This is a genomic window from Nitrosospira sp. Nsp2 (assembly GCF_003050965.1).
Lineage (GTDB): Bacteria > Pseudomonadota > Gammaproteobacteria > Burkholderiales > Nitrosomonadaceae > Nitrosospira.
Map to the genome: position 1 here is coordinate 1 of NZ_QAOU01000004.1, position 56,480 is coordinate 56,480.

Consider the following 56,480-nt stretch of genomic DNA (forward strand, 5'->3'; position numbering starts at 1 on the left):
CCAAATTTGTACCACCTCGAGTCGTACCACAGCGACATGTCGTAATCACGTCCTCCCGACTTCGCCGTGCTCGACGTTTCATAGGTTGTTGCCATATTCATTTCCTCCTGTTACTAATAATGAGAGTACAGAAATAGCTTCCAACGATTGTTGGCGGGCAATACCGCCAGCGATTCTTAGACCGCTCTTAATTATAGCAAGTTCGTGATAATTACAACCCCTTTTTCATCAGGGCTAATATAAGACAGTTGCGTTCTGAAAAAGATCAACTTTAGATCTGGGTGTGGGTTATCAAATAGTGCGATTTACAGCATAACAATCGCTGGCTCCGGCCAACAAAAATGTGAGCTTGAGCCCCGCAATTATTACCTCCATAAAACTTCTTTCAAGACGCCGAGACGCGTCCACTGGCGTTTTTGTTTGCACGCAGCAAGGTTTTTAATGCCAGCAGGCAAGTGCGGAAGCCGGTAAAATTGCATTAATCTATAGGTACATAACTATATCGTGCAGCAACTGGGTATTGCCGCTTATCCTGTCACAAACCGTGGGGAAGCCGCTTACTCGTTGCCGCAACATTCTTCTTTCAGGGAACAACATGAATTTCGTTAAAAGAAGCTGCATATTACTTTTCTGTTTAGCCAGTTCCATTGCCGAGGCGGGGGCGATCGACAGCCTGAAGAGCTTCATTCAGAACGCTCGTACGGTCCGCGCGGAATTTTCACAGACAGTTCTGGATAAAAATGCGCGCGTGGTGCAAAAGGGAAGTGGGATCATGCAGTTTGAACGGCCGGGCAAGTTCCGGTGGATTTATGAGAAGCCGTATGAGCAGCTGATCGTCGGTGACGGCGCCCGCATCTGGTTTTACGACCAGGATCTCAACCAGGTTACCGTGCGTAAGCTCGACGCGGCTATTGGCAGCAGCCCGGCCGCTTTGCTTGCGGGTAGCGGCAACATCGAAACGGAATTTGATCTTGAGGAACTCGGTTTACAGGGAGATACGGAATGGCTTGAGGCAAGACCAAAAGCCAAAGAAAGCACTTTTGAATGGGTTCGCCTGGGTTTCACGCGGAAGGGGGCGTTGAAAGCAATGGAACTCCACGACCAGTTTGGGCAGACTACGGTCCTGGTATTTGCTGGCCTCGAACAAAACTCAAGACTTGCGCCGGAATTGTTTAAATTCAATCCGCCCCCTGGTGCGGACGTAATCAGTGAGTGATTTATTTGAAGGGCCGCAACCGGCTGCGCCCCTTGCGGAACGGCTGCGTCCGCGGGAATTGAAAGATGTGGTCGGACAGCAGCACTTGCTTGGTCCTGGCAAGCCGTTACGCCTTGCTTTTGAATCCCGCAAGCTGCATTCGATGATTCTGTGGGGGCCGCCCGGCACTGGCAAGACCACATTGGCCCGACTCATGGCGGTCGCGTTTGATGCTGAATTTATTGCTCTGTCTGCGGTGTTATCAGGGGTTAAGGATATACGCGAAGCGATTGAGCGCGCACGCGCCGTACTGCAACAATCCGGCCGGCATACGATCCTGTTCGTGGATGAGGTACACCGCTTCAACAAATCCCAGCAGGACGCCTTCCTGCCCTATGTGGAACAAGGGCTGGTAACCTTCATCGGGGCCACTACGGAAAATCCTTCATTTGAGGTTAACAACGCGTTGTTGTCGCGTGCGCAGGTGTATGTGCTCACCCCTTTATCCGAAAGTGAACTCAACATCCTGTTTGAGCGTGCCGCGGGATTCGTGCTGAAAGAACTGGAGTTCCCGGCCGATGCCAGATCACTATTGATCGGATACGCAGACGGCGACGCCCGGCGGCTGCTCAATTTTCTGGAGCAGATTCAGACTGCCGCGGCTATTGGCGGAATCAGGACCGTCGGCGTGGATTTTATCCGGAACGCGCTTTCTCGCGGTTCTCGCCGGTTTGATAAAGGTGGCGACGAGTTTTACGATCAAATTTCGGCGCTTCATAAATCACTGCGTGGTTCGAATCCCGATGCTGCGCTTTACTGGTTGTGCCGAATGTTAGATGGTGGAGCCGATCCGCGCTACATCGCCCGACGGCTTATTCGTGCATCTGTTGAGGACGTTGGTCTTGCAGATCCGCGCGCCTTGCGCGTAGCGTTGGATGCCTCTGAAACATACGAACGCCTGGGCAGCCCTGAAGGCGAACTGGCGCTGGCGCAGGCCACGGTATATCTTTCCTGTTCGCCTAAAAGCAATGCCGCCTACGTTGCCTACACACAAACCCGCGCTTTCATCAGCAGCGATAAATCTCGCCCTGTACCTGAGCATTTACGCAATGCGCCCACCCGACTGATGAAGGAGCTGGGCTTCGGCCGAGAATACAGATACGCTCATGACGATCCCGAGGCGTATGCTGCAGGAGAAAATTATTTCCCAGACGATATGCCAGAGGTTAAATTTTACGAACCGCAGATGCGGGGATTCGAAGGTAAAATAGCGGAAAGGCTTGCGCATCTCCGCGCCCTGGATGATCAGGTAAAGAAAAAGCCGTAAAAGCTAAAGCTATGGACCGCTCAATGGCCGCCCTTTGCATTGGGGGCATTAGGCATGCGATTGTTGGAGTTTAGATGTTAGATATTCAGTTATTACGCACAAACCTGGAAAGCGTTGCCGGAATTCTTGCCACGCGCGGCCATAGCTTTCCCATCATAGAATTCGAGACCATGGAGGCCGAGCGTAAAAGTCTCCAGACTCATACTCAGGAACTACAAGCGCGGCGCAATGCCGTGTCAAAGCAGATCGGCAATGCGAAAAGCAAAGGGGAAGATATTACCCATCTTCTCGCCGACGTGGCTAATCTTGGGGAAGAGCTGCATCTGGCTGAAACGCAGCTGCAACGGACTCAAGCCGCATTACACGACATGCTAATGCAGGTTCCCAACCTGCCGCACGCCAGCGTGCCGGTGGGTGACAGCGAGAACGATAATCGCGAAGTGCGCCGTTGGGGTATTCCGCGCACATTTGATTTCGCGGTTAAAGATCATGTCAGCATCGGAGAAAATCTCGGTCTTCTGGATTTTCCGACTGCCGCAAAACTCAGCGGCGCGCGCTTCAGCCTGATGAAGGGTCCCCTTGCCCGGCTACACCGCGCGCTCGCGCAGTTCATGCTGGACATGCACACGCGTGAGCATGGCTACACCGAGACGTACGTGCCGTATCTCGTCAATGGTGAAAGTCTGCGGGGCACAGGCCAGTTGCCAAAGTTCGAAGAAGACCTGTTCAAGGTCCAACGGTTCGGTTTTGAGATGAAAGAAGGATCGGCCGAACGAGCGCTAGCAGGCGAGCATTACCAAAGGGGTACGTCTTCGCGCACGGATGAATCGTTGTATCTGATTCCTACGTCCGAAGTTCCGCTTAGTAACATCGTACGCGATGAGATCGTCGCGCTTGAGTCGTTGCCGATAAAACTCACCGCGCATACCCCGTGTTTCCGTTCCGAAGCGGGAAGCTACGGCAGAGATACCCGCGGCATGATTCGACAGCACCAGTTCGACAAAGTCGAACTGGTGCAAGTCGTGCACCCGGAGAAATCTTACGAAGCGCTCGAGGAACTGACCGGCCACGCCGAGAAGATTCTCCAGAAACTAGAGCTGCCTTATCGCATAATGTTGCTCTGTACCGCTGACATGGGTTTTTCAGCCGCGAAAACATACGATGTAGAGGTATGGCTGCCGGAGCAGAATACCTACCGCGAAATATCGTCCTGCAGCAATTGCGAAGCATTTCAGGCGCGGCGCATGCAGGCGCGTTTTCGCAACGAGAGGGGTAAACCGGAGCTGGTCCATATACTGAATGGTTCTGGTTTAGCGGTGGGAAGAACGCTTGTGGCGATTCTGGAAAATTTCCAGGAGGCTGATGGGAGCGTATGGGTTCCCCACGTTTTACGGTCCTACATGGATGGGCTGGAAAAGCTCGCGGTGGGGTGACGTCTTCCATCACATCCAATGATTCTTATCACAAAGGAGTGTTTCTATCATGCAGAGCGCAACTGGCGGTGAAGTCGGCGGTGGCACAAGCACGGACACCTCCGTGCTTGAAGCGGAAATACGAAATACTGTTGTCCAGGGAAGCAATGTTCAGCAGGACGTGCACGACCTGACGATAAGGGCTTTGCGCAAGCAACATCGAGATCACGAATCACTGCGGCATGTTATCTCAGCTGTACTTAAGGGCGCTCGTGAAGGGGCGGAGCAGAAATTGCAACAGACCCCGGTACAGGCGCAAATGGTGCTGAAATCGACCAGGGACGCGGTGGCCGGTCTGGACGCCGCGCTGGCGCAACTTGCTGAAGCGTCGAAACTGGCTTTGGAGGAAGCAGCGGGGCGGGCACAGAAGTTCTCGAATGAAGAGCTTATGCGCGTGCGCAAAGACCTCGAAAGCATTGAGAGTCTGTTTCTGGAAATATTGCAGAGTTCTGCTTCAACTGCTCAGAAAGCGGTCAGTGAAACGTTGCACGATTTGGCCTTGCACGCTAAGCGGAATGGAACCGCTGTCGGCGCGCAGCTCAAGGATACCCTTAAGGCTTTTAATCAGCAGATCACTTCAGTTGGACACCAACAACTTGAGGCGGGCATAGAACTGACCCACGCCATCACCAATCTCATGCGTGAAGTCGCTGCGGATGCTCTCAAGAGCATCGCGGAGCGCGTTAACCCTGACAACAAGTCAGACAGAGATTAATACAGCGCTCTTAGTCTCAAGCAGGGGAAGAGAGAGGGCAGCCAGCGGGTTTGCTGCCACAAGCGGTGCTATATTTCACCGCCGAAGCCTGCTGTTGCGGCGGATTGGCGTATGGTCGGGGCAGATCGCGGCTATTACATGACAAAGAGACGCACCGTTGAATCTCGTCCTCGCGAGAACCGATCAGATGCTGCATCCGTCCTCGTCACATGCGGCATTTCCCGCATCCGTCCCCGGGTCTGCCGTCACGTCAGGCGCTTCGTCCGTTTCTTCGGAAAGCAGGGCGCCAATGGAAAAGCCTAGCGTTAGGTCGCTTACGTGACCGAATTTATGCAAGCGAATGCGCCCTCCCTTATCGATCAGAACAAGGCTTGGCGTTCCTTGCATTTGGTAAGCGCGCATCGTGAGGGGTACGCCTTGTGCCGGGCCATCGTACTTATCAATCCCGATAGGAAAGCGCAGTCTATATTCGTATACAAATACCTCAAGCGCGTCACGACCCATGACTTCATGATGTTCAAAAACAGTATGCATTCCGATCACCGCAACCCGGTTCGGATCGAATTCCTGGGATATTCGCTGTGCCTGGGGAATTCCCATCTGTATGCAACCCGGACAGAAAATCTGAAAGGTATGCAACACAACCACTTTGCCGCGTAGCGAATCAAGAGTTATAGGCTGAGGAGTATTAAGCCAGCCTGATGTCTGCAACTCGGGAGCCATGCTTGCCCTGAGGGCATCTTTGGTTTCCTTCATTCTGATATCCTGAAAAGAAAAAGATGGATGAAAAAAAGCACCCGGCCTTGAGCGGGTTGAGCATCAAGTCGGGTGCAGGTACCTAAGGCAGAGAAGGTCGCGCGCTTTCGGAACTACCACGCCTACCACACGCGCAGGCTTCTCGCCCGTATCGTTCTTTCCCGTTCCTGTTATTTGGGCTTGCCCGCGGCTTTTGCCGCGCGCAGCACGGGATAGTGTTGGGTGAAGACCATGTCTTCAGCGGCGTTGGCCTTGTGGCAGGCCGCGCACGCGTCGTCCCGCTGCGCCGCGGCGCTTGACTTATCATCAAAGCCGAAATAGGCCCAGTTGTTGGGCTTGTCCGCAAACCGCTTCTTGTCCTTGACTGTTGCCGCGATACCGAGAAATTCCCCTTGGAAGTATCCATTGCCACTTGCCGAGCTCTTCGTGCCAACGCTGGCCAATTCCTTCACAATAATCGTGCCGCTCCGGAATACCCCGGTCTTTTTATAATGAGCCCAGCTAGCAGGATCGATGTAAACATTATGAAATTCCGGGAACGCGGGTTTCCCGTCATTCATGTCGTTCGGCGTGACCTGGGCGCCAACGAAAATCCATTCTCTGTAATCGGTCGGTCGAACCAGGTCGCCGACGTTATTGAATATCGCATACTCCTTGCCGGGGTGGGAATCGCTATGATCGGAGGCCGTAGCCGTCTGTGCATGCATCCCCGAGACCCCGGCCAGAAGCAGGGTTAAAAATATTCTTTTTAAAACCTGTTGTTTCAACAATATCGCAACCCCCTAATTAATAACCAAAATCCCAGTAGCTTTATCATAGCGATGCGATGCCATAATAGACAAAACTCGGCCGTTTCGTCAAGGCGGTTTGCCCGGCGACTGCTTCAGGCACCATCTAAGGAGCAAGGTTTGGGTGTTCTGGCTCAATTACTTGTGAACTTTCCGCGCTACTGAGCCAAAGGTTTTACCAATAAGGCGGCGAAATGCCCCAGAAATGTAGCAACGCGCTCCCGGTTGTGTATCGCCTTGCGTCAGCGTGCGGTCGGGGCAAAGTTCCAGCTGTTTTTCATGTCCGGTTGGTTCGGTACCACCTCACTCCCCTGGTCCTCTGAAACTGCAGTCCAACGATACGAACGCCCGTTTACGGGGAGGCGGGGTGGGACATGACGCACGGTTAATTTTTCGTTCCCGGACGATCTTACCCATAATTCCATTAGGGTAAAATCACCACGTTTTCAAGAGGGAAAAATACCGCTTTTTAGAATAGGGGCATTATTAATTTTGATTAATAAAGATGGTGTTCTTTCTTGTACGGCTAATTTTGCTGTGATAGAATTCCGGCCTGTTTTGGTAGGGGCTCACGGGTCAAATAACTAAAACGAATAACGAAGAAAAGAGGGAAAAGCGGAAGCAGCCGAAGCTGTAAACGAGGACTAATAAGTGCCTGAATCAGGCGAGATACATGGGTTTCAGGCGAATTCCGATTTTATGCGATTTGCGATTTTTACCGGATTCAGCAATCAGAGTGCATAAATAGGATTAATTGTGTCAGCGGATGTTGTAGTCGTGGTCTCCAACTTCGTATTACTTTTCGTGGGATGGGGAATCCGATTTTTTAGCTGTTGATGATGGTTGCGCATATTTTTTTTTTAGTTGAAACTTTGAACTTATGGAAATGCGTTTATTCTTAGCGTTTGGTATTCACATAAGCCCATAGAATAACACAATTAACGACATTCGCAACGTGGTTATTTTTGCGTCTGACATGAAGAACGGCCGCGCCGAATCAGCAGTTCGGAGGAATCGGAGGCGACCGGAAAGTCAGTCAGTCCAAGAGGGCCGGTCAATATCGTGGAATTTGGATTTAGTGGCTCGTACTGTAATCAGTAATCAAGTTGGGGGGAAATATGAGCAGTAAAGCAGCAGCAAGAATAGTGGGGGTAGTGACGGCTGGGCTGTATAGCGGGCTGGGGATGGCGGCGACGCCCGATCCCTACCAGTTGAACCTGCCCGAACCGCAATCGGTTATTGCGCAGCAGATATATGACCAGCACACAATGCTGTTATGGATCTGCCTCGTGATATTCGTCGGCGTGTTTGGGGTAATGTTTTACTCCGTGTTGAAGCACCGCAAGTCGCTGGGTTACCCGGCTGCAAACTTCCATCACAGCACCACGGTCGAGATCATCTGGACCATCATTCCCATCTTCATTTTGGTTGGCATGGCCTACCCTGCTACCAAGACCATCATTGCCATGAAAGACACCTCCAGCCCGGACATCACCATCAAGGCGACGGGATATCAGTGGAAGTGGGGCTACGACTACCTGACGGGTGAAGGGGAGGGGATCAGCTTTCTGAGCAGTCTTGCCACCCCCAAGGCGCAAATCGAGAATGCCGCACCCAAGGGCGAGAATTACCTGCTGGAAGTTGACAACCGCGTGGTGGTGCCGGTGGGCAAGAAGGTACGCGTACTTCTGACTGCCAACGACGTGATCCACGCCTGGTGGGTACCAGCGCTGGGCGTGAAGCAGGACGCCATTCCCGGCTTCATTCGCGATGTCTGGTTCACGGCGGACAGGCCCGGCACGTATCGCGGGCAGTGCGCCGAACTATGCGGCAAGGAGCATGGCTTCATGCCGATTATCGTGGAAGCGGTGGAGCCGGCAAAGTATGCCCAATGGGTGAGCGAGCAGAAGACCAAATTGGCGGCGGCGACGGTGGATGTCAACAAGGAATTCACGATGGATGAGTTGAAAGCCGAAGGCGAGAAGGCTTACGCTGCCAACTGCGTGGCCTGTCACCAAGCCAACGGCAAGGGCATACCCGGCACATTTGCGGCGCTGGACGGCTCCAAGATCGCGACGGGGCCCAAGGCCGAGCATATCAACATCGTCATGAATGGCAAGGCTGGCACGGCGATGGCGGCATTCAAGCACCTGTCGGACGTGCAAATCGCGGCGGTGGTCACCTATGAGCGCAATGCCTGGGGCAATACGGCAGGCGATCTGGTGCAACCATCCGAAATCAACCAGTTAAGAAAATAGCATCAGGAGGAAATCATGGCAGCAGTAGATCACGATATAGGACATCACGACGACCACGACCATCATCCGACTGGCTTGATGCGCTGGGTGGGCGCCACCAACCACAAAGACATTGGCACGATGTATCTGTGGTTTAGCTTCATCATGTTCCTGAGCGGGGGCGTGATGGCGCTGACTATTCGGGCCGAGCTGTTCCAGCCGGGATTGCAGATCGTTCAACCCGAGTTTTTTAACCAGCTGACTACAATGCATGGCCTGGTGATGGTGTTTGGAGCCATCATGCCGGCGTTCGTAGGCTTCGCCAACTGGCAGGTTCCGATGATGGTCGGAGCGCCGGACATGGCCTTCGCGCGCATGAACAACTGGAGTTTCTGGCTGCTGCCGCCGGCGGCGCTGCTGCTCATGAGCTCGTTCTTTGTACCTGGGGGCGCACCAGCAGGCGGCTGGACGATTTATCCGCCATTGTCTGTACAAATGGGCATGGGCATGGATATGGCCATCTTTGCGCTCCACATAATGGGTGCTTCCTCCATCATGGGCTCAATCAACATCATCACCACCATTCTCAACCTGCGGGCGCCGGGAATGACCCTGATGAAAATGCCCTTGTTCGTCTGGACCTGGCTGATCACAGCCTATCTGCTGGTCATGGTGATGCCGGTACTGGCCGGAGCGGTAACCATGCTGCTGACGGACCGGAACTTTGGCACCAACTTCTTTAACGCGGCCGGCGGCGGCGACCCGGTGATGTTCCAGCATATATTCTGGTTCTTTGGTCACCCGGAAGTCTACATCATGATCCTGCCCGCATTTGGCATCGTGTCGGAAATTATCCCCACGTTTGCGCGCAAGCCTCTGTTCGGGTATTCATCAATGGTGTACGCCACGGCATCCATCGCGATTCTGTCCTGCATCGTCTGGGCGCATCACATGTTTACTGCTGGCATGCCGGTCACTGGCCAGCTGTTTTTCATGTATGCCACTATGCTGATTGCGGTGCCGACCGGCGTGAAGGTGTTTAACTGGACCGCAACCATGTGGCGAGGTTCCATGACTTTCGAGACGCCCATGCTGTTTGCCATCGGTTTTATTTTCCTGTTTACCATCGGCGGCTTAAGTGGCGTGATATGCGCGATCGTGCCGATCGATATTCAAGTACAGGACACCTATTACGTAATCGCGCACTTTCACTATGTGCTGGTCTCGGGCGCGTTGTTCTCGATCTTCGGTGGGGTTTACTACTGGATACCGAAATGGACCGGGCACATGTATGACGAGACCCTGGGCAAGTGGCATTTCTGGTTGTCAATGTTCTTCTTCAACCTCACCTTCTTCGTCCAGCATTTCCTGGGCTTGGCAGGAATGCCACGCCGTATTCCCGACTATGCGCTGCAGTTTGCCGATTTCAACATGATTTCCAGTATCGGCGCCTTCGGCTTCGGGTTTACTCAGCTCCTGTTCCTCTACGTGGTTTTGAAGTGCATCCGCGGTGGCGTAAAAGCACCGGCCAAACCGTGGGAAGGAGCAAAGACGCTCGAATGGACATTGCCTTCGCCCGCTCCCTATCACAGCTTTACGACCCCTCCAATTGTTAAGTAGCAAGGGTTGATAATGTCGAACGAAGCAGAAAGAAGGCGCAGAGCGATCAAAACCGCCCTCTTTCTGTTCGCCATAGTGACGGCGATATTTGTGGGTGTTCTCTTCAAGAACTGGAAATGAACACGATTCACGCCAACTCGGTAATACTAAAGAAGCTATTGATTTTTACCTTAGTAATGTTTGGCTTTGGTTTCGCGTTGGTGCCGTTTTATGAAAAGATCTGTGAAGTCACGGGTATCAATAATTTATTGCAGGCAGATACGATAGCGGAAGAAGTCAAGGTTGATACCGCCCGCTGGGTGACGGTGGACCTGGACGCAAATATCCGCGGATTACCTTGGGAATTCAAGCCGCTACAACGCAACATACGCGTGCACCCAGGCCAATTGGTTGAGGTTATGTACGAGGTAAAGAATAACTCGGACCGCGAGATCAACGGTCAGGCGATACCGAGCTACAGTCCGCAATTGCTTGCCAAGCATTTGAAAAAGCTGGAGTGCTTTTGTTTCAGCAAACAGGTGTTAAAGCCAAATGAGACCAGGCAGATGCCGGTTCAATTCATGATTGAATCGACCCTGCCCGCCGATTTCAACACGGTGACCATTTCGTACACGTTTTTTGAACTTGGGAGTGATCGAGCCGCAAGTGATGGGTAGCCGAGCAAGTCAACGTTGAGAGACGACGAGGAAAAACCGTCCAAAGCAACATTTTTTCAAGCGATGAAGGCTGTTTCGTGGGCTTTTTTTGGAGTTCGGAAACAGAGCGATCACGACCACGATGCAGCGACGCTGACAATGGGACAGGTCATCATCGCCGGAATTATCGGTGCGGCCCTGTTTGTTCTCGCTGTGTTTTTGCTCGTTAAGTTTGTAACAAGTTAAAGATTAATTAAATCATACGCAGGAGAAATAGCATGAGCCAAGAAGGGGGTCACTATTATGTTCCAGCGCCGTCGGGCTGGCCTATCACAGGGTCGATTGCGCTGTTGTTTATGGGTTTCGGTGCCGCATTTTCGGTCAACAAACTACCGTTGGGATATGGATTGCTGGCAATGGGATTCGCCATACTCATCTACATGATGTTCGGCTGGTTTGGCGTTGTAGCTCGCGAAAGTGAGGGAGGGGTGTATAACCAGCAGGTGGACAAGTCTTTCCGCTGGGGGATGAGTTGGTTCATCTTTTCCGAGGTCATGTTCTTTGCCGCCTTCTTCGGCGCCCTGTTTTACATGCGCATCTTTTCGATTCCCTGGTTATCCGATCTGGAGCATAAAATTCTCTGGCCGGACTTCACTGGCGATTGGCCCACGGCCGGTCCGGGCATCAGCGAGAAGTTCATGCCGATGGGCCCATGGGGACTTCCGGCAATCAATACCCTGATACTGCTGACATCTGGCGTAACCGTGACGTGGGCGCACTGGGCATTGAAGCTGAACAAGCGCGGGCAACTCAAGCTGGGGCTGTTTCTCACTTTCGCGTTGGGTTTTCTGTTCGTCGGTCTGCAGGCATACGAATACGGTCATGCATATTCAGATCTCAACCTCAAGCTGACTACCGGAGCGTATGGCGCGTCGTTTTATATGTTGACGGGCTTTCACGGCTTCCATGTGACGCTGGGCTCCATTATGCTGCTGGTCATCTGGTGTCGGGTAATGGCGGGTCACTTTACCCCAGAGAACCACTTTGGTTTCGAGGGCGTCGCATGGTATTGGCACTTCGTTGATGTGGTCTGGCTGGGACTGTTTATTTTTGTGTACTGGCTCATATAGAAATTCAAGCCGCCACCCCTGCTAAAGCGTTATGAAACCCATATAGGTTCCCAGCATTAGCAGGGTAAACAGAAGAAGCGACAGGCTGATGCGAAGGGTGAGGGACTTTACGGCGCGGGTACCATGCCCCTTATCCTTTACCATGTAGTACAAGGCCGACGCCAAGCTGCCGAGTATGAGGAATAGAAACAGTACGGCTGCGATTTTCACGATATATTCCTGTAATTATCGGGGTCTGGAATTAAGTTTAGCCGAGTTCTGCATACTATCCAATGACTATTTCAGGCTGGCGGTTCAAGCCGCGATTATGGTCAACAGTGGTCGCGGCGGTTGTCATCACGATCATGGTGCAACTCGGCAACTGGCAACTTTCGCGCGCCCAGGAAAAGGACTCCAGACAGGAACGACTGGATCATCTTTCGCGGGAGCCCGCGGTTGCCCTCCCTTCCGCGGAGGTGAAACTTGAGGATTTTCAATATCGTCAAGTGGAGGCGCGCGGGGAGTATGTGTCGGGGCATACCATTTATCTTGATAACAAGATTTATAAGGGTGTGGCTGGTTACCAAATCGTCACCCCGCTGAGAATAGGCACAAGCTCCATGCATGTCCTGGTTAATCGAGGCTGGGCGCCTGCAGATCGAGATCGAAGCAAATTGCCCGAGGTACGTACGCCCCCCGGACCGGTGATTGTCTCGGGTATTGCAACAACGGCAATGCAGAAAACGCTCGAATTGTCTCAGGACATGGTATCCGGAAGGGTCTGGGAAAATCTTGATCTCAATCGATATCGGGGTGCGACTGGGCTGGCCCTGCAGCCTGTAATGATCCTGCAAAAGGACGACGTGCAGGACGGTCTGGTTCGGCAGTGGCCGCGTCCGGATTCAGGCTCCGCCAAAAATCTTGGATACGCGGTTCAGTGGTTTGCGATGGCTTTAGGCGTATTGATAATTTATCTGGTGTTAAGTGGCAAACGAGAGCGGTCTTAAAAAAAATAGACGCACACTGATTTTACTGTTCGTCCTGTTGTGCGCGCCAATTATCGCCTCCTATACGCTTTATTTTCTTGGTGTTCGGCCGGGTGATACTGTTAACTATGGAGAGCTGCTTGAGGTCAAGCCGTTGGCGGGTTCAGCTCTGAATCAGGCTGATCAAACTATTTTTCGCATCCGCCAGCTTCGCGGAAAGTGGGTGATGGTGATGGTGGATTCCGGGAAATGCGATGACCAGTGTCAGAAAAAGTTGTATTACATGCGTCAGGTGCGCTTAACACAACACAAGGAAAAAGATCGATTGGAAAGGTTATGGCTGATCGATGACGGGGAAGCTCCGGCGCCGGAACTTGTGAAGGAGTTCGATGGAATGGTGCTGATCAATGCGAAAGGCAGCGATCTGCTCCCGGAAATTCCGGCCGTCGGTTCCCAGCACGATCATATTTACCTCGTCGATCCAATCGGAAATCTTATGATGCGTTTTCCAAAAAACCCCGATCCCGCTCAGATGGCGAAAGATATCAAGCGCTTGTTGAAAGTTTCTCAACTCGAGCATGCCATGGGGACCGATCAAAAACACTAGGCCCGCTGAAATGAGCGCATTGCCTAACGAATTGGGGATTAACGCAATAATTCGAGTTTCAGTTTTCGACCGCAGCCTAAAAACGGGTTAAACACAGGTGTAGGCCTGTATTGAATTAGGAGAAGGTTATGGCTACTACTAGTATCGCCTGGCAACAAACCGCCTCGCGTGTGCAGCAGTTTTACCGCTTGACCAAGCCCAGGGTTGTTTCCCTTATCGTGTTCACCGCGTTTATCGGAATGTTTCTTTCCGTGCCGGGTGCTGTACCGCTTAACGCGCTGATATTCGGAACAATTGGAATCGCCCTGGTAGCAGGCGCGGCGGCAGCCGTAAATTGTCTGGTGGAGCAGAAGATTGATGCCGTCATGGCGCGCACGCGTGGCAGGCCGCTGCCGCGCGGGCAGGTAACCTCCCCCGAGACGCTTTTTTTTCTGGCACTGATCGGTGGAAGCGGGCTGCTGATGCTTCATCAGTTGGTGAACCCGTTAACAATGTGGCTTACGCTCGGTACTTTTGTCGGTTATGCGATTATATATACCGTAATACTTAAGCCGATGACCCCACAAAACATCGTTATTGGCGGCGCTTCTGGCGCTATGCCGCCTGTTTTGGGATGGGCTGCGGTAACGGGAGAAGTAACCGCCGACGCGTTGCTTTTGTTTCTCATCATTTTTGCATGGACGCCACCTCATTTCTGGGCATTGGCGCTGTACCGCAAGCTTGAATACGCTAAAGTAGGCATGCCGATGCTTCCGGTTACTCATGGCGAGAAGTATACCCGCTTGCAGGTTCTTCTCTATACCCTGATACTCATTGCCGTAACATTGATGCCCTACGCGACGCAGATGAGCGGGCTCATCTATCTCGCCGGCGCAGCCGTTCTGGATGGCATATTTCTCTACTACGCTCTGAGAATCTACCTGAATTACAGTGATGAGATCGCTAAAAAAGCATTTCGCTATTCCATCGTTTATTTGGCGGCACTGTTTGTGGTACTGCTTGTTGACCACTACGTCCGTTTTTAACTCGTGGCGCTATGGCGCTTCGTAGAGTCCACAGCGCGGCGGCCAGAGCCGCCGCGCTTGTTCTGCTGGGTTGCCTGTTAGCAGCATGTAACAATACTGCCAAACCAGTTTTTCTTTCAACGGATATCACCGGCGCCAACTTCGGTGCTGATTTCAAGCTCGCCGACCATTCGGGCGCCATTCGAACGCTAGCGGATTTCAAGGGTAAGGTGGTCGTAATATTTTTTGGCTACACTAATTGCCCCGACGCGTGCCCAACGACAATGGCGAATATCGCTGCGGCCATGCGCAGACTCGGTGATGATGCCAAGCGGGTCCAGGTGCTATTTGTTACCATAGATCCTGAACACGACACCCCAGAACTCCTCAAGCAGTACGTCTCGAGTTTTGATCCCACGTTCCTCGGCCTATCGGGCGACATCGAAACTACAAAGAAAACCGCCGGCGAATTCAAAACGTTTTATCAGAAGCAAATGGCCGCAATGCCACAGCATCCCAGCGTCGACCATTCAACCGGCACATATATTTACGATCCCAACGGACGCCTGCGGCTCTATGTAACGAACGAAAAAAGCGCCGAAGTTTTCGCTCATGACCTCGCGGAGCTATTACGGTCTGGCTAAGACCTGCCCCCCTCCACCTAAGGAAACAGTTTCCCTGGATTGAGGATGTTATTGGGATCAAACACTTTCTTGATTCCCTTCATAATCGCTAATGTTGGCGGATCGATTTCCTTTTCGATGTACGCCCGTTTTTCGCTCCCCACGCCATGTTCTCCTGACAAGGTGCCGTTAAGGCGGATTACAAGATCAAATATCTCATTCAAGCACCGATCCGCCCGCGCCAATTCATCGGGAGACTCCGGGTTCACGAGAAGATTGACGTGAATATTGCCGTTGCCGGCATGACCAAAGTTAACATTCGCAACGCTGTACTTGGAACTTAGCTGTTCCAATCCATCGAGAAAAACGGGTAATGCGGAAACCGGAACCACCACGTCCTCATTGATTTTTTTTGGCGCAATATCGCGCAACAGTGGGGACAATGCCTTGCGCGCAGCCCACAGTGAAGCCGCGTCCTGGACCTCTTCGCCTTGAATCAACCCCTTATCACGACAGGCTTGCAGAACCGCAGTGCGGGATTCAGCAATGGATTGCTCCGACCCGTCGACTTCGATCATGAGCATTGCAGCAGCCGCGGCTGGCACCATATCCGGAAAGTGGCTGCGTATTAGCTGGAGTGATCCCGCATCTAGAAATTCAAGCGCGCTAGGCGTTTGGGGGAGTGCCATCACGCGGACGATCGCCGCGGCACAGCTCGATAGATCCGCAAAAAATGCCGTCACGCCGGCCCGCGCCTGAGGGAGGGGCGTCAGCTTGAGCGTCGCCTCGGTGATGACCGCCAAGGTCCCTTCAGACCCTATCAGCAGTCGCGTAAGGTCGTAACCCACCACACCTTTGGTCGTATAGCAACCTGTTCTGATCCTCTCCCCACCGCCTGTTACGCCCCTAAGTCCCAGCACATGATCCCTCGTCGTGCCATATTTCACGGCGTGAGGCCCGCCTGCAGAGGTGGCGAGGTTACCCCCTATACTTGAGTAGGCCGCGCTCGATGGATCCGGAGGCCAAAAAAAACCATAAGGCCGTGCCGCCTCCTGTATAGAATCGTTCAGGACGCCCGGTTCCGCCACAATTACGCGATTGGCTGGATCGACCGCGATGATCCGCAACATGCGTTCGAGGGACAAAGCAATCCCCCCTCGCTCGGGCAGGCTGCCCCCCGCCGTGCCTGTTCCCCGTCCACGGGGGGTGACCGGAACCTTATACTGATTGCAAAGCGACAAAACCGCCTGTACCTCCAAGTGAGTGACCGGAAATACAACCGAATCGGGAGGAAAAAACTTGCGGCTGTTGTCATACGCGTAGGCAAAACAGTCGACCGGGTCGGTAAATACCCGGTCGGTCGGGATCAAGCTGCGTAGCCGCGCGACAAAATCAGGCGAGAGCATGGGGGATCCAAACAACAAGAGAAAAGGTGTTTGTAACGGCTTTAATGGCCTGAAAGAACGGCGGATGGGCGCTCATTGCCCGTGCATATGAGTTCCTGGAGCAACCGACAAAATCGCGGCCGCCAACTAAGCGAACCACGCCACGTCTCATCAATTCGCCTTATCGGCATCCACGGGTTCCAAAAGCGTCCCATCAACAGCTACAGCCTCAATCAGCACGCCGGCTAAGATGAACGGCCGCCCCGAAAACGGCATCTGTCTCAGCAGAGTGTTTGGCTTAACTGACCATCACCGACGATCGCCGAGGGCCGTCAACGAGCGGTAGTAAATCAATTCATATATTCAAATACTTTCACGACCTTGCGTACCCCGCTGGTGGACCTTGCGATATCCACCGCGCTCCCCGCTTCATCAGCCGTTACAATCCCAAGCAGGTAAACCACGCTGTCCTCGGTCACGACTTTCACATGGTTAATCTGGAACCTCCCTCCATCCATGAAACGGCCCTTGACCTTAGACGTAATCAGCGCATCGTTGCTGCGCGAGGTATAAGAGCTCGCCGGCGCCACCGTAATTTCATTCGTTACGCCACGCACGTGATCCACATCCCGAACCAGTTGTTCAATCTCTTTTTTTGCACTCTCAGACGGTACCTCGCCCGTCAGAAGTACGTTACGGTTAAAGCTCGTAACATTGACATGTACATTACTTCCCATTTTTTCGCTAATGCGACGGTCGCTCTTTAACTCAATTCCCTGATCCTCGACGAACATACCGCCAGTACGTCGATCCTGAGATACCGCCACCCCCGTTCCAACACCCGCTACCCCGGTTGCGACCAACAGCGCACAGCCGGAAAAAAAAGGCAGCAGCAGCAAGAGTAAAAGCATCGGTTTCCGATATAAATTCCGCATTAAACCCCTCATTTGATGACTCGCACATAAAAACAATGTTTCCCCCCAATACGTTACATTATTCGCCAAATTCGCCAAAAGCGTCCTTGACCCACTCGATTTCCTCACCCTCGCGACCGGACAATAACACCGCATCGAACCGGCATACGGGCTCGACCCTCAGCGAGGCAAGATAGTGCCGCGCGGTGCGAACTATTCTTTCTCGCTTCAACACCGTAATGCTGCTTGCTGCGCCACCAAAAAGTTCGCTTGCGCGCATCCGAACCTCGACGAACACCAGCGCGGACCTGTCGCGCATGATAAGATCAATTTCGCCAAAACGGCAGCGGTAGTTTCTTTGAACCAATACAAGACCATGCTGCTTGAGAAACTCCTCGGCACACCGCTCCGCATCGCTACCGGTCAATCCAGCAAACCTCCTTAGTGCCCGCGCGCAACCTTAAACTGAGAAAACCGGCGCAGAGGAAGGGGCAAAAACGTATTTTACCGCAACCCGGGCCCTAGCCATAAGCTGAACCTCAATAATGCATCCAGCTAATACAATTACGCCGGCGACCCTATATATCGTAGCCACGCCGATTGGCAATCTGCGCGATATTACGCTGCGCGGCCTGGATGTGCTCGCGGCCGTCGACGTGGTTGCCGCCGAGGATACCCGCACTACACGCCACTTCCTGGCACATTTTTCGATCACAAAAAAAATGATTGCCGTGCATCAGCACAACGAGATGAAGGCTGCCGAAAGGGTTGTCAATCTACTAGGTACCGGGACGACAGTAGCGTTCGTTACTGACGCGGGCACCCCGGGAATTTCAGATCCTGGGGCGACGCTCGTAAAGTTCGTGCGGGAGAAAGGATACAACGTAGTGCCCGTCCCAGGCGCCAACGCCGCAATATGTGCGCTATCGGCATCCGGCATTCACGCGCCGCGCTTCCTTTTCTATGGCTTCCTGCCCGCTAGTCCCGGACCGAGGCGGAGGGAACTGGAAGAGCTTAAATTATATCCACACAGCGTAGTTTTTTACGAAGCGCCCCACAGAATACTTGAGTCCGTCTCTGACCTCGCCGATGTGTTCGGCGCACATCGTCAGCTCGCAATCGGGCGGGAATTGACGAAATTATTCGAAAGCATTCATACCTGTACTCTCGGCGACGCTGTCGCCTGGCTCCAGGCTGATCCCAACCGTCAGAGAGGCGAGTTCGTTCTCATTCTTTCCGGAGCCGAGGCTGCTCCATACCGCGGACTGAGTGACCAGACTCTACGCACCTTAAAGCTGTTACTAAAAGATTTACCATTAAAACAGGCAGTGAAAGTTGCGGCAGAGATCAGCGGGCAGAGCAAAAACAAAATATATTCAGTCGCACTAACCCTGAAGCCCGATTAGATTAAGAGGAATCCAGACAAGGCGAAAATTCTATAACTACTTTAATTCCTCAGTGCTTTCCACCAATGGAGCGGAGCTAGCCTATGACTGCCATCGTCACTGAGAGAAAAGGGTTAGACGCACGAGTCACGGATTCAATCATTGCGGGATGGAAGCAGGTACCCGCCCAGCGCACTGCTTTTCTCCAGCCATAAAACCTTTGCTCCGTAAGCCGACCCGCGGCTCACCTCCCTCCACCGGCATCCCACCCTCAGGTTCCTTCAGCACTGCAACGATCTGCTCCACAGCAAGCGGTTTTTCTTCATGCAAAACTCCTTTCTTTAAAGGCAAGTTTCGCGGACCAACATTGTCGCCGGCTACATTTTTGCAGAGTCGATCACAATAGACTGCAACGCATTAATGCAGCCAATCTATGGGCGCCTGCCGGTAATCGTGCGGTCCGGCTACCCTGATCGTCGTGGGTTATGCGGTCGAATAGGCGCAGCGGCGGGAACAAGGGCTGGATGAACCTGCCGACCGTGCAAACGTTCCACCCTCAGCGCTAAGCTGGTTGCTGCTCGAGCGCAGCGCAAGCCCGATAGCTGTTGGTGGACCAGGCCAGAATTCTTGTGCGAGTGTAGCCACGACGGTCAGTCAATCATAGCCCGCCAATTCATGCCGCTTCCCATTCATTTTGCGTGCTCTTTCTCCCTTAAATGATCGGACGCCCGTTCCAGAGCTTCGACAGCTTGCTGGGAATGCCCTTCCTTGGCTTCATCAATGGCAAGGTCCATTTCCTCGAAGACTTCCCTGTCGTGTTCTGCCTTTTCATGCTCTCCGTAAATAGGCTTCTGGAGGTGGGTATAAGGATGCTCTTTATTCTGTTCTATCAATTCCTTTTTGGCTTCTTCGGTATGGCTGACCACGCCTTGAGTGCTGCCTTCTTTACCGCTTCTAATGGCCTCTTCCAGATGCTCAGAAGTCTTTTTGCTATGGTCATCTGCATATGCGATGCCAAGGCCTGCAGCAAAAGCAGCCAGAACGGCTGCCACGTTAATAGCATACACAATCATTTTCATTTACTACTCGTGATGGATTATTGGGCGCTGCCGATCTTATGATTGAGTTCGATAATCGCCTGCAACACGCCGCAATATGTTCGCGATGGTGGCCTTAGCACTGACCAGATGCCCTTACGCAGAGGCTCTGGCTAAATCACAATAGCAACAAACTCAACTGTAAAAACCCTTAAGCGATCAGCGTTTTTTTTTTTGCTCTCCAGAGGCATGATTCGGTTACGCCATGCCACACAACCAAGAACTAGATGGCCGGCTTTATAAAAACAAATCGGCATCGAGCAATTGACGTCGGGAAGCTTACGCACAAATTTGCTCATTCCAGAGAAAGCCGAGGTTGCTCCGATATGACTATCTCGAACTGCAAGGTCGATCTTTATGTTACCAGCCTTTCAAAGGATTAGATAAATGAACAGCACAGCAATAAACAAAACCGAGGCGTTGTTTGCCGCGATAAGTCTCCTATTGTTCGCCAGTTTCAACGTAAGTGATGTGCATGCCAACAACTTAACCAACCGGTTCAAGGAAAGCGGTTTCGAATTGGGCGGCTGGATCAACGGCGGCACTACCTATAACGCAAATAACCCGTCGGATGGATTCAATGGAACCGTTACCTTCGCCGATCGGGCCAACCGATTCCAGTTAAACCAGTTCAATGTATTTTTACAGCGGCCGGTGGTGTCAACAGGCAAAGAATGGGACATCGGAGGCCGTTTCGATTTTCTGTTTGGCACGGACGCCATTTATGCTCAGGCTTTCGGCGTTTCCGCGTTCGATGAGAATACCGGCGCACCGACCGACAGGGGCGAGTGGGATCTTAATTTGTGCTGTAAATCGACCCGCACCTATGGCATAGCCCTTCCACAGGCTTATGTGGAGGCTTACGTGCCCCTTGGTAACGGCCTCAATATTAAGGCGGGACATTTCTATACGCCACTTGGTTATGAAACCGTTCCTGCTCCCGATAACTTTTTCTATACCCGTGCTTATATCCTTAACAGCGGCGAGCCCTTTACGCATACGGGATTGATGGCGAATTATTCCGTCAACCAAAATTGGTCGGTTATAAGTGCCGCAACCACGGGCAGCGCAACCGGGGGTTGGGATGGCGGATTTGATAAACAGCTGGACAATTGGGGTGCATTAGGTGCCCTCCTTTGGAGCAGTGACGATAAAAGAAGCTCGGCCACCGTTGGTGGCACATACGGTCGCACAGCAACAAATGACCCCTGGCTCATGTATAGCGTGGTCCTGCAGCATCGGATCACTCCCAGAACCCATATGGTCGTGCACCATACGCACGGCTGGGCGGCTAATATCAATCTGCCCGGGGGGATTCAGAATGCGGAATGGTATAGCATCAACACACACTTAACCTATGACCTTCTCCCTGACCTCTCCATCGGCGTACGTGCGGAGCGGTTTAATGATCGAGATGGCTGGCGTGTCTTTTCACCCTACCGCATACTTTCCGCGCTTAACAACAGGGGCGTCAGTTACGCGGGAAACGTCCCTTTCATCAGCGCGCCGGCCGATTACTATGCGGTCACGCTAGGGATGAACTGGAAACCCGCCAAGCGGTTGCGGATTGACTGGAAGTCAATGCAAAAGGTGAATATTCGCCCTAACATCCGTTACGATCGTGCCGATGGCATCGATATGGCTTTCCGGCCGTTTGATGGGAGAAAGGATCAGTTTCTATTCTCCCTAGACGCCACAATCCCGTTCTAACCTAAAATGCTGCCCCAGCCTTTGCCTGGGTGAAACCACATGGTCCTCGGCGGGCAGATAGCGCTCGGCAATCTCACTCTTAAGTTCGGAGGAAAACGCATAGGGCTCCAGGAAAACAGCCCAGTGCTTGCGTTGCTTCATCTTCAGATAAGAATTTCCCAGAAAGAGAAAAAGTACCAGAATAAAAATCACCGGCCAAAAACGGCCTGTTGAGAGAAAGGACATCAACGACGCGTACAACGTAAAGCCAATAGTTGCAGAAAGGAACAGCCAGCATGCCAAAGGCACTTCGAAAGAATGCTCGTTGTGTCTACCAAAACGCGGGGTCAACCCAGTCTTGCCATTTGTAGAAATGTCTTCTAGTACGTTCATGATTTCCTGTCCCGTTGCGATTAGCATCTAATTGGTAATAAGCTATTACAGCCAGCATTTCCGAATCGTCTACCGAGAGTCGGCTACAGTCCACTTAGCGCATCAGGAGTCCGAGCTTCGGCGGAAACAGGACTGTCTTTTAGCCTTGCAGCGATCTGTCGATGCATCGTGGCAGCTTGCAGGTTTTTCCTGACAGTCTTCTCGTAATTGCGGATTAATGCTTGGGTGTGCGATTTCAGGTCCTGAGCCTGCCTGCCAAAAAGATAACTTTTATCCTCGTAGTGTTCTAGCAGTTCCATTTTTTCCGCTAACTTTGCCTGCAATTCCGTTGCGGCATCTTCATATTGCTTTGCCACGGCCTCATGATCGCTTTGCGTAATGGCGCTCTCGGCCGCCGCGCGAATCTCAGCAGCTCCAACCGGTTGCGACGCCACCGCAAAAGGGCTCAACGAAGCAAGCAAGCCTGCCATTGATAACGCAGCCATAATATTTGCTAAATTTGTCTTCATGATCGCAATAATCCAAATGGGATACGGGTAGTTTCGTCCTAATCCAGCTAATGCAACCGGCATATTGGGGAAAGTCTGGTTTTATACTAGGGAAATCTATTAGCGATAGAAACGTATAAACATCGCCCCACCTGAGACACAGCTTACCAACCCCTCCTTACTTTGTCAACTTTTATATGTGTAAAGTATCGAATCAACGAACCTTGCAGCTGGCGCGCCGCTTTCTCGCCACCCAGATACTCCGCAGGGAAGCCAATTGTCTGCTGGCGCAAGGGGAGGGCTGCGTTTATAATCTCGCTGTCGCGCTTCCGGCTAACCGTTTGCGCGGCGTGGGTAGGCCCCACCGACATTTTCATTTTATTGGAGAGAGATTTATGAAAACAACCGCTACCTTTTATCACGCTGGCTGTCCCGTGTGTGTGGACGCCGAGCGGCAGATTGCAGATGCTTTAGACCCGGACCGTTACGACGTTGAACTTGTTCATCTTGGCGAACAAAAGGACCGGATTTCTGACGCTGAAGCCGCTGGCGTAAAATCCGTCCCAGCGCTGGTAATCAATGGAGCGCCTTTCCATATCAATTTCGGCGCGCCGATGTCCGCGCTGAAGTCTTAATCGCAGAAATGGCGGGCGAGATGCCCGCCGTTCCACATCCTCCCCTTTCAGGTCCGATCGTTACAGTAGACCGGAAAATTCCTCTCGCCCCATTCCCAACCCTTCGAACCTCTAAAAACCCGAACCCCAACGCAACAATTAACCCGAATTCGGGTTTATAGTAATCCCCGCCGCTGATTCCCGAAACTCCTGCGTAGTATGATTTCACCCCCATGCTGGCCCGCAGACGAGCAGGGTCCTTTTATACTCTATAATGAATATGTTCAGATGTGGAACAGCTGCTTCACTTCAACTACGTGGAGGAAAGGTGGAACTCATTTTATGGCGGCATGCCGAGGCTGAGGAGGGTGCGCCCGATAGTTCTCGTAAACTCACCGGCAAGGGGAAAAAGCAGGCGCAGCTCATGGCTGAATGGCTCAAACCCAGGTTACCTGAGCATACTCGCTTGATTGTCAGCCCGGCCACGCGGGCCCAGCAGACCGCCACGGCGTTGAGTAACCAATTTGAGACGCTTAAGGAAATTGGGCCGGGCGCGCATCCAAAAGCGCTCCTGGCTGCGGCCGGCTGGCCCGAGGGCAAAGGCGCGGTCCTGATCGTGGGCCACCAACCAACGCTCGGAGAAGTCGCTGCCCTACTCATGTCTGGATCGCCCCAAGGCTGGAGTATGCGAAAGGGCGCTGTGTGGTGGTTCAGTCACAAACAAAAGGAATTATCAGCGGAATTGCTGCTGCGCTCGGTCATATCGCCTGATCTGGTATGACGGACAACGACCGGCCCGCACGATCTTGTCGGCTGACGGGGCCCATGCTATTTTTTGGCATCAACAATCAGGATGAATCGATCCCAGGCGCCATAACGACTTTCAATGGGGCCACGGGGCAGCGCGAGCAGAATCAGTAGCACACCGCAGATAACGCTCGCAGTTGCAGCAAGACTGGAATAACCCGTTAACAGGATAGGCGCCGCAATCAGCCAAGCTCCCAAGGGGACGTTGGCGAAACGAAGCGGGCGTCCCACTTCGCTCAATGCCATGATCGAAAACGTCACTACAAGCAATCCGATCACATGATCGCTGTCCGCAGCAGCCCCAGCTGTACCAAAGGTGACGCGCGAGAACATCAACGTGATGGCGATAGCAATGCTTGCGGCCATGGTCCATGTAAAACGAACGCCGGTCCGCAGTATCTGGCGCAACACGGCTGTAAACGATCCGCCAAATTCATTCGCCTCGTCCATGCTGCCAGCTTCCATGGTGTCTCCATGCCATAAGACATGCCAAATAGATTTGCCCTGCCGCCGTCGGTCTTTTAGAAACTGCAGCGTGGCAAGAATTTCATCGAACGAATAGGGTATCTGGAGCAGCATTGCCAACGACGCGACAAGGCACAAGGTACACCAAGTACCGATTACAATAGGCTGGATAATAATAAAGAAAATGCTAACCACACCCAGCGGTACGATCAATATTCCAAAAAACAGAACTACCCGCGGCATGGTGCGCCAACGCCGCTTATCCCCGATGACACCGGTTACGATTTCCAACGCATAGACTGCGGCGCCTAACCCCGCATCAGCCACGGGCCATGCTTCAGACACCTCCGAAGTAATGATCTTCGCGGTTCCATCGCCAAAGAACGGATCCCAGACGGAATCTATATGACCCAGTTGAAAGGCGGCCATATAGCGGGAGATGAGCAGCCCTACAACCGCAAGCGCCACGATCGGTATTCGATTAATCATACCCGACGGAGTGTAACTCCAGCCAGGCGGGATATCAGGCCCTGTCATGCGTGCAAGAGGACTGACGCCGGGCGGTGGAGAAATCACTACCGCAAACAATATAACGAGTATACCCACGAGCGTGTCGATGGCGTACGTCGCGGCGCTCGTTGTCCAGAAGAAAAGGGGGGCAAAAAACAGCCAGACTCCAGTAGGGCCGTTATCCAGCGCGCCCAGCCGTAGTCACGCGCGATCGAAAGGCAAGCGAAGAGAATGATTAACAGTCCGGTAACGACATCATTCGCCGTCATCCACGTGTCCAACAGAGGCAGGCCGCGCTGAGTTGGAGATGCCATGGCTCCGGATTCCATCCAGTTTTCGGCGAGCCCAAAAGTAAACGGACTCGATAGCAACCATAACCCAAGTCCTATGTTGGCGAAGTGACACCACAGCGTTTGCCGATGTTCATCAAGCTCTTTCTTATTACTCTGTGCAATCAGGAGCGTAGTGGGAACAGCACTTTTTTCGATATCCTCAAGCCATCGAGGCGGCGGAATTTTATTACGGATGTACCACGCCTCGGGGCTGCGTTTCAGATGTTCCGTAATCTCCGGTAACGTCTCGCGTAACGTATGCGCTGGTCTCCAATGCAGAAGTCGCCTCGCGCGCGAATATCCAGTTCAAAGTGATCATCCGATAACGCCACCATGAAAGGTTTTACGAATGGTTCGGTTCCCCGATCTATTACATTGGGGATAACATCTTCCATTTTGTTCTGCAGCCAGGCGCCCGCCACGGCGACCGTTTTGGTACCTGATGGGTGGGCCAAGGTTCGGCGTAAATGAGCTGCCCGATCAAGTTCTGTAGTCCTTCATAGCTTTCTGTTCGCGGTTCACCGATCAATAGCTGGCTTCCTGGGGCAATTGCGAGCGCTTATCAACAGCAAGGCGAAATGCGTGCGCGACGTCATCCATATGTACAAACGCTTGACCAGGGATGGATTGCCAGGGAATACATGGCTTTGCAGCTGGCGCTCGTAAATGCGTTGAATCTGGGTACTCAATGACGGAACTTCCCCCCATTCGGTATACACCCCCGCTAATCGCATTATTACAAATGGAACGCAGCCGTGATGAATGCTTACCTCAGTTTCTGCTACGGCTTTGGATTCGGGATAAGGCCATTTAGGCTCCAAGGCTCCATCTTCCGTTATAGGCAAGCCCGGCGCGGTCGGAGCATGCACCAGCATCGTGCTGGCATAAATGAACTGCTCGACGTCAAACGCTTGAAGTGACTTCAGGAGTCGCCACGTTCCCTTTACGTTGACTTCTTCATGCAGGGGATTTGGCGTATCGGAGAAGTCGTAAAACGCCGCCAGGTGAATGACCTATGAAATTCGGGACCCGTAGCCATGGCGTAATTGCTCGCACGCTCTGGACATGGCTTCGTCAGATGAGATGTCGACAGCAATGCAGTTTGAGTCGGTGTCACATTTCTGCTCGAAACCGACAACTATATAGTCATCGCCCAGCTCTGCCGCAATTGCCTTACCGATTCTGCCTTCCGAACCAGTGATAAGAGCGAGGGGTTTCTCCGTAAGCATCCCACTGACCTTAACCGGCGGATGCGTTCAGCAACCCATGTTTTAACACTTCGTCTGATATGCGTGTCACGTGTGGCTTCCCCTCAGTAGCTCATGTCCGGCTCCGCCCCCGCAATGGATAGAGGCTACGCCCGTTCCCGAAGAACTCTGGGATTAAGCAGCCACGAGGAGGCGCCAACGCCGTCAAGCGACGGCACTATTCTGAACCGAAATCCGAGATATCTCGTCCGATTCTCCCCGGCCCGATCACGCCGAAACGCCCAAGGAATTACGTGACTCGCCCGGAATTGGGATTGGCCGTCTGCGTGATGGTGTAGGGGGTGTCCTCATATGGGGTGTCCGGCGTGTCCTCGGGTTGCGTCGCAGGTTCTGTGTAGGATTTGGTTCCGTAAAAGGAATGAATCGTGTTCTGCCAGCTTAGGTCCGTCATGTCGGGCCAGTTATCCTTGGCAAAGCCGGGAGCAGTTTCGAGGCGCTCCTTATCCACATTGAGAATGAATCGCTTGTTCTCGGTATCCAGCTTCAGCGCACTCCACGGCACCGCAAAGAGCTTCTCGCCCACGCCCAACAAGCCGCCGAAGGACAACACGGCGTAGGCAACTTTGCCGCTATCCATTTCCAGCATGATTTCCTCGATGTCACCCAAATCTTCGTGCTTATGATTGTACACATCCTCCCCAATGAGCGTGCCGGCGCCCATCAGGCGGGGCCCTGGCCCCTTCTTGTCGTAGCGTTTGTACATGCCATAAAGATCGCGATTTTCGTAGCTCATGATCGTTTCCCCCAAGAGTAAATGCCAAAATAGTTCAGGGCACGCCGCCGATTCATCTCACGATTCCAAGACGCGCCGATCCGACAAGAATAGGGCCGATGACCATCGCAATCAGTACGGTAACCCACACAAACGGAACATTGCAGTCGCATGTTTCACCAGAATCCCATGTCCAATACGCATAAGTGCTTACGCGCAATAGCGGTAGGAATTGTGCTGCTGGACCCGCGGAGTATCCCTTTGTGTCATTGTTAAATGGGTCGTGTACAATATCTTACGTGCTGTCCGATTGCTGGGTCGGCAAAGCACGCCCGCACACAGGCATCGAGGGAGTGCGGTGCGAAGGCATAAACTCCCGGATTTCCTGAACAGAACAGCCCGCCACCGAACGTTACGGTCTCGGTGATTTCATGGGCCTTCTTCCTCTATGTATTATCTTTCCTTGTCATTCCGCAGCAAGATAAACTTGCCAATTCCTGGACGATCATGACGACCCAAGACACGGAGCTGGAATCGGGCGTGGGCCACCAATCTCTCGGCTTATTAAGCTTGGCTGCGCTGGGCGTGGTCTATGGGGATATCGGAACAAGTCCGCTGTATGTAATGAAGACTGTTTTCGATCCGGTCCGCGGACTTGCTGTCAACGAAGCCAACGTCATCGGCGTCATCTCGCTCATTTTTTGGGCGCTCATGATTGTGGTGTCTGTCAAGTACATCAGCTTGATCCTGCGCGCAGACAACCGTGGCGAGGGCGGCATCATGGCGTTGTTATCACTCGCAAGTTCGTCGGTCCCCAGCCGTCCGCGTTTGCGCAGCGGGCTCTTTCTCATCGGCGGGTTTGGTGCAGCCCTCTTCTACGGCGACGGAGTCATAACCCCCGCCATCTCTGTCCTGAGCGCGGTAGAAGGGCTGGAGGTGGCGACGCCGCTCCTCCAGCCGTACGTGCTGCCAATTACACTAGCCGTACTGATCGCGCTATTCCTCGTGCAACAGCGTGGTACAGGGGGGATCGGCGCAGTATTCGGGCCGGTGATGTTGATATGGTTTAGCACGTTGGGTCTCGCCGGACTGGCAAACATCACCCTCGCGCCCGGGATATTGGAGGCATTTAGCCCGTTGCAGGCTCTTGCATTTTGCATGAATAACGGATGGCTCGCGTTTGTTGCCTTCGGCGGTGTAGTGCTCGCGGTTACAGGGGGAGAGGCGCTCTATGCCGACATGGGACACTTTGGCGCGAAACCCATTCGCCTGGCGTGGTATGTGTGCGTCCTTCCCGCGCTGACGCTGAATTATCTCGGGCAGGGGGCGCTCCTGCTGGCGAATCCGTCAGCCATTTCAAATCCGTTTTATCTATTGTTTCCCTCGTGGGCGCTGTACCCCGCGGTAGGATTAGCCACTGCCGCCACCGTTATCGCCTCGCAAGCAGTAATCTCGGGCGTTTTTTCCGTAACCAAGCAGGCAATCCAGCTGGGATTTCTACCGCGTATGCAGATCAGGCACACTTCAGACCGGAGGATAGGTCAGATATACATCCCCTTCGTCAACTGGACTCTGCTCGCAGCCGTGACGATGGCTGTAGTGGGGTTTGGTTCCTCGTCCAGTCTGGCGTCGGCATACGGCGTTGCCGTCACTACCACCATGGTGATAGAAACCATACTGACGTTTTTCGTTTTGCGCTATGCCTGGAACTACCCTTTGATTCTGAGTCTATTAGCGACCGGATTTTTTTTGACGATCGATACCGCGTTTTTCGCTGCCACCATGCTTAAAATCGCGCAGGGCGGCTGGTTTCCCCTTGCGATCGGCGCCGTTATCTTTTTTGTCATGGCAACCTGGAACCGCGGGCGTCAAATTCTGGTGGAGCACTTGCGTTCGGCTGCCATACCGCTCCTGCCATTCCTGGAATCACTGATTGCACATCCGCCTGCGCGCGTATCCGGAACGTCGATTTTTCTGACCGCAAATCCGGAAGGAGTGCCCCATGCGTTACTACATAACCTGGCGCATAATCAGGTCTTGCATGAGCGCGTGGTGTTCCTGACCGTGAGTTACCTTGAAACACCGCGGGTTCCTGAAGAAGAGCGCGTCTCAGTAAAATCACTGCCAGGAAACTGTTACCAGATAACGGTCCAATACGGCTTCAAGGATGAACCCAACTTACCTGCTGTGCTTGAAAAGTGCCAGCGATATGGACTTGAGTTCGAGCCGTTGAAAACATCTTTCTTTCTTAGCCGTGAAATTGTGGTCCCATGTCCTGGGGGCGGGATGGCGCTGTGGCGGGAGCGGCTTTTCGCAACAATGGCGCGCAATGCCAGCAATGCCGCAGAATACTTCAAGTTACCCGCAAATCGGGTTCTTGAATTGGGTGCGCGGGTCGAAATTTAAACCGATTCTGGGCTGGCTACCTCGACTGGGCTTGGCATTCGGCTCATGCTCGCGCCCATGGATCACGCCAAACGGAGCTCAAAATTGATGGTTGAGTTGAACGGAAAGGATGTGCACCGACGTGTTGAACGAGCCACGGACAATCTGAAGCGCCGGGTTATTGTTCGTGGGCCGGTTTATCTCGGCGCTGTCGAAGAATATATGGGCATATCCTAGGTCGATAGATGTTTTCTTGCTAATCTTCTGGTTGACGCCCACTCCCAGCCAGAAGCGGTCAGAGTCAGGAAGACGCACAGTTCGGTCCGCCGCCTTCTGCGTTGGCGACTGATCCCAGGCGAATCCTGCCCGTAGCCGGAGGGTGTCGCTGTATTGATACTGGGTCCCCACACCCACGCGGTAGGTGTCCTTGAAACCCAACGGCTCAAGTGACAGAACGGACCCGGTAGCGCGGCTCTGGACTGACAACGCGGGAATATGACTCCAGCCCATCCATGTAAAATCGCCGAGAAGCTGGAGTCGGTCATTAACCATGTGTGACACTGCTGCGGACACCGTGTTGGGCAGCTCAACCGAAACAGATGCTGGTATTTTGTTACCAGCAATCTCGGCATCTCCCCTGACTTTCAGGTCTATTGTTGACCGGTACGTCAGACCGATGCGCGTTGCCGGCGTTAGCTGGAACATTGCGCCGAGATTATAGCCGAACCCTATATCATCGCCTTTTACTCGTGTTTGAGCATCCACTCGAGCGGGCAGCATGGAAGTTGCCGGTGTCATACTGCGCAAATCCGCGTCAAACCGCACGACATTAAGACCGGCGCCGAGCGAAATCATGTCATTTACCCGCCAGGCAATGCTGGGATTGGCGTTGATACTACTGATTTCTGAATGTATCCCTTGGTAGCGGCCAACAAAAGTATTGCTCCACTCGGTAGCATTGCCAAAGGTCGGCGAAATGCCCAGGCCGGCGCGTATCGCGGGCGTGATTGCCATGCTCCAGTAAACAGCAGGAACGGCGGCCCAGCCTCCGCCTTGGCCGCCATTATCGCCGACCGGGTAGACCAGTAGCGGGTCGCTACCCGTGTCTTTGAACTTCAATGATCGTGCGAGTAAGCTCCCGGCGCCAGAAATGTGATGTCCAGGAGCGAGGTAGGTCATCCCGGCAGGATTGAAGTAAATAGTTGAAGCATCCTGCGCTACTGCCGCTGCTCCTGCGTAGGCGTATCCTGTCCCGGCGCCGTTCTGATTTTGTAACGCGAATCCAGCCGCTGTTGCGCCGCCCGTGATGGACATGCTACCCACCATTAAGAATACAAGAAATAAGGTGGAATGATAGCGGAATCCTCGGTTAAAACCCGGACGGTGCACGAATAATAAGAAATCGCTGACGCGCGCCTTTGGGACACATATGGTTTTAAAGTATAAAATCACCTTGCTCCAGGGGTATCACCCATCTCAACGGCAGAGCATGCAGAAACATGAAATATAGCCGCTTATATAAAAACAATGACATAGCGAAGGGCGAACGCTAACGGCTTCGGGAGTCCATCCCTGTAACGGCAAGTTTTATGATTTTACTTTTTGGCTAGCTTCGTCCGTTCGCTATCCCGCATAAGGAGGCCACGCAACCCTATTCCCATCGCGATTCCGCCGGGAGGCGAGCCTCAGCGGTTTACTCTTGATGGAATAGCGCTAGCGCTTACGCCACGTCGAAGTTATTGTAGTATATCCATACTACCGCTTGACCTTTGCATACACGCGATACCTGGTTGTGCTATTACCAGGCATAGTCAATATCAGCTGAACAGAAACAGGTTCATTGGCTTATCATACGTGAAGCGGCCAAGCAGAACGCGCCGCAGCTATTGTTACTGCGGGCGGGCGGGTGTCACTTGGCAAGACGCACTCACAGAGGTTTTCCCGTTAAAAAGAAATAAGGCGGAGGGCACTTATGGCAACAGCTAAGCCTCGTGTTGAGCGCCAAACTGGCGAGCAGGTGAAAGATATTCAGTTCGACGAATCGCAAGTCGCGATGCTGCGTTCCATAAAGAACGACGATGCTTTCGTAAATGATATTTGCAGCATTGCTACGGTCTATCGTTTTCTTTGTAGGAGCGAGCCGGACGAGCTGAGCGCTGGCGAGTTCAATGCCACACTTAACGACCTGAAGCAGAATGCGACTTCCCTGGCGGAAAAACTCGAAAATATTCCGCAAGGCGTGAACGTGGCATTGTGGGGCCTCAGCTATAGACGAGATTCCCCGCCTGTAATAGAAAATCTGAGGACATTGCTTGGCTACCTTATAGAGGAAATAGCGGGAGTGCTTGACAAGGAGCCAGGTACTGGCAATGCAGGAAGAAAACCAGCTACTGCGAATTGGTATGCAGCTAATTCGCTAATGCGGTGTTTTGAATCATACGGACTGTCCGTGGCCGTAAATTCAACGGAAGACTCAGCGATGTCTGCGGCAAGCTCGTGCCTTGAGTTAATATTTGCAAGTAGTGACCGGCGCCTGTCGCGTAGCGCAATTGAAGAGTATCTAAAAAAAGGTTGAGGAAATTGCGCCAATTAAGACCAAAGGAAGCGGAGTAAAAAGCAAAACAGGCTTCCAGATTTCGCTCCCGGGTTTCATTTCCGAGATAGTAACAAAAAACTTATTAGCGGCCGTGCTGGCCGGTACTGACGGGTGCAATCCGAAGGGGATTCGCAGGAAGATAACTTTTGATTAGGTGGCGCGCCCAACACGATTCGAACGTGTGACCCCCGCCTTCGGAGGGCGGTACTCTATCCATCTGAGCTATGGGCGCGAAGAAAGTGCTGATGGGGTAGTACTTTGAAGCAGCGATAGGATAGCTTTTTTTGATTCGTCCGTCCAACCTAATCAAGCCGCCTTTTGCGTCAATAGACCCGAACCTATACAATAACCATTTTTTTTTTGGGGAGTTATTGTGAGCAACAGCGAAGAAGATGAAGATCATTCCTCGGCGATCAGAACACCGGGCCAATTGATAACGGCGCTTGTAGCGGCTTTTGTGTTTCCCGTCACAATTTTTATGCTGTTGGGACAATATGTGACAGGCGACCAACCAATCGATCCAAATAGTCCAGCTTATTCGAATGAAGCCGTGGTTAAGCGCCTGAAGCCGGTGGGTGAACTGGTGTTAGCAGACGAATCGACGCCGCAGGCTGAGGCCCAATCAACGGGAGCATCGGGTCAAGCGACGCTGTCGGCAGAAGCGCCAGCGGGACCCGCGGAGGCTGGGGAGGAGAGAATCAAGTCGATCTATACGGCGAGTTGCGCGGCGTGTCACGCCAGCGGTGCCGCAGGTGCTCCCAAACTTGGTGACAAAGTTGCATGGGCCGCGAGAATCAAGACCGGTAGCGAAGGGCTCTACAATAGCGCGCTCAAGGGAAAAAATGCGATGCCTCCCAAGGGTGGAAACGCCAGCCTATCCGATGCCGAGGTCAAGGCAGTGGTCGATTATATGGTGAGTCAGTCGAAATGAGCCTCTGAGGGTCGAGAATCCCGAGTTCGCACAGTCTGGCGCTGGTATTGTCCTTGTTATTTGAACACATCTGTGCAGGTGGGGGTCGGCCTGCTTTTGTCCGAAAATAGCGCTAGGGTTTTCAGTTGGTCGTCGCTCACACCCGGGCTATATAACTATGGAACGCATCGTCCGCCCCGTCAATGATTTAACAATATGGCTATATTTGCAATCGGGGACCTACAGGGATGTTACCGGCCGTTCAGGGAGCTGTTGGATCTGATTGGCTTTGACCGCACGAAAGACAGGCTGTGGCTGGTGGGCGATATCGTCAATCGCGGCCCGAACTCGCTCCGGGTATTGCGGTTTGTAAAAGGTCTCACCGACGCAGTAACAATGGTGCTTGGCAACCATGATCTGCATCTGCTCATGGTGGCGGAAGGATGCTCCTCCTTGAGCCGGAACGACACCATACAGGACATACTCAGCGCACCCGATAGAGAAGAGCTTCTCCACTGGTTGAGACAACAGAAACTGCTGCACGTGGAGGGGGGTTACGCAATGGTACACGCGGGCTTATTGCCGTCGTGGAGCATCGACCAAGCGTCTGAGCTTGCGAGGGCGGTAGAGGCCATGATCCGTGGCGAGGATTTTCATGAATTGTGCGCCCATATGTATGGCGATCAACCGGATCATTGGGATGAGGGTCTGTCCGGTTACGCGCGGCTGCGTGTGATCATTAATGCCATGACGCGCATGCGTGTGTGTGCGCCTGACGGAAAAATGGATTTTAGATTCAAGGGCATGGTCAAGGATATACCGGACGGCTATCTACCCTGGTTCGAGGCGCCGAATCGCGCCAGCCGCGAAGCTACCATTATTTTCGGCCATTGGTCTGCGTTGGGATTGCAGTTACGAAACAATCTGCTCGCCCTGGATACCGGCTGTCTGTGGGGTGGAACCCTTACTGCGGTTCGCTTGGACGATCGGAAGGTGTTCCAGGTGCCTTGTGGGGGACAGGAAGCGACAAGGCGCTTGCAATAGCGTGTTCCGCACCGCGCGCGAGTTCCCGCCGATTTTTCCCGCTACTGTTAATGGGATTACCGAAAATCAGTTCAACATTAATCCACGGTTCCCTCAATATCCGACGCAGAGACTCCATCATTGAGATATTTACAAAGGGCGCTTCCGTGCTGATCTCCCCCGTTATATTCGTATAGCGTATTGCGACCGGGTACAACATGGCTCCGACGTTTACCGCGGGTTGCAGGAGCGAGGCATGGAAATGCATGAGTGCCCTGCCGTCGCCAGTGGTGCCCTCGGGAAATACCGCGACCCGGTCGCCAATTGCCAGCGCCTCGCCGATATGCTTGTTTATTCGGGCGGTGTCGCTGCGTTTCGAGCGCTCAATGAATAACGTTCCCGCATTTCGGCTTAACCAGCCCAACAGGGGCCAGCCGCGAATTTCAGCTTTGGCCACGAACCGGCCCGGACTTACCGTCTGGAGAGAGTAAACGTCCAGCCAGGATACATGATTGGCCGCCAACATCGCTCGCGGTATTTCAGGGGGAGGGGGCGTTCCCTGATAGCGTAGCCGGATGCTTAGAATCGACAGGAGGCGGGCGGACCAGATTCTAGCCATGCGGCGTTGCCATGGCTGGTTGAGATGAGGATAGATAGCTGACTGGATCAATCCGGAAATGATGTGCAGCAATAAGCGGACCGCACGAAAAGTTTGCGTCAGATGATGAGTGGTGGTAGGGGTCGTGGCGCTAGTCTCAGAGGTCGGCATGCCACTATATTACCGCATCGACGTGGCAATAGCTCTCGCAGGAACGCGAGTGGGAAAGGTTCAGAGATGTCCCGACATTCCGTCGGGGTTGCGCGAAGCGCCATCTCCGCCCGTAATTCTGTGGCTACCAGGTTTGATTCCCTGACGACTCCCTATGTTATTGGCAGTCAGTTAGAAGTACTGACGACCAGGAACCATCGTCGCGGATCAGTGGTCCATACTCTTGGCTAAAAAACGCGGCTGCCAAAAATTTCAAAATACCGTTGACCTATTTCATCCTTGGTGAAGCTATGATTCTGCCCGCCGCGTTGCGTTATTTTGAGAGCTCCCATGAGCGAACCGAGTTGCCCAGTACTCTGCCAATCCATATCATGCGTGATTCCATACAGTAACCCGGCACGGTAAGCGTCTCCGCAACCCGTGGGGTCAACCAGCCTGTCTGGCCTGGCGCTGGGTATCTGGACCTGCTGACCATCAGCGTGAATAACGGACCCTTCAGCGCCCTTCGTGACAATCAAGCCCTTAACGAGTTTCGCGAGCGTTTCCAACGAACGCCCTGTGCGCTCGTGCAGAAGCTGGCCCTCGTAGTCGTTAACGGCGACATAATCTGCTTTGTGGATAAAATCCAGCAGTTCTTCCCCCGTAAACATCGGCAGCCCTTGACCGGGATCGAACATGAAGGGAATGCCAGATTCATGGAACTCGCGCGCATGTTGCACCATGCCTTCGCGTCCATCCGGAGCTACGATGCCAAGATTTACATCGTTTGCGTCGGCAATATGATTTTCATGAGAAAAATTCATCGCCCCGGGATGAAAGGCCGTGATCTGGTTATCTGCGAGATCAGTTGTTATAAATGCTTGCGCCGTGAACGCGCCGTTCACCTGGCGTACGTGATCTTGTGCAAGCCCGAGATCCTGCAAGCGGCCCGCATACGGCGAATAGTCGTCCCCGACGGTGGCCATGATCAAGGGGTGGCCCCCTATCATTTGCAAGTTGTAAGCAATATTGCCGGCGCAGCCGCCAAACTCCCGGCGCATATCGGGTACGAGAAAAGCAACATTTAGAATATGGATCTTTTCAGGAAGAATGTGGTTCTTGAAGTGATCCTTGAACACCATAATAGTGTCATAGGCAATAGAGCCGCAGATGAGTGTATGCATGAGTGGGCTCGGGTTGGCTTGGAAGAAAAGGACTGGTTTTGACCCTAACTTAAGCTGGCTTCCACACTAAATCCAGTTCTCGCGCAGCTCGCACATCATCCAGCTTTCGCACCGGTGTGGTGTGAGGTGCATTTTTTACCAGATCCGGCTGAGTGTGAGCTTCCTCAAGGATTTCCTTCATCGAGCCGACGAATGCATCAAGGGTTTCCTTCGATTCGGTTTCTGCCGGTTCAATCAGGAGGCACTCTGGCACTAGGAGCGGAAAATAGGTCGTTGGGGCATGGTAGCCCTTGTCCAGCAGCCGCTTGGCAACGTTCATTGCGTTTACGCCGGTTTTTTCCTTTAAGTCTTTCAGGGTGACAATGAACTCGTGACTGGCACGACGAGTCGGATACGCTATCTCAAAACCGGCCTTGCTTAATTCCGCCATCAGGTAATTAGCATTAAGCGCAGCGAATTCCGCTACCCGATGCATGCCCTCTGACCCTAGCAGGCGAACGTAGACATAGGCACGGAGCAGCACACCGGCATTACCCATGTGAGCCGAAAGTCTGCCGATGGACTTCGGTATATCCTTTTCCGTCAGCCATCGATACTTCCCTTGCTCCATGGCTACTATCGGCACGGGCATAAATGGCAATAAACGCTCAGCAACCCCTACTGGGGCAGAACCGGGCCCGCCGCCCCCATGGGGCGTGGAGAAAGTCTTGTGCAAGTTGATATGAATGACGTCAAAGCCCATATCGCCGGGTTTGACCTTGCCAAGTATAGCGTTAAGGTTTGCGCCATCGTAATACAGCAATCCGCCCGCCTCGTGGACGACTTTGCTCATTTCCGCGACATTCTTTTCGAACACCCCAAGCGTTGACGGGTTCGTCAGCATTAGTCCCGCTGTTTGAGGGCCAACCGCTGCCCTCAGTGCGTCCATATCAACATCGCCTTCCTTGTCGGTGGCTATTTCAACTACTTTGTAGCCACACATTACGGCCGTGGCAGGGTTCGTGCCATGAGCCGCATCAGGTACGATGATTTCCGTTCGCGCTATATCGCCGCGCGCCTCATGGTAAGCGCGTATCATCGCAATGCCGATCAATTCACCCTGTGCCCCTGCCATCGGAGTAAGGCTGACTCCAGCCATGCCCGTTACATCTTTCAAGATTTCCTGCAACTCGTACATGCACGCTAAAAACCCCTGACCGGTGCTTTCCGGCGCACGTGGGTGCCGTGCGAGAAACTGAGGCAGCATCGCAAGAGAGTTACACGCCCGGGGGTTATACTTCATCGTGCAAGAGCCAAGCGGATAGAAGTGCGTGTCAATTGAAAAATTCTTCTGCGATAGCCGGGTGTAATGGCGTACTGCATCCATCTCGGATACTTCCGGGAGCAACGGCGGCGCCTTTCGCAACAACATTTCAGGAATACCTGTCGTCGGCGTTGGGGTGAGTGGAGATTGGGAATAATTGCGCCGTCCGGGACGGGAATGTTCAAATATCAGCATTATGAGATGTGTTTTGCGGTTAGGTTAAGCTTTTATTCCAAGGGTAATTCTCAAACATCGGGCGTAGAATGCGGGCGATTATTGCAGGGCAGCCAAGGCCGCATCATAGTTAGGCTCATCCTTGATTTCAGGCACGAGCTCACTATGGATTACCTTGTTGTTTTCATCCAGCACGATCACAGCGCGAGCCGTGATGCCGCCCAGTGGACTATCGGTTATCGCGACGCCGTAATTTTTCATGAACTCCGACCCCCGCATGGTTGAAAGCGGCACAACCTTATCCAGTCCTTCGATATCGCAAAAGCGGCTCATCGCGAATGGCAAGTCAGCGGCAATGATCAGTACAACTGTGTTGTCCATATTGCTGGCTTTTTCGTTAAATTTGCGCGTGGACATGGCACAGACGGGAGTGTCGAGACTTGGAACGATATTGAGTACTTTTTTCTTGCCGGCAAAATCGGCCAGCGTAACATCCTTCAGGTCCCGGTTCACCAGTGAGAAATCCGAAGCTTTATCGCCTGCTTTCGGAAAAGTACCTTCGACTTTAATGGGATTGCCGGCTAGAGTAACCATGCTGTTCTCCTTGCTTTCGGTGGTTAATGGATGATAGAGCGAAACAAATTATATGGTCAGCCGTTGATAGCTTTTTTCAAGTGTTCGGCATAATTTTCGAGATCGGAAGAGGTTTTCGTCTCGGTGGCGCACACAAGCATCGCACTGCCAAGGTCCGGATAAAAGTCCTCAAGGTTCAAGCCGCCTAGTATCCGCTCGCCTCTGAGTTTGTCGAGCACCTCCCCGGCGGGAGCGGGCAGTGATATTACTGCTTCATGGAACATCGGGCCGTTGAAAACTCTTTTTACTCCCGCCACCGTTTCCAATTTTTCCACCAGGGCAAGCGTGTTGGCATGCGATTGGGTAGCGATTCGGCGCAAGCCTTCTGGCCCCACCAGCGCCATATAAATGGTGGCGGCCGTGACCATCAGGCCTTGGTTGGTGCATATATTGGAAGTGGCTTTGGACCGCCGGATGTGTTGCTCGCGCGCCTGAAGCGTAAGCACAAAGCCGGGCTTGCCTTCCTGGTCCTTGGTACGTCCGATGATCCGTCCGGGCATCTGGCGCACCAGCGCCTGCTTGCAGGCCATGAAACCGAAATAGGGTCCCCCGCTCGATAGTGGGATTCCCAATGGCTGCCCTTCACCAACCGCAATATCCGCGCCCTTTTCGCCCCATTCGCCGGGAGGGGTGAGGACCGCCAGCGCCGTCGGATTGACGACTCCGATGGCCAATGCACTTTTGCTATGCGCCCAATCGGTAAGCGCATCGACATCTTCGAGCACGCCGAAAAAGTTCGGTTGGGGGATGACGAGCGCCGCAAAGTCTTCTTTGCCAAACTCATCCAAAGCATCCGCATGGGTCTGGCCCGACTGCCGCGAATAAGGCACTTCAACTACATCAATGCCCTGATTCGCCACAATCGCGCGCACAACGCGACGATAGATAGGGTGAACAGTAGCAGGAATCAGGATGCGACGCGCCGACTTGTGGGAGCGCACCGCCATCAATGCCGCCTCCGCCAGGGCAGACGCGCCATCGTACATGCTGGCATTGGACACATCCATTCCAGTCAGCGAGGCCATCATCGTCTGGTACTCATACAGCAGTTGCAGCGTACCTTGGCTGGCCTCGGCCTGATAAGGGGTATACGAAGAATAGAACTCGCCGCGCGTCGTGATTTGCCACACCGCCGCCGGAATATGATGCTCATAGGCGCCCGCACCGATGAAGCTGAGGTAACGCCCATCCGCTTCCGCGCGCTCCAGCATTAAGCGTGTGATGTCCATTTCGCTCATACCTGGCGGGACCTGTTTCAGGCCCCCACTTATCAGCGACGGCGGAATCTCATCGAACAGCTCATCAATGGTGTTTGCGCCAATGCTCGCGAGCATTGCGGAGATATCTTCTTCAGTATGGGGAATGAACGGCATGGTTTGATCTGAAACTCATAAAATAAACGGGTGAAAGGCGCAAGCGTGCAGACCCGGGCGTGGGCCCGTCCGGTTCCTGCTTTCCTTGCGAATGATCAGTGGTCTTCGCTTTCAATAAGATTTTGATAACCGGCGGCGTCGAGGAGGTTATCCAGATCAGATACATTGTCGGGCTTTAGCTTGAAAAGCCATGCTGCATAGGCGTCTTCGTTGATCTTCTCGGGGGCCGATTCAAGCTCTGGGTTAACGGCTGTTACTTCTCCCGCGATGGGGGCGTACGCATCTGCTGCCGCTTTAACCGACTCGACCACGGCGCATTCTTCACCCTGCTTGAGTTTACGTCCTACTGCCGGCGTTTCTACGAACACCATATCGCCCAGTAATTCTTGCGCATGCTGGGTAATTCCAACAGTCGCGGTGCCGTCATCTTCGAGCCTCACCCATTCGTGGGATTTGGTGTACTTGAAATTGCTTGGAATACTCATGTTTTCGCTCCAGAATTAAACGAGATTGGCTAGAGGTTGGCTACTAAGCCACATCCATCAGAATTTTGCCATTGCGCACGAACGGATACTTCACGATCTTCGCACGCAGTGCCTTGTCACGCACTGCTACTTGTACTTCGTCTCCGGGGGATACGTTCAGCGGCAAGCGCGCCAGTGCAATGGATTTGTTCAGTGTGGGGGAAAACCCGCCACTCGTGATTTCGCCTTCGCCTTCATTCTGCGCATGCGTCGCTGCGACTTTCTGATGACTGCGGAGCACGCCACGATCAGTCAGAACGAGGCCGATCAGCTGCTTCTTTACCGGTGCTTCCAGAAGCGCCTTTTTACCGATAAAGTCGCGATCGGTTTTCAAATCAACGGTCCAGCCCAATCCTGATTCCAGCGGATTAGTGGTTTCATCCATATCCTGACCATAGAGGTTCATGCCGGCCTCGAGCCGCAACGTGTCACGCGCGCCGAGTCCTGCCGGCACTACACCAGCGGCATATAAGGCGTTCCAGAACTCTGCCGCGTCTGTCGACGGAAGCATGATTTCGAAGCCGTCCTCGCCGGTATAGCCAGTACGCGCGATGAAATACTTATCTACGAGTTTTGCCTGGAACAGCTTCAGCTGTTCGGTTTCGGCCTGCGCTCCGGGAATGACCTTCCAAACCTTGACGCGGGCATTCGGCCCCTGAATCGCGATCATCGCGAGATCACGACGCGGAGTAATCGCCAGCCCCGGCGCAAACTCATCCCGTTGGGCCTGCATCCACGCCATATCCTTGTCTGCCGTGCCCGCGTTCACGACCATGCGAAAATGCGACTCCGTCATAAAGTAAATGATGAGATCGTCTATTACTCCGCCTTGGGGATTGAGCATGCAGGAGTAGAGTGCTTTGCCCGGCTGTGTCAGTTTATCTATATTGTTTGCGACCAGCCGTCGAAGGAAAGCACGCGCGTCTTGACCTTCTATATCCACGGCAAGCATATGAGAAACGTCAAACATGCCCGCATCACTTCGCACCTTATGATGTTCATCAAGCTGTGACCCGTAATGGAGAGGCATATCCCAGCCGCCGAAGTCGACCATCTTGGCCATCATGTCGCGGTGAGTTTGATTGAGAGCGGTTGTTTTCAAAGATCGATACCTCAAAAAAAGGGGTGAAGTCATGTTTATGACTTCACCCCTCTGTCCTTTTTACCTGAGAGATTTCGGAAGTTCTGTTCCGTATGCCCCTTCGGTGGCCGAACGCAACATCGGCACTCTCCAGATTGCCTTTCGCAAGCAGTTCTCAAGGATCAAAACGACGTGATCTACGCCTGAGCGATTCCGGGGGGTTGCGCCTTCGGCGGCGACGATATAACTGACGCGCTCTTCCGCTTGGAAAAATATGGCAGAACTTGAACTATACTCCACCCACCGGTATCAAGACAAGGCATTTTGTTTATGTTCCGGGTTAGCTCGAGCTTGAAGCAAATGCACCGGCAGGCATTCGCTGTGTCAACGCTCGTTTGCCCCGGCAAAGGTGTCCCTATATCCGTTTTTGAATTTATAGTGAATAATTGCTCAGGCCGCTGCGCGCGGGGAGGACCGGTATAAGGGTTTTCCCACAAAACGACGCCGAGCGATAATCCGAATGCGAGGCATGATGTATCTTAGCCACTTTGGACTCTCTGAACACCCATTCAACCATCGGACAGGCAGCAATTTTTTTTTCGAGGGAGGCAATCGGGGCGCGACGTTGGATGCGCTGATTTACCTGCTTACGCGTGGCGAGGGAGGTGAGGGCATTGTAAAGGTGATCGGCGAGGATGGCAGCGGCAAAACGACGCTGTGCCGGTTATTGATGCAAAGATTGCCCCCCAGCGTGGAGCTCATATATTTAGCCCAACAAAATTTGTCCAGAGAAGTGTTCCTCCATACCCTATCGGAAAAACTGGGTTTTGAATCAAGCGGAAGCCGTGCCATTCCTGCTCCCGCTGTGAATGGAATGAATGAACCGGAAGATGAGCTCCAGCGCGTGCTGACCCAGATGCTCTCCATGGGCGCCCAGATCGTGCTATTAATCGATGAGGCCCATGCGTTGCCCGAGGAAACGCTGGAAGCGTTGGAGACGTTATCCGAACGGCAGTCGCGTCACAAGGCTCTTCGAATTATCCTCGTCGGTCGAACCCGACTCGATGAGACGCTTGCTTTGCCACAAATGCGCAAGGTCAGGGATCAGGTAACTCATCACTTTTCCTTGCAACCATTTACCGCTAAAGTGGTGAAGAACTATCTGACATGGCGGCTGTGCGCAGTTGGTTATCGTGGTTCCGATATATTCGTTCCTCGGGCCATAAGGTTGATCACGATGGCCTCCTGGGGGCGTATTCCGCAATTGGACGTACTTGCGACCAATTCGCTTCGGGTAGCATATGCCGACCAAAGCCCGGTAATTGACGCAAGCCACGTCAAGGCAGCAATCAAGGATGTAGGAATCAAGCACGGTCTTAGCTGGCGAAATTGGCGTCTTGCGCAGGATTTGCCCGATCGTCGCAGAGGCGGTGCGGGGGCGGTTTTATCCGTAATGCCTTTGGCGGCGGCCGCCCTGCTGGGCTGGAATGTTTTGCGAAGTCCTGCTACGAGTAATTCCGCTGCGACTGCTCCGGTGCCGTTCGAGGCGTCCGCATCCGCGCCGCTTCTGGCCCCTGTTCCTTCCTCCGCCTATCCGTCAACAGTAACAGGTGTCATTTCCAGTTCTCCGCCTTCAGCCACGGCTGCAGTGGTTCCATCCAATGTCGCAGCGGAGACGAAGGCACACGTGCTGGTACCTACTCCTGACAAGCAGCCCGCCCCAGCTGTGCAACATAGCACCACAGCTTCTATTGGAGGAGTGAAATTAACAGGGTACGAGTTGCTGGAGCAGCGCGTTGAGGCGACTGCAAAAGCGTTCGGCACGACAGCTCGAGACGCTTACACGATCCAGCTTTTTTCCACCGACAACGTGCAGCCCGACAGAATGGAGCGATTTCTCTCAAGGGCCCGCAGTTTGGTGGACTTATCCGATCTGTATGTTTACCCGGTAACGAATGGCGGCAAGGCCAAATTTAGAGTCACATATGGCGTTTATGCGAGCCGCGACCAGGCGACCGCAGCAGTAGCCGTGCTCCCGGAAAAATACCAAGCGTCGTTTCAGCCGGAAATTTACGCCGTGAGCGAAATAAATTGACTACCTGGGTCTGTAAACCTATCTCCGATTCGATCTGCATGCTTTACTGACGGGTTGTTTACAGATACGAAAAATGGTTTCCAAAGCGTTCACCATTTTCTAGGCCTCCCACTTCACGGAAAGAAGAACGCCTAATGTTACAATGGCCATAGCACGACTAACGTCATATTGATTAGATGCCTGCCCCTCATCTTTCTGCTGCCCTGAGCGATCCAATTCTGGACTTGGAGAGATGCATCCTGGATGCGATGCCTTCGGTCGAGCATTGGCTCCGCAATCAATGGCAGAAGCACGCGGTGCCATTTTATTGTTCGATCGATCTGCGCAACAACGGTTTCAAACTGGCGCCCGTGGACACCAACCTGTTTCCCGGTGGTTTCAATAATCTCAACCCTGAGTTCATGCCGCTTTGTGTACAGGCAATGCTGGCGGCGGTTGAGAAAATATGCGCAGCGGCGCGTCGCATCCTGCTGATTCCCGAAAGTCACACCCGAAGTATTTATTATCTGGAGAACGTCGCCACGCTAGTTGCCATCATGCGTCATGGGGGGTCGATATCCGTATCGGTTCGCTGCTGCCGGAGATTACGGAGGCGACCGAGATCAAGGGTGGGGATGGGAGCAAGCTCACGCTGGAACCGATTCAATGCCAGGGCAATCGCCTTATGCTGGACGGATTCGACCCATGCGCCGTGCTCCTTAACAATGACCTTTCGACAGGTGTGCCGGCAATTCTGCAAGACCTCGAGCAGGTACTCATCCCCCCTTAATGCGGGATGGGCGGCACGACGCAAATCCAGGCATTTCAGCGCTTACGATAACGTGGCGCGCGAATTCGGCGGATTGATTGGCATCGATCCATGGCTCATCAATCCGTACTTTGCCTCGTGCGGAAAAATCGATTTCCGCGAGAAGAAAGGTGAAGATTCCGTTGCGAGCACCGTGGATGAAATTCTGCGTGATATTCGCGAAAAATATGCCGAATACGGCGTCAAGGAGGACCCTTTCGTCATTGTCAAGGCTGACGCCGGCACTTATGGAATGGGCATTATGACGGTTAAGGACGGTGCCGAAGTGCGTACGCTCAACCGTAGGCAGCGCAACAAAATGGCAGTAGTAAAAGAAGGCTTGCAAGTGACAGAAGTGATGGTGCAGGAAGGGGTATACACCTTCGAACGGGTCAACGAAGCCGTCGCTGAACCGGTCATATATATATGGTAGATCGCTACGTCGTGGGCGGGTTCTACAGGGTACATAAAGGCCGAGGTATCGATGAAAACCTTAATGCCCTGGGTATGCAGTTCGTGCCGCCCGCTTTTGAAGACACATGCCTGTTGCGGCATCGGGAGCCGCGGCCGGGCTGCGGAGCCAACCTGTTCTACGCTTACGGCGTAATAGCCCGGTTGGCGTTGCTGGCGGCGGTGCAGGAGCTGGAAAAAAGCCCGATCCCCACTAGCGCCATTATTGAATATGCGAAGCAGGATAAGCTTCCTCCCCCACTTTTAAGCTCAGTTGAGGGTCTTTGCGATGCATTGGTCAATACGACCCTTTTGTGGCGATGAGTTCTGTTTACACCGAGCGACACGAGTTTTAGAAATTGTCGTTCAGGAGGAGACGGCTCACATGGCTGCAGGAGGCGCACGCGTTGCCCTGGTTGGGGAAAGCATACTCGTGCCATAAATGGATAATAACCGGGGAGGCTCATGGTGATGGAACTCGCTTTTATTCTCGACCACCTCGATTCAATCAAGACTTACAAAGACTCAAGCTTTGCCATGATGCGCGAGGCGGTGTTCCGCGGCCACAAGCTCTTCGCTATGCAACAAGGCGATTTGGCGTGGAGCAGGGGGGAAGCGTTTGGACTCGCGCGCGCGTTGGAGTTAACCGGGGACAAAGATGAGGCACGTCGCTGGTATCGTGTCGATGAGCCGGAGGAAATTCCACTGCGGCAGTTTGACGTGGTGTTAATGCGCAAGGATCCGCCTTTTGATATGGAGTATGTCTATAGTACCTATTTGCTCGAATTAGCCGAAAATTCCGGTGCTCATGTCATCAATAGCCCCCGGGCGGTGCGGGATCATAACGAAAAGCTCGCGATAGCAAAGTTTTCCCAATACACCCCCCCTACGCTCGTCACCAGGCAAGAATACCTGATCCGCGATTTTCTTGAAGAACACGGCGATATCGTGCTCAAACCGCTGGACGGCATGGGGGGGGCGAGTGTGTTTCGCATCCACCGCGCGGACCACAACATAGGGGTAATTATAGAAACCTTGACCCATTACGGCATGCGCACGATTATGGCTCAGCGGTACGTCCCGGAAATCACTCGCGGTGACAAGCGTATTTTGCTCATAGCAGGCAAAGCTGTGCCCTACAGTCTCGCCCGCATTCCCCGGCCGGGGGAATCGCGTGGCAACCTCAACGTGGGTGCTACGGGAGTCGCGCAGCCGCTTACCGAACGCGATCGGGAAATTGCAGATGCGTTGGGCCCGGTCTTGGCGGATAGCGGTTTGATGCTGGTTGGGCTGGACGTGATAGGGGATTATCTCACCGAGATCAATGTCACCAGCCCGACGTGCATGCGGGAAATCGAGGACCAGACCGGTTTCAACGCCGCGGGGATGATGATGGATGCGCTCGAAGAAATGTTTAGCTGACGTGGTTTACCTCATATAGGAAGGAGTCCGTTTCCAACATGATCGGAATTTTAATTATCTCTCACGGTAGTCTCGGCGATAGTCTTGTGCATTGCGCTAATCACGTGCTGGGAGATAAAGCGCCCCGCTTGATGGAGCTGAGTATTACCACCAAGGACGATCCCGATGTTGCCGAAGAGAGGGCACGAAAATTGATTCAACAGCTCGACGTTGGAGATGGGGTGCTGATGCTATGTGATATTTGCGGTGCCACCCCTTGCAATATAGCGACCCGGTTGGTTGTTCCAGGCCGAGTGGAGTGTCTCGCCGGGGTAAACCTGCCGATGCTGGTGCGGGCCCTTACGTACCGCAATGAACCGCTGGCAATGGTAGCGGAGAAGGCATTGAACGGCGCCAGGGATGGTGTTATCCGTCTTTCTCCGACAGGAGCGCAGGATGCAGTATAAAGAGGTGAAGATAGAAAACAAATTAGGGCTGCATGCGCGTGCTTCGGCAAGGCTCACGCAGCTTGCCTCCCGCTACCGCAGCGACGTGTGGTTGTCGAGAAATGAACGCAAAGTTAATGCGAAAAGCATTATGGGCGTGATGATGCTGGCGGCAAGCCAGGGGGTCACGTTGGGAATAGAAACGACCGGCGTAGACGAGATTGAAGCGATGCAGGCGCTGGTCAGCCTGATCGAGGGTCGTTTTGGAGAAAGTGAATGAGCTTTGCGTTATATGGGGTGGGTGTTTCCGGAGGCATCGCGATAGGGCGTGCCCATCTCGCCTCCCACGCTGCTCTGGAAGTGGCCCATCATACGGTGCCGAAGGATCAGGTCAGTAACGAGATAGCCCGGCTCGACACCGCTTTCAGCGCCGTTCGTGAAGAGCTTGAGGCGTTACATGCATCGGTAGTAAGCGGTCCGGCAGCTGCGGAGTACGGCGCATTCCTCGATTTGCACCGCATGATCCTCGACGATCCCACGCTTTCCACCGCGGCCAAAACGTACATTGCCCAAAACCAGTGTAACGCCGAGTGGGCTATTACACAGCAGATGGAAGTGCTTATGGCGCAGTTCGAGGAGATTGAGGATCCGTATCTCCGCGAACGGAAAACTGACGTGATTCAGGTAGTCGAGCGGGTTCTGAAAGTTCTGCTGGGGCACCCCGGTTATGTGCCTGTGCAACCCAAGCGGGACGGCGACAGCATCCTGGTTGCTCATGATTTGAGTCCCGCCGATGTGATTCAGTATAAGCAGCATGCATTTACCGCATTCCTTACCGATTTGGGAGGCTTGACGTCGCATACGGCAATTGTCGCGCGCAGTCTTAACATCCCCTCCATTGTGGCACTTCACCTTGCGCGCCGACTCATCCGCGACAATGACGTTCTGATAGTAGACGGGGGACAAGGCGTAGTGATCGTCGATCCCGACGAACACGTATTGTCGGAGTACCGGCTGCGTCAGAGCCAGCTTGAACTAGAAAAGCAGAAGCTGAAGCGCCTTAAAACTACAATTGCGGCGACACTTGATGGCACAGTGATAGAGTTATATGCAAACATCGAATTACCCCAGGATGTTGAACAAGTAAAAGAAAACGGGGCCACCGGGATCGGTCTGTTTCGTAGCGAGTTCCTGTTTCTCAATCGCGCGAGTTTGCCCGACGAGGATGAGCAATTCGAGGCCTACCGCATCGTAGCGCGTAAAATGCGGGGTTTACCGGTTACGATTCGGACGTTCGATCTGGGTGCGGACAAAAATCTTGACAGCGCCAAGCGCGTGGCCGCGAATCCAGCGCTGGGGTTGCGCGCAATACGGTTATGTCTGGCTGAACCGCAGATGTTCAATACGCAGCTACGTGCAATTTTGCGCGCCTCGCGGTACGGGCAGATTCGTATTCTGGTACCGATGCTCTCCAGCATTTCAGAAATCACCCAGACATTGCACCTGATAGAGAACGCCAAGCAAAGCTTGCGTAACGACAGGATTCCTTTCGATGAGAAGATCCAGGTCGGTGGAATGATAGAAATTCCTGCGGCAGCGCTGTGTTTGGATATGTTCATGCGCAAGCTGGATTTCCTGTCCATCGGCACCAATGATTTGATTCAATATACGCTCGCGATAGACCGTGCTGACGACACCGTGGCATATCTCTACGACTCGTTGCACCCGGCAGTGCTGCGTCTGGTGGCTCATATCATAAGAAGTGCCAACCGAACGGGAACGCCCGTAGCGGTGTGCGGCGAGATTGCAGGGGATATCGTGTTTACCCGGCTGCTGCTGGGTTTTGGGCTCCGAATGTTTTCAATGCATCCGGCACAACTGCTCACGGTGAAACGAGAAGTCTTAAGAACTAATCTGCCGGATATCATCGCGCTGGCACAAAAGATTCTTAAAGCCGATGATCCGGACAGAACGCACACGTTACTCGCCAAGCTGAATAGCTGACATCCCGCTGATAATTTGTCTCTGCGGCGAAAAAAAGCGCGACTGCGCGAGTGGCAATGCATGCAACATTTTTCGCCGGCCAGTGAAATTGGTGAGCTTGTGCTCGCAGTTGGATTTTTTAGGGCTTGTTTGACTATAATTGCCGGTCACATGTCGTCCCGGACTATCACATACTATTTGCCTTATATCAGCTCGATGACGTAAAAGTAAAAAACCCAAAACCATTTATTGTTATTTTTTTTGAGCGCCGCCCCAAAACACCGTTTAATTTGCATATACAGCACCGGCAACACTCCTGAAGAAAACGCTTTCACGTTAATGCAAGATCCTAATTCGACCGGTATCGTTACACCGCAAATCGCCCATTTCAATGCACCTCTGCACTTGAAGAGCGGAGCCGTACTCGACAACTACCAGTTGGTATATGAAACCTACGGTGAACTCAACGCGGCCAAGTCCAACGCCGTGCTGATCTGCCATGCGCTATCCGGCAATCATCACTTGGCGGGCGTTTATGAAGACAGCCCCAAGAGCGTGGGATGGTGGAACAACATGATTGGCGCCGGCAAGTCCATTGATACCGAGAAGTTTTTCGTGATTGGAGTGAACAATTTCGGCGGGTGTCATGGTTCAACCGGCCCCGCCAGTATCAATGTAAAAACCGGCAAATGTTATGGCGCTGACTTTCCAGTGGTTACGGTAGAAGACTGGGTGCAGGCGCAGGCTCGGCTAGCCGACTATCTTGGCATCGAACAGTTCGCCGCGGTGGCGGGTGGCAGTCTTGGGGGTATGCAGGCATTGCAGTGGGCACTCGATTTTCCCCAAAGGGTGCGGCACGCTCTGGTTATTGCCGCTGCCGCGAAGTTGACCGCCCAGAATATCGCGTTCAACGACGTCGCCCGCCAAGCAATCATTACCGATCCGGATTTTTACGGTGGAGACTACTATTCGCATGGAGTAGTGCCCCGCCGGGGCCTTCGGCTTGCCCGCATGCTGGGGCATATTACGTACTTGTCGGATGACTCCATGGCAGCCAAATTCGGGCGGGAGTTGCGTAACGGCGTGCTTGCGTTCGGCTACGATGTGGAGTTTGAAATAGAATCATATCTCCGCTATCAGGGTGACAAGTTTGCTGACCAGTTCGACGCCAACACCTATCTGTTGATGACAAAGGCGCTGGATTATTTCGACCCCGCATTCGAGCACAATAACGATCTCAGTGCCGCATTTCGTGTGGCGAAGGCTAATTTCTTGGTGCTTTCTTTTACTACCGACTGGCGTTTTTCGCCCGAGCGCTCGCGTGCCGTCGTGAGAGCATTGCTGGATAACGAGCTTAACGTCAGTTATGCAGAGATTACGTCCAGTCACGGACATGACTCCTTCCTGATGGAAGACCGTCATTATCACAAACTGGTGCGGGCATACATGGACAATATTGCTAGATGACACAATTTCCCGTTACGCAGCCCCTTCTCGAGCAGAATTTTGAAGGCATGAATGAATTGACTGTGCCCTCGTCTCCCGTTTCCAGGCCGGATTTCGCCGTCATTGCAGAGTGGGTGAAACCGGGCGCGAAAGTGCTCGACCTGGGGTGCGGGGATGGATCGCTGCTGTGTTTTTTACGCGATGCTCGTAACATTCGCGGCTATGGGGTGGAAATTGACGACTCGAATGTGTTGGCCTGCTTCAGTAATGGAGTAAACGTAATTCAGAGTGATCTCGAGTCAGGGCTGCAAAGTTTTGAATCGGATTCGTTCGACTACGTAGTTCTGTCACAAACCCTGCAGGCGGTAAAACATACCGAAGGCATCATTAAAGAGATGTTGCGGGTCAGCAAGGAAGGAATCGTCTCGTTTCCCAATTTCGGATATTGGAGAAATCGATTGCAAGTCTTGGCTGGCCACATGCCTGTGTCCGAAACGCTGCCCTATCAGTGGTTTGACACGCCGAACATTCACAACTGCACGCTTGGAGACTTTGAAGAATTCTGTCGCCAGCACGGCGCGCGCATTCTCGAACGCAGGGTCATGAATGGGGGGCGTCAAATTACCCTGCTACCAAATTCATTAGGGATGCTAGCCTTTTACCGTTTTGAACAGCAGAAGTAGTGGACGCACTAGGCTATATCAGGGGGCTTAGCGGACTCGAATCTCGCCCGGCCGGCCAGCCATACCAGCGCGAGCACGGGAACGCCCAGTAGCGCAGTGGCGGTAAAAAAGCTGGCATAACCGTAGGCATCGACGAAGTCTCCGCTGAATCCAGCGATAAATTTTGGCAATAACAGCATCACCGAACTGAAAAGTGCGTATTGCGTAGCGGAATAAGCCGAATTGGTTAGTCCGGAGAGATAGGCAATAAAGGCGGAAGAAGCGATTCCGCCCGAAAGATTATCGGCAGAGATGGTGAATATCAGTCCTGTCAGGTCATGGCCGCGTTGGCTGAGCCAGACAAATAGCAAATTTGTCGTGGCTGATAACACCGCTCCCAGAAAGAGCGTGCGCATGATGCCAATTTTTGCTATCAGCACCCCGCCTATGGCCGCGCCGGCGATCGTCATCATGACGCCATAAACCTTGGAGACGGTCGCGACCTCATCCTTTGTATATCCCATATCGACATAGAAAGGATTGCTCATGACACCCATTACCACATCCGAAATTCGGTACATGGCAATCAGGCCCAGGATCAGAAATGCGTGTCCACCATGACGCACGATAAAGTCCCGGAACGGCGCCACCACTGCGCCATACAGCCAGGCTAACAGTTGCGCGAGCCGGACGTTCAGATTCCAGTGCGCAATGGCTTCCCTGGCGCGATCTTCGTTTTCCGAGATCAGGCGGTTAACGGGAACGTCCGGCTCGCGGATGATGAGCGTCGTAACAATCCCGACCGCCATAAATGCGGCCATGGCGAGGTAGGCGGTACGCCATGGAGCATAGACATAGGTGGTGGCTGACGGGTCAACCGCTGCGGCAATCCAAAGCGCTCCAGCAGAAGCCAGAATCATCGCCATGCGATAACCGGCCTGATAGGTGGCTGCCATCGCTCCTTGAAGCCGCGGTGCTACGGCCTCGATCCGATACGCGTCAAGCGCAATATCCTGAGTCGCTGAAGCGAAAGCGACTGCCAGGGCGAAAAATACGGTATGGGTCAGGTTCTCAACCGGATCAGTCGACGCCATGCCCACCAACGCGGCGGCAATAACAACTTGAGATAGTAGAAGCCAGGCACGCCGCCGCCCCAGCAGGCGGGTTAATAGTGGTAGTCGCAGGCGGTCCACCAGCGGCGACCACATCCATTTAATACCATAAGCCAGCCCGATCCAGCTCAGGTGACCGATAGTTGAGCGATCGATTCCCGCTTCTCGTAACCAGAAGGAAAGGGTGCCCATTACCAGCAACAGCGGTAATCCGGCCGAAAAACCAAGCGATAGCATACCCAACACCCGCGGGTGGGTGTATATGCGAAAAGCGTGAAGCCAGCTGGACAGCGCCGTTGACATTATCGTCGAGGGCGTATTCGGGCGGCGCAGGAGCTATCCAGCACACTGTTGACAGAAGGTTCACCGCCGTGCGGAGAAACTATGGGAGGTAAATATGAGTCTCCCGTATCGCAGACTCTTGGTCCAGTTGTGCGCCGCGAAGACGTTGTGGTCCATTTCATAAGTTGGTTACCTGAGAGCGGCTCAAGTGGCGAAAATTATTGTTCGGATTGCGTAGCTAAGGAACCCTGAACAGTACTCCGCACAGCCCGCTGCGGGTAAAATCGGGATGATCACCAGCTGCCCAACGTCCCGTGCAGGCGGTCGTGTTCTCTTGGTCGACAGGCGCCAAGGAGCGCAACGCCCCACGCATGTCGCGTTCGATTTTGCTGCAAGGCGAAGCGACGTGGCTTGCCTGCGGCCTGCTTTGTCACGCTCCTAGATAGGGACCGATCATTGGATCAGCCATTCGCGTAGTCGCCTTTCGCGCATTGCTTCCGGCAACGCCTGCCCTCGCATACGTGAGGCAGATTAAAGGTCGTAGTCGTAGTCAATAATAAGAGGTGAATGATCAGAGAAGCGTTCCGTTTTGTAAATCGAGACTGCAGTAGCCCTGGCGGCAATTCCTGGCGTGGCAATCTGGTAATCAATGCGCCAGCCCACGTTCTTTGCCCAAGCCTGTCCTCGGTTGGACCACCACGTATATTGCTCCGGCTGTTGGTTGATGCGCCTGAATATGTCTATAAATCCGAGGTCCTGAAAGACCTCGCTAAGCCAGAGGCGCTCTTCCGGCAGAAAGCCTGAGTTTTTCTGGTTCGAACGCCAGTTCTTCAGATCAATTTCTTTATGGGCAATGTTCCAATCGCCGCATAAGATAATCTCCCTGCCGCAGTCTGCCAGGTTTCGCAGCATAGGAAAAAACCGATCCATGAAAAAAAACTTGGCGGCTTGTCGGTGCTCGCCGCTGGAACCGGAAGGAAAGTAGATCGATATCACGCTCAAGGGACCGAAGTCGGCTCGCAAATAGCGCCCCTCGGCATCTATTTCAGGCACGCCGACTCCTTCCATGACATTATCCGGCTGACGCCGCGCATATATTCCGACACCGCTGTATCCCTTCTTTTCCGCGCAGTGGAAGTAGCTTTGGTACCTATCCGGCGAGGCAATTTCGCCGGTAATATCTCCAGCCTGAGCTTTTAGCTCCTGCACGCACACAATATCGGCCGCTTGCATGGGCAACCACCTGAAAAACCCCTTGCTTGCGGCAGAGCGCACGCCATTTACGTTAAGCGTTATAATCCGCACGTCGTTTTTTTCCGGTTTGTCATAGCCATGTCAGATTTCCGGCAGGAGTTTATCAAGTTTGCTATCAGCCGAGATGTGCTCTGCTTCGGCGAATTCAAAACCAAAGCAGGGCGATTATCGCCATATTTCTTTAATGCCGGATTATTCAATGACGGCGACTCTCTCAGAAAGCTGGGGCAATTTTACGCCAAAGCGATTTTAGCTGCCCAGCTTCCGTTCGATATGCTATTTGGGCCCGCCTACAAGGGCATTCCGCTGGTCAGCGCGGTAGCAATTGGGCTGGCGGAGCTTGGATACAACTATCCCTTCTGCTTCAATCGCAAGGAGATAAAGGATCATGGGGAAGGTGGAAACCTTGTGGGTGCGCCGCTTTCGGGGCGGGTGCTGATCGTGGATGATGTGATCTCCGCCGGTACTTCGGTGCGCGAATCGGTTGGGTATATTCGGGCTTCCCACGCTACGCCAAGTGGCGTCATCATTTCCCTTGATCGGATGGAACGTGGGAATGGCGAACTCTCGGCTATCCAAGAAGTTTACGAGTCCCATGGGATTCAAGTCGCAAGCATCGTCAGTCTGGACGACATCGTAAGATACCTCAGGAATGAAGTGGATCTGGCGCACAATCTGCCTGCGTTGGAAACATATCGTGCGCGTTACGGCGCCGGTGATCCACCGGTTTGATTACCGTAGCCGCTGGATTCAGGGGTGGCATTCTATCGAACTTGACCTAACGCTGCTGGGCCAGGTTATTGCTCTTCTGGGCGCATGTCCGCTGCCCGGGCGGCAGGCAAGGTGAGTTCGCCGGTGGAATCGAAACGGCGTCCACCGGCGAGTCCCGGTCCGCCCAGTCGACCACGTAACTGATAGTCGACCTTGGTCATGGCACCGGTTCGCTCGCTTGTGGCCATCTGAAACACATGACGCAGAATGGCGGTCGCAGGGACGGTTACGGGTACTGTAATTACCGTTTCTCCAAAGCGGGGTATGGCGCCGCGCTGGTCGCTGACCCCGCTGGCGAAACTGGTTCCGCGTAAATCCAGGTCGAGTGCAATACCGTCATAATCCAGTGGCTTGTCACTATGGTTCTGAATTCTGAGCTGTACCGCGAAGCGCGCCTCCATGCCTTTACCCTCCAGGGGCTGCATTCCAGCCACGGAAATTCGGAGTGGCTCACTTTGCTTGAGTGCTGCGCAACCGGTGAGGATGAAGACCAGTCCCGAAACGAGCAGTATGCGCATGTTCATACGGTCACCAAGGCAAATACTTAATCATACTCGAATATCAGCGAACGCGAGTGACCGAGGGTTGGCGCGTTTCCGCCGTCCAGTCAAATACAGAGCGGAGTTCGGGTTCTGGGAGATTGCTCATCCCCTCTGGTTGGGATATGATCCCCCTCGAAGCTGGCTAGACAGTCGCTGCCCGCCTTTCGATAAGAGAGGCGGGGGGAGGAAAGTCCGGGCTCCAAAGAGCAGGATGCCGGTCAACGGCCGGCCGCCGCGAGGCGAGGAACAGGGCCACAGAGACGAGCGTATTAAGTTACGGTGAAACGCGGTAACCTCCATCCGGAGCAAGACCAAATAGGCAGGCGATGATGCTGCTCGCTGAGCCTGCGGGTAGGTCGCTTGAGCGCCCGGGTAACCGTGCGTCTAGAGGAATGACTGTCCATGACAGAACCCGGCTTATCGGCCAGCTTCATTCTGTTTTCTCATTTCCTACAAAAAAAAGCGGCTTCAACTTTCGTTGAAGCCGCTTTTCATTTTTGGAGCTTAAGCTTTGCTGTTAGTGATCCATTGCCGGGGTTGAATTCTCGTTTGGTTTCTTGAGTTGTATCATGAGATCGTCGTCCCATTTACCCTCGACATTCATGTGCGCTGCCGCACCCAGTAATACCGCCTCGATCAGGTTGTGGCTGAGGTACACGTACAGGCCGGGTTGCTTGAATTCATACAACGCCGCCACTGCAGAACCGCCGGGAACGAACCAGGTTTCCTGATTGGTAATCGGTGTATCGGCAAATGAGCCGCCAACCCATACCAGGTCGCCATGGCCACCAATCAGGTGAGGCCTGGAATCGCGGTTGGCCTGGGCGTGAACGAACAGCACTTTCTCGCCCACTTTGGCCTTGAGCGCATTATCCCCGGTCAGAGCACCCACTGCGCCATTGAAGACGACATGGGTCGGGATAAGTCCCTTGGACAGTTCAAGCATCTCATGCATGCCTTCGGCAGGAGAGCCATAGGTCTTGAATTTGCCATCCGCACCCTTGGGCAGGTAGAGGTCCTGCTCGCCGACATAGTAGACGCGGTCATAGCGCACAGGCTTGCCCTTGGCATCCTTCAGGCCATCGCGCGGCAATACCATGATGGCTCCATTCATGCCGGAGATGACGTGAAACGGGATCATGGTGCCGCCAGGGGCGCAGTGATAGACAAATACCCCAGGCTTGGTGGCTTTCCACCGCACTACCACATCTTCACCCGGTGCAACCAGGGTCAGGCCAGCGCTGCCCAAGGCGCCAGTGGAGGCGTGAAAGTCAACATTGTGCGACATGCTGCTGGTCTTGGGGTTGACCAGCGTCAGTTCAACATAGTCATCCTGATGCACGACAATCAGCGGGCCCGGAACGGTACCGTTGAACGTCAGCGCCCACATCTTGGTGCCATCCGGTGCAACATCCACCAGCTTCTCGATGGTCTCCATGCGGATCTTGACTACCTTGGGTCCACCCTTGGCCACCTGGTCGTGCTTGGGCGCAAAGGGCGGCGCTACCAGTTCCTGGGTTACCACCGGTAATTTGGAAACGTTGGTCGCCGCTACGGCCGGGACAGCGCTCATACACAGCAATCCCAACCCGACAACCCCTTGAACAACTTTGTCCATGTCTTCCCTCCATATATTGTTTATCACCGCGCATCATCCTGTGCGCCATTCCATCTGCCGTTCAATCCTGACTGCTCACCCTTTTCTGAAGAGCATCTCTAAAAATTCAAACCCCGCAGGCGCAATAGCGCCTGCCGACGATCGCGCCCGCCAAGACGCCATCATCCCGCAAAAAGGCTGAGGCAATATATATTCGCAGGGGGAGAAAAACATTTTTCTGAACGACAACGAGGTATGCGCGAATTTCGAATTTTTAGAGATGCCCTTAAGAGCGAAGGCCCGGCAACTATACAGCTTTACAATTTACATGTCCATGGTGCGTCCAGTCGCGATGTAATACTGCTGTCGCGTCCCAAAACGGGCATTAACAGCTCTGAATGAAATGCCGGTCGTGTAGGAAGAATAGGCAACAGGCAAGCTTATGGCCGCTCTTCAATCGCGTTTCGATAAGTACGCGCGCAAACGCCGATTTTTACGTTGGGGCCATTTTCGTCAACGCTTTATCCCAGGTTGAGCTTGGGTATACTCTGTTTCTATTCTCCGATAGTTTGTTATACAATCCGC

At 53.4% G+C, this 56,480-nt stretch carries 55 protein-coding genes, 1 tRNA gene, 1 other RNA gene, 1 pseudogene and 1 riboswitch; of the genes and pseudogenes, 31 read left to right on the plus strand and 27 right to left on the minus strand.

The window, feature by feature from the left end; genetic code table 11:
* Positions 1-595 precede the first annotated feature (595 nt).
* The 4 genes from lolA to C8R31_RS09825 all read left to right on the plus strand — a co-directional run bounded on the left by lolA (position 596) and on the right by C8R31_RS09825 (position 4,709).
* Positions 596-1,216, plus strand: a complete 621-nt coding sequence (lolA, locus tag C8R31_RS09810) for an outer membrane lipoprotein chaperone LolA (RefSeq protein WP_107693902.1) — start codon at positions 596-598, stop codon at positions 1,214-1,216.
* The gene (locus C8R31_RS09815) at positions 1,209-2,522 is read left to right on the plus strand and encodes a replication-associated recombination protein A (protein WP_107693903.1); all 1,314 of its coding nucleotides are present in this window, start codon (positions 1,209-1,211) and stop codon (positions 2,520-2,522) included. Before lolA ends, C8R31_RS09815 begins: the two co-directional genes overlap by 8 nt.
* 74 nt (positions 2,523-2,596) lie before the next feature.
* Positions 2,597-3,955 (plus strand): serine--tRNA ligase, encoded by a 1,359-nt coding sequence (gene serS, locus C8R31_RS09820; RefSeq protein ID WP_107693904.1) that lies wholly within the window; start codon positions 2,597-2,599, stop codon positions 3,953-3,955.
* 49 nt (positions 3,956-4,004) lie between these two features.
* Positions 4,005-4,709 (plus strand): DUF6781 family protein, encoded by a 705-nt coding sequence (locus tag C8R31_RS09825; RefSeq protein WP_107693905.1) that lies wholly within the window; start codon positions 4,005-4,007, stop codon positions 4,707-4,709.
* Positions 4,710-4,892: 183 nt separating this feature from the next.
* On the opposite strand, the gene C8R31_RS09830 is transcribed toward C8R31_RS09825, so the two are convergent.
* Entirely contained in the window at positions 4,893-5,465 is a 573-nt protein-coding gene (locus C8R31_RS09830; RefSeq protein WP_107693906.1) for a peroxiredoxin, read from the minus strand.
* Between the two features lie 170 nt (positions 5,466-5,635).
* Complete coding sequence (locus tag C8R31_RS09835; protein ID WP_107694156.1) at positions 5,636-6,172, minus strand: cytochrome P460 family protein; 537 nt, start codon at positions 6,170-6,172, stop codon at positions 5,636-5,638.
* Between the two features lie 1,199 nt (positions 6,173-7,371).
* Here C8R31_RS09835 and coxB point away from each other — a divergent pair.
* The 5 genes from coxB to C8R31_RS09860 all read left to right on the plus strand — a co-directional run bounded on the left by coxB (position 7,372) and on the right by C8R31_RS09860 (position 11,875).
* Positions 7,372-8,511 carry a cytochrome c oxidase subunit II gene (coxB, locus tag C8R31_RS09840; protein ID WP_107693907.1) on the plus strand — a complete coding sequence of 380 codons (1,140 nt, stop codon included), beginning with the start codon at positions 7,372-7,374 and terminating at the stop codon, positions 8,509-8,511.
* Between the two features lie 15 nt (positions 8,512-8,526).
* Positions 8,527-10,110 (plus strand): cytochrome c oxidase subunit I, encoded by a 1,584-nt coding sequence (gene ctaD / locus C8R31_RS09845; RefSeq protein WP_107693908.1) that lies wholly within the window; start codon positions 8,527-8,529, stop codon positions 10,108-10,110.
* Positions 10,111-10,226: 116 nt separating this feature from the next.
* The gene (locus tag C8R31_RS09850; RefSeq protein WP_107693909.1) at positions 10,227-10,766 is read left to right on the plus strand and encodes a cytochrome c oxidase assembly protein; all 540 of its coding nucleotides are present in this window, start codon (positions 10,227-10,229) and stop codon (positions 10,764-10,766) included.
* 15 nt (positions 10,767-10,781) lie between these two features.
* A complete protein-coding gene (locus C8R31_RS09855) occupies positions 10,782-10,991 on the plus strand; it encodes a DUF2970 domain-containing protein (protein WP_219907509.1) in 210 nt (69 codons plus the stop codon).
* Between the two features lie 32 nt (positions 10,992-11,023).
* A complete protein-coding gene (locus C8R31_RS09860) occupies positions 11,024-11,875 on the plus strand; it encodes a cytochrome c oxidase subunit 3 (RefSeq protein ID WP_107693911.1) in 852 nt (283 codons plus the stop codon).
* Between the two features lie 21 nt (positions 11,876-11,896).
* Here the strand turns inward: C8R31_RS09860 and C8R31_RS09865 are convergent, their stop codons facing one another.
* Positions 11,897-12,085 (minus strand): twin transmembrane helix small protein, encoded by a 189-nt coding sequence (locus C8R31_RS09865; RefSeq protein WP_107693912.1) that lies wholly within the window; start codon positions 12,083-12,085, stop codon positions 11,897-11,899.
* Between the two features lie 62 nt (positions 12,086-12,147).
* Here C8R31_RS09865 and C8R31_RS09870 point away from each other — a divergent pair, with 62 nt between their 5' ends.
* From C8R31_RS09870 to C8R31_RS09885, 4 genes are all read left to right on the plus strand, one after another.
* Positions 12,148-12,861, plus strand: coding sequence for an SURF1 family protein (locus C8R31_RS09870; RefSeq protein ID WP_258192663.1), 714 nt, complete (start codon positions 12,148-12,150; stop codon positions 12,859-12,861).
* The gene (locus C8R31_RS09875) at positions 12,839-13,447 is read left to right on the plus strand and encodes a hypothetical protein (RefSeq protein ID WP_181320538.1); all 609 of its coding nucleotides are present in this window, start codon (positions 12,839-12,841) and stop codon (positions 13,445-13,447) included. The genes C8R31_RS09870 and C8R31_RS09875 overlap by 23 nt, the downstream gene beginning before the upstream one ends.
* 128 nt (positions 13,448-13,575) lie before the next feature.
* Positions 13,576-14,472, plus strand: a complete 897-nt coding sequence (gene cyoE / locus C8R31_RS09880; protein WP_107693913.1) for a heme o synthase — start codon at positions 13,576-13,578, stop codon at positions 14,470-14,472.
* Positions 14,473-14,483: 11 nt separating this feature from the next.
* Positions 14,484-15,095 (plus strand): SCO family protein, encoded by a 612-nt coding sequence (locus C8R31_RS09885; RefSeq protein ID WP_107693914.1) that lies wholly within the window; start codon positions 14,484-14,486, stop codon positions 15,093-15,095.
* A gap of 17 nt (positions 15,096-15,112) precedes the next feature.
* On the opposite strand, the gene C8R31_RS09890 is transcribed toward C8R31_RS09885, so the two are convergent.
* The 3 genes from C8R31_RS09890 to C8R31_RS09900 form a co-directional block, all read right to left on the minus strand.
* Positions 15,113-16,480 (minus strand): FAD-binding oxidoreductase, encoded by a 1,368-nt coding sequence (locus C8R31_RS09890; protein WP_107693915.1) that lies wholly within the window; start codon positions 16,478-16,480, stop codon positions 15,113-15,115.
* A gap of 329 nt (positions 16,481-16,809) precedes the next feature.
* On the minus strand, positions 16,810-17,370 hold the full coding sequence (locus tag C8R31_RS09895; protein WP_258192664.1) for a BON domain-containing protein: 561 nt from the start codon (positions 17,368-17,370) through the stop codon (positions 16,810-16,812).
* A gap of 82 nt (positions 17,371-17,452) precedes the next feature.
* Entirely contained in the window at positions 17,453-17,800 is a 348-nt protein-coding gene (locus C8R31_RS09900) for a YraN family protein (protein ID WP_107693917.1), read from the minus strand.
* 118 nt (positions 17,801-17,918) lie between these two features.
* Between C8R31_RS09900 and rsmI the strand changes: the two genes are divergently transcribed.
* Positions 17,919-18,779 (plus strand): 16S rRNA (cytidine(1402)-2'-O)-methyltransferase, encoded by an 861-nt coding sequence (gene rsmI / locus C8R31_RS09905; protein ID WP_107693918.1) that lies wholly within the window; start codon positions 17,919-17,921, stop codon positions 18,777-18,779.
* 138 nt (positions 18,780-18,917) lie between these two features.
* Here rsmI and C8R31_RS16060 read toward each other — a convergent pair whose 3' ends face one another.
* Both C8R31_RS16060 and smbP read right to left on the minus strand, forming a co-directional pair.
* Positions 18,918-19,088, minus strand: coding sequence for a hypothetical protein (locus C8R31_RS16060; protein ID WP_181320540.1), 171 nt, complete (start codon positions 19,086-19,088; stop codon positions 18,918-18,920).
* Positions 19,089-19,447: 359 nt separating this feature from the next.
* Positions 19,448-19,837 (minus strand): small metal-binding protein SmbP, encoded by a 390-nt coding sequence (gene smbP / locus C8R31_RS09915; protein ID WP_107693920.1) that lies wholly within the window; start codon positions 19,835-19,837, stop codon positions 19,448-19,450.
* A 405-nt stretch (positions 19,838-20,242) separates the two neighbouring features.
* Between smbP and C8R31_RS09925 the strand changes: the two genes are divergently transcribed.
* Positions 20,243-21,565 (plus strand): porin, encoded by a 1,323-nt coding sequence (locus C8R31_RS09925; RefSeq protein WP_107693922.1) that lies wholly within the window; start codon positions 20,243-20,245, stop codon positions 21,563-21,565.
* Here the strand turns inward: C8R31_RS09925 and C8R31_RS09930 are convergent.
* The gene (locus tag C8R31_RS09930) at positions 21,542-21,937 is read right to left on the minus strand and encodes a hypothetical protein (RefSeq protein ID WP_146164579.1); all 396 of its coding nucleotides are present in this window, start codon (positions 21,935-21,937) and stop codon (positions 21,542-21,544) included. The genes C8R31_RS09925 and C8R31_RS09930 overlap by 24 nt on opposite strands.
* Positions 21,938-22,020: 83 nt before the next feature.
* Entirely contained in the window at positions 22,021-22,509 is a 489-nt protein-coding gene (locus tag C8R31_RS09935; RefSeq protein WP_258192665.1) for a hypothetical protein, read from the minus strand.
* A 311-nt stretch (positions 22,510-22,820) separates the two neighbouring features.
* Between C8R31_RS09935 and C8R31_RS09945 the strand changes: the two genes are divergently transcribed.
* Both C8R31_RS09945 and sixA read left to right on the plus strand, forming a co-directional pair.
* A complete protein-coding gene (locus C8R31_RS09945; protein WP_107693926.1) occupies positions 22,821-23,060 on the plus strand; it encodes a thioredoxin in 240 nt (79 codons plus the stop codon).
* Positions 23,061-23,367: 307 nt separating this feature from the next.
* Positions 23,368-23,820: a phosphohistidine phosphatase SixA gene (gene sixA, locus C8R31_RS09950; RefSeq protein WP_107693927.1), complete on the plus strand. Its 453-nt coding sequence runs from the start codon at positions 23,368-23,370 to the stop codon at positions 23,818-23,820.
* Between the two features lie 47 nt (positions 23,821-23,867).
* Here the strand turns inward: sixA and C8R31_RS09955 are convergent, their stop codons facing one another.
* From C8R31_RS09955 to C8R31_RS09975, 4 genes are all read right to left on the minus strand, one after another.
* Positions 23,868-24,917, minus strand: coding sequence for a vitamin K epoxide reductase family protein (locus C8R31_RS09955; RefSeq protein ID WP_219907510.1), 1,050 nt, complete (start codon positions 24,915-24,917; stop codon positions 23,868-23,870).
* A gap of 454 nt (positions 24,918-25,371) precedes the next feature.
* Positions 25,372-25,548, minus strand: coding sequence for a hypothetical protein (locus C8R31_RS09960; protein WP_181320542.1), 177 nt, complete (start codon positions 25,546-25,548; stop codon positions 25,372-25,374).
* 123 nt (positions 25,549-25,671) lie between these two features.
* On the minus strand, positions 25,672-26,163 hold the full coding sequence (locus C8R31_RS09965; protein ID WP_107693929.1) for an NAD(P)-dependent oxidoreductase: 492 nt from the start codon (positions 26,161-26,163) through the stop codon (positions 25,672-25,674).
* Positions 26,164-26,650: 487 nt separating this feature from the next.
* A complete protein-coding gene (locus C8R31_RS09975) occupies positions 26,651-27,154 on the minus strand; it encodes a PRC-barrel domain-containing protein (protein ID WP_107693931.1) in 504 nt (167 codons plus the stop codon).
* A 486-nt stretch (positions 27,155-27,640) separates the two neighbouring features.
* On the opposite strand from C8R31_RS09975, the gene C8R31_RS09980 reads away from it, so the two are divergent.
* The gene (locus tag C8R31_RS09980; protein WP_107694159.1) at positions 27,641-29,539 is read left to right on the plus strand and encodes a potassium transporter Kup; all 1,899 of its coding nucleotides are present in this window, start codon (positions 27,641-27,643) and stop codon (positions 29,537-29,539) included.
* A gap of 78 nt (positions 29,540-29,617) precedes the next feature.
* On the opposite strand, the gene C8R31_RS09985 is transcribed toward C8R31_RS09980, so the two are convergent.
* On the minus strand, positions 29,618-30,832 hold the full coding sequence (locus tag C8R31_RS09985; RefSeq protein ID WP_258192666.1) for an OmpP1/FadL family transporter: 1,215 nt from the start codon (positions 30,830-30,832) through the stop codon (positions 29,618-29,620).
* Positions 30,833-31,490: 658 nt separating this feature from the next.
* Between C8R31_RS09985 and C8R31_RS09990 the strand changes: the two genes are divergently transcribed.
* A complete protein-coding gene (locus tag C8R31_RS09990; RefSeq protein WP_107693932.1) occupies positions 31,491-32,093 on the plus strand; it encodes a hypothetical protein in 603 nt (200 codons plus the stop codon).
* A gap of 176 nt (positions 32,094-32,269) precedes the next feature.
* On the opposite strand, the gene C8R31_RS09995 is transcribed toward C8R31_RS09990, so the two are convergent.
* A tRNA-Arg gene (locus C8R31_RS09995) sits at positions 32,270-32,346 on the minus strand.
* Positions 32,347-32,487: 141 nt separating this feature from the next.
* Between C8R31_RS09995 and C8R31_RS10000 the strand changes: the two genes are divergently transcribed.
* Both C8R31_RS10000 and C8R31_RS10005 read left to right on the plus strand, forming a co-directional pair.
* Positions 32,488-33,045 carry a cytochrome c5 family protein gene (locus tag C8R31_RS10000; protein ID WP_107693933.1) on the plus strand — a complete coding sequence of 186 codons (558 nt, stop codon included), beginning with the start codon at positions 32,488-32,490 and terminating at the stop codon, positions 33,043-33,045.
* A gap of 195 nt (positions 33,046-33,240) precedes the next feature.
* Positions 33,241-34,068 (plus strand): symmetrical bis(5'-nucleosyl)-tetraphosphatase, encoded by an 828-nt coding sequence (locus C8R31_RS10005; RefSeq protein WP_107693934.1) that lies wholly within the window; start codon positions 33,241-33,243, stop codon positions 34,066-34,068.
* Here C8R31_RS10005 and C8R31_RS10010 read toward each other — a convergent pair.
* From C8R31_RS10010 to gcvT, 7 genes are all read right to left on the minus strand, one after another.
* Positions 33,989-34,816: a 1-acyl-sn-glycerol-3-phosphate acyltransferase gene (locus tag C8R31_RS10010; RefSeq protein ID WP_107693935.1), complete on the minus strand. Its 828-nt coding sequence runs from the start codon at positions 34,814-34,816 to the stop codon at positions 33,989-33,991. The two genes, C8R31_RS10005 and C8R31_RS10010, sit on opposite strands and share 80 nt — an antisense overlap.
* Before the next feature lie 227 nt (positions 34,817-35,043).
* A complete protein-coding gene (locus C8R31_RS10015; protein ID WP_107693936.1) occupies positions 35,044-35,979 on the minus strand; it encodes a carbohydrate kinase family protein in 936 nt (311 codons plus the stop codon).
* Positions 35,980-36,028: 49 nt separating this feature from the next.
* Positions 36,029-37,477, minus strand: a complete 1,449-nt coding sequence (gene gcvPB, locus C8R31_RS10020; RefSeq protein ID WP_107693937.1) for an aminomethyl-transferring glycine dehydrogenase subunit GcvPB — start codon at positions 37,475-37,477, stop codon at positions 36,029-36,031.
* 78 nt (positions 37,478-37,555) lie between these two features.
* Positions 37,556-38,050 (minus strand): thiol peroxidase, encoded by a 495-nt coding sequence (gene tpx, locus C8R31_RS10025; protein ID WP_107693938.1) that lies wholly within the window; start codon positions 38,048-38,050, stop codon positions 37,556-37,558.
* A 56-nt stretch (positions 38,051-38,106) separates the two neighbouring features.
* Positions 38,107-39,462, minus strand: a complete 1,356-nt coding sequence (gcvPA, locus tag C8R31_RS10030) for an aminomethyl-transferring glycine dehydrogenase subunit GcvPA (RefSeq protein ID WP_107693939.1) — start codon at positions 39,460-39,462, stop codon at positions 38,107-38,109.
* A 95-nt stretch (positions 39,463-39,557) separates the two neighbouring features.
* Entirely contained in the window at positions 39,558-39,947 is a 390-nt protein-coding gene (gene gcvH / locus C8R31_RS10035; protein ID WP_107693940.1) for a glycine cleavage system protein GcvH, read from the minus strand.
* A 43-nt stretch (positions 39,948-39,990) separates the two neighbouring features.
* On the minus strand, positions 39,991-41,121 hold the full coding sequence (gcvT, locus tag C8R31_RS10040; protein WP_107693941.1) for a glycine cleavage system aminomethyltransferase GcvT: 1,131 nt from the start codon (positions 41,119-41,121) through the stop codon (positions 39,991-39,993).
* 8 nt (positions 41,122-41,129) lie between these two features.
* A riboswitch (glycine riboswitch) is annotated at positions 41,130-41,231 on the minus strand.
* 365 nt (positions 41,232-41,596) lie between these two features.
* On the opposite strand from gcvT, the gene C8R31_RS10045 reads away from it, so the two are divergent.
* From C8R31_RS10045 to metW, 8 genes and pseudogenes are all read left to right on the plus strand, one after another.
* Positions 41,597-43,162 (plus strand): AAA family ATPase, encoded by a 1,566-nt coding sequence (locus tag C8R31_RS10045; protein WP_181320544.1) that lies wholly within the window; start codon positions 41,597-41,599, stop codon positions 43,160-43,162.
* A gap of 176 nt (positions 43,163-43,338) precedes the next feature.
* Positions 43,339-44,603 (plus strand): annotated as a pseudogene (gene gshA / locus C8R31_RS10050) (glutamate--cysteine ligase); the annotation flags it as partial.
* Between the two features lie 267 nt (positions 44,604-44,870).
* Complete coding sequence (gene gshB, locus C8R31_RS10055; protein ID WP_107694161.1) at positions 44,871-45,821, plus strand: glutathione synthase; 951 nt, start codon at positions 44,871-44,873, stop codon at positions 45,819-45,821.
* A 38-nt stretch (positions 45,822-45,859) separates the two neighbouring features.
* Positions 45,860-46,267 (plus strand): PTS sugar transporter subunit IIA, encoded by a 408-nt coding sequence (locus C8R31_RS10060; RefSeq protein ID WP_107693943.1) that lies wholly within the window; start codon positions 45,860-45,862, stop codon positions 46,265-46,267.
* Positions 46,257-46,526 (plus strand): HPr family phosphocarrier protein, encoded by a 270-nt coding sequence (locus C8R31_RS10065; protein ID WP_107693944.1) that lies wholly within the window; start codon positions 46,257-46,259, stop codon positions 46,524-46,526. Before C8R31_RS10060 ends, C8R31_RS10065 begins: the two co-directional genes overlap by 11 nt.
* A complete protein-coding gene (gene ptsP / locus C8R31_RS10070) occupies positions 46,523-48,250 on the plus strand; it encodes a phosphoenolpyruvate--protein phosphotransferase (protein ID WP_107693945.1) in 1,728 nt (575 codons plus the stop codon). The genes C8R31_RS10065 and ptsP overlap by 4 nt, the downstream gene beginning before the upstream one ends.
* A 318-nt stretch (positions 48,251-48,568) precedes the next feature.
* On the plus strand, positions 48,569-49,696 hold the full coding sequence (locus C8R31_RS10075; RefSeq protein ID WP_107693946.1) for a homoserine O-acetyltransferase: 1,128 nt from the start codon (positions 48,569-48,571) through the stop codon (positions 49,694-49,696).
* A 47-nt stretch (positions 49,697-49,743) separates the two neighbouring features.
* Entirely contained in the window at positions 49,744-50,358 is a 615-nt protein-coding gene (gene metW, locus C8R31_RS10080) for a methionine biosynthesis protein MetW (RefSeq protein WP_107694162.1), read from the plus strand.
* Between the two features lie 8 nt (positions 50,359-50,366).
* On the opposite strand, the gene C8R31_RS10085 is transcribed toward metW, so the two are convergent.
* A complete protein-coding gene (locus tag C8R31_RS10085) occupies positions 50,367-51,752 on the minus strand; it encodes an MFS transporter (protein ID WP_107693947.1) in 1,386 nt (461 codons plus the stop codon).
* Between the two features lie 510 nt (positions 51,753-52,262).
* Positions 52,263-53,036 (minus strand): exodeoxyribonuclease III, encoded by a 774-nt coding sequence (locus C8R31_RS10090; RefSeq protein ID WP_107693948.1) that lies wholly within the window; start codon positions 53,034-53,036, stop codon positions 52,263-52,265.
* A 27-nt stretch (positions 53,037-53,063) separates the two neighbouring features.
* Here C8R31_RS10090 and pyrE point away from each other — a divergent pair, with 27 nt between their 5' ends.
* Complete coding sequence (gene pyrE, locus C8R31_RS10095) at positions 53,064-53,717, plus strand: orotate phosphoribosyltransferase (protein ID WP_107693949.1); 654 nt, start codon at positions 53,064-53,066, stop codon at positions 53,715-53,717.
* 65 nt (positions 53,718-53,782) lie between these two features.
* On the opposite strand, the gene C8R31_RS10100 is transcribed toward pyrE, so the two are convergent.
* Positions 53,783-54,280 carry an LEA type 2 family protein gene (locus C8R31_RS10100; RefSeq protein WP_107693950.1) on the minus strand — a complete coding sequence of 166 codons (498 nt, stop codon included), beginning with the start codon at positions 54,278-54,280 and terminating at the stop codon, positions 53,783-53,785.
* A gap of 152 nt (positions 54,281-54,432) precedes the next feature.
* Between C8R31_RS10100 and rnpB the strand changes: the two genes are divergently transcribed.
* An RNA gene (rnpB, locus tag C8R31_RS10105) (RNase P RNA component class A) lies at positions 54,433-54,734 on the plus strand.
* 81 nt (positions 54,735-54,815) lie between these two features.
* Here rnpB and nirK read toward each other — a convergent pair.
* Positions 54,816-55,916 carry a copper-containing nitrite reductase gene (gene nirK, locus C8R31_RS10110; RefSeq protein WP_107693951.1) on the minus strand — a complete coding sequence of 367 codons (1,101 nt, stop codon included), beginning with the start codon at positions 55,914-55,916 and terminating at the stop codon, positions 54,816-54,818.
* Between the last annotated feature and the right edge of the window lie 564 nt (positions 55,917-56,480).

What these genes read in the sequence shown, in the direction of transcription:
- gshB (WP_107694161.1), top strand. Translation starts at nt 44,871, where the DNA reads ATGGAACTCGCTTTTATTCTCGACCACCTCGATTCAATCAAGACTTAC.
- nirK (WP_107693951.1), bottom strand. Translation starts at nt 55,916, where the DNA reads ATGGACAAAGTTGTTCAAGGGGTTGTCGGGTTGGGATTGCTGTGTATG.
- lolA (WP_107693902.1), top strand. Translation starts at nt 596, where the DNA reads ATGAATTTCGTTAAAAGAAGCTGCATATTACTTTTCTGTTTAGCCAGT.
- C8R31_RS10015 (WP_107693936.1), bottom strand. Translation starts at nt 35,979, where the DNA reads ATGCATACACTCATCTGCGGCTCTATTGCCTATGACACTATTATGGTG.
- C8R31_RS10100 (WP_107693950.1), bottom strand. Translation starts at nt 54,280, where the DNA reads ATGAACATGCGCATACTGCTCGTTTCGGGACTGGTCTTCATCCTCACC.
- C8R31_RS10075 (WP_107693946.1), top strand. Translation starts at nt 48,569, where the DNA reads ATGCAAGATCCTAATTCGACCGGTATCGTTACACCGCAAATCGCCCAT.
- C8R31_RS10010 (WP_107693935.1), bottom strand. Translation starts at nt 34,816, where the DNA reads ATGCCGACCTCTGAGACTAGCGCCACGACCCCTACCACCACTCATCAT.
- C8R31_RS10065 (WP_107693944.1), top strand. Translation starts at nt 46,257, where the DNA reads ATGCAGTATAAAGAGGTGAAGATAGAAAACAAATTAGGGCTGCATGCG.
- rsmI (WP_107693918.1), top strand. Translation starts at nt 17,919, where the DNA reads ATGCATCCAGCTAATACAATTACGCCGGCGACCCTATATATCGTAGCC.
- C8R31_RS09835 (WP_107694156.1), bottom strand. Translation starts at nt 6,172, where the DNA reads ATGCATGCACAGACGGCTACGGCCTCCGATCATAGCGATTCCCACCCC.
- C8R31_RS09895 (WP_258192664.1), bottom strand. Translation starts at nt 17,370, where the DNA reads ATGCTTTTACTCTTGCTGCTGCTGCCTTTTTTTTCCGGCTGTGCGCTG.
- tpx (WP_107693938.1), bottom strand. Translation starts at nt 38,050, where the DNA reads ATGGTTACTCTAGCCGGCAATCCCATTAAAGTCGAAGGTACTTTTCCG.
- C8R31_RS09975 (WP_107693931.1), bottom strand. Translation starts at nt 27,154, where the DNA reads ATGAGCTACGAAAATCGCGATCTTTATGGCATGTACAAACGCTACGAC.
- C8R31_RS09850 (WP_107693909.1), top strand. Translation starts at nt 10,227, where the DNA reads ATGAACACGATTCACGCCAACTCGGTAATACTAAAGAAGCTATTGATT.
- gcvH (WP_107693940.1), bottom strand. Translation starts at nt 39,947, where the DNA reads ATGAGTATTCCAAGCAATTTCAAGTACACCAAATCCCACGAATGGGTG.
- gcvT (WP_107693941.1), bottom strand. Translation starts at nt 41,121, where the DNA reads ATGACTTCACCCCTTTTTTTGAGGTATCGATCTTTGAAAACAACCGCT.
- C8R31_RS09945 (WP_107693926.1), top strand. Translation starts at nt 22,821, where the DNA reads ATGAAAACAACCGCTACCTTTTATCACGCTGGCTGTCCCGTGTGTGTG.
- C8R31_RS09825 (WP_107693905.1), top strand. Translation starts at nt 4,005, where the DNA reads ATGCAGAGCGCAACTGGCGGTGAAGTCGGCGGTGGCACAAGCACGGAC.
- C8R31_RS10060 (WP_107693943.1), top strand. Translation starts at nt 45,860, where the DNA reads ATGATCGGAATTTTAATTATCTCTCACGGTAGTCTCGGCGATAGTCTT.
- cyoE (WP_107693913.1), top strand. Translation starts at nt 13,576, where the DNA reads ATGGCTACTACTAGTATCGCCTGGCAACAAACCGCCTCGCGTGTGCAG.
- gcvPA (WP_107693939.1), bottom strand. Translation starts at nt 39,462, where the DNA reads ATGCCGTTCATTCCCCATACTGAAGAAGATATCTCCGCAATGCTCGCG.
- C8R31_RS09925 (WP_107693922.1), top strand. Translation starts at nt 20,243, where the DNA reads ATGAACAGCACAGCAATAAACAAAACCGAGGCGTTGTTTGCCGCGATA.
- C8R31_RS09960 (WP_181320542.1), bottom strand. Translation starts at nt 25,548, where the DNA reads ATGGAAGATGTTATCCCCAATGTAATAGATCGGGGAACCGAACCATTC.
- C8R31_RS09980 (WP_107694159.1), top strand. Translation starts at nt 27,641, where the DNA reads ATGACGACCCAAGACACGGAGCTGGAATCGGGCGTGGGCCACCAATCT.
- C8R31_RS09860 (WP_107693911.1), top strand. Translation starts at nt 11,024, where the DNA reads ATGAGCCAAGAAGGGGGTCACTATTATGTTCCAGCGCCGTCGGGCTGG.
- C8R31_RS09985 (WP_258192666.1), bottom strand. Translation starts at nt 30,832, where the DNA reads ATGTCCATCACGGGCGGCGCAACAGCGGCTGGATTCGCGTTACAAAAT.
- C8R31_RS09870 (WP_258192663.1), top strand. Translation starts at nt 12,148, where the DNA reads ATGACTATTTCAGGCTGGCGGTTCAAGCCGCGATTATGGTCAACAGTG.
- C8R31_RS09990 (WP_107693932.1), top strand. Translation starts at nt 31,491, where the DNA reads ATGGCAACAGCTAAGCCTCGTGTTGAGCGCCAAACTGGCGAGCAGGTG.
- coxB (WP_107693907.1), top strand. Translation starts at nt 7,372, where the DNA reads ATGAGCAGTAAAGCAGCAGCAAGAATAGTGGGGGTAGTGACGGCTGGG.
- pyrE (WP_107693949.1), top strand. Translation starts at nt 53,064, where the DNA reads ATGTCAGATTTCCGGCAGGAGTTTATCAAGTTTGCTATCAGCCGAGAT.
- C8R31_RS10085 (WP_107693947.1), bottom strand. Translation starts at nt 51,752, where the DNA reads ATGTCAACGGCGCTGTCCAGCTGGCTTCACGCTTTTCGCATATACACC.
- C8R31_RS09830 (WP_107693906.1), bottom strand. Translation starts at nt 5,465, where the DNA reads ATGAAGGAAACCAAAGATGCCCTCAGGGCAAGCATGGCTCCCGAGTTG.
- C8R31_RS09885 (WP_107693914.1), top strand. Translation starts at nt 14,484, where the DNA reads ATGGCGCTTCGTAGAGTCCACAGCGCGGCGGCCAGAGCCGCCGCGCTT.
- C8R31_RS09890 (WP_107693915.1), bottom strand. Translation starts at nt 16,480, where the DNA reads ATGCTCTCGCCTGATTTTGTCGCGCGGCTACGCAGCTTGATCCCGACC.
- ptsP (WP_107693945.1), top strand. Translation starts at nt 46,523, where the DNA reads ATGAGCTTTGCGTTATATGGGGTGGGTGTTTCCGGAGGCATCGCGATA.
- C8R31_RS09935 (WP_258192665.1), bottom strand. Translation starts at nt 22,509, where the DNA reads ATGCCGGTTGCATTAGCTGGATTAGGACGAAACTACCCGTATCCCATT.
- gcvPB (WP_107693937.1), bottom strand. Translation starts at nt 37,477, where the DNA reads ATGCTGATATTTGAACATTCCCGTCCCGGACGGCGCAATTATTCCCAA.
- C8R31_RS10005 (WP_107693934.1), top strand. Translation starts at nt 33,241, where the DNA reads ATGGCTATATTTGCAATCGGGGACCTACAGGGATGTTACCGGCCGTTC.
- metW (WP_107694162.1), top strand. Translation starts at nt 49,744, where the DNA reads ATGAATGAATTGACTGTGCCCTCGTCTCCCGTTTCCAGGCCGGATTTC.
- C8R31_RS09930 (WP_146164579.1), bottom strand. Translation starts at nt 21,937, where the DNA reads ATGAACGTACTAGAAGACATTTCTACAAATGGCAAGACTGGGTTGACC.
- serS (WP_107693904.1), top strand. Translation starts at nt 2,597, where the DNA reads ATGTTAGATATTCAGTTATTACGCACAAACCTGGAAAGCGTTGCCGGA.
- C8R31_RS10045 (WP_181320544.1), top strand. Translation starts at nt 41,597, where the DNA reads ATGATGTATCTTAGCCACTTTGGACTCTCTGAACACCCATTCAACCAT.
- ctaD (WP_107693908.1), top strand. Translation starts at nt 8,527, where the DNA reads ATGGCAGCAGTAGATCACGATATAGGACATCACGACGACCACGACCAT.
- smbP (WP_107693920.1), bottom strand. Translation starts at nt 19,837, where the DNA reads ATGAAAATGATTGTGTATGCTATTAACGTGGCAGCCGTTCTGGCTGCT.